Below are 57,671 nucleotides of genomic sequence, written 5' to 3' on the forward strand. Positions count from 1 at the left end.
GGCGCCCAGCTTGTGGCACATGCCTGGGGGCCGGGATTGGGGATTCGGGATTGGGGATTTGCAGAAGCTGAGGCAGTTGGTGGCCCCTCTCCCACCGGGAGAGGGGTTGGGGTGAGGGTCCGACGTCACGCAGCGCGCCCAGCCATGCAGGCGCTGCCCAACCCTCATCCGCCCCTGCGGGGCACCTTCCCCCCGAAAAGGGGGCCGTGGTCCCGACGGGAGAAGCAACCAAAAGTAGCCCCTCTCCCATCGGGAGAGGGGTTGGGGTGAGGGCACGGCGGCACGCAGCGCGTCCCAGCCATGCAGGCGCTGCCCAACCCTCATCCGCCCCTGCGGGGCACCTTCCCCCCGAAAAGGGGGCCGTGGTCCCGATGGGAGAAGGAACAGCAAGAGCCCCTCTCCCACCGGGAGAGGGGTTGGGGTGAGGGTACGGCGGCCGCCGAACCCTCCATGCCGCGCGCCGCCATTCGCGCGGGCGCAGGCGCGCCTATACTCCGCCGCTGCCTTCCTGCGCCGAGAGTCGCCGTGTCCGTGTCCTCCCTGCCGCTGCGCGACGCGCGCGACGATTTCCTCGGCCATCCCAAGGGCGTTTACGTCTGCTTCTTCACCGAGATGTGGGAGCGCTTCTCCTTCTACGGCATGAAGGCGCTGCTGTTGCTGTACCTGACCAAGTACCACCTGTTCGGCGACGACGCCGGGCTCGACCTGCTCGGCGCCTACGGCGGCCTGGTGTATTGCGTGCCGGTGCTCGGCGGGCTGCTCGCCGACCGCTGGCTGGGCATGCGCAAGGCGGTGGTGTTCGGCGGACTGCTGCTGGTGCTCGGCCACATCGGCATGGCCTTCGAGGGCCACGCCGCCACCCGGATCAACGGCGAGGTGGTCCGCGATACCGCGTCCCTGGGCGTGACCTACCTGTCGCTGGCGCTGATCATCATGGGCGTGGGCTTCCTCAAGCCCAACATCTCCACCATCGTCGGCAAGCTGTACCCGGCCGACGACCCGCGCCGCGATGCCGGCTTCTCGCTGTTCTACGCCGGCATCAACCTCGGCGCCCTGTTCGCCTCGCTGGTCTGCGGCTTCCTCGGCGAGGCCTACGGCTGGCGCTACGGCTTCGGCGCGGCCGGCATCGGCATGCTGCTCGGCCTGGGCATGTTCCTGTGGGGCCAGAAATACCTGCACGGCCACGCCGAACCGGCGCAGCCGGCGCTGCTGCGCGAGCGCGTGCTCGGCGTGCCGCGCGAATGGGCGATCTACCTGTGCGCCGTGCTGGGCGTACTGCCGGTGGCCGCCTTGATGTGGGCCGCGGCCAACGGCGCCTTCAGCCTGGGCGGGGAAATCTCCCTGGCCTTGCTGCTGATGCTGCTGGTGCTCGGCGCGGTGCTGCTGTGGTTCGCCTGGTTCACCGGCACCCAGTGCACGCCGGTGCAGCGTCAGCAGATGATCGCGCTGATGGTGCTGATCGCGATGGCGCTGGTGTACTTCACCCTGTACGAGCAGACCTACGGTTCGTGGGTCACCTTTACCGACCGGCTGATGACCAAGGACATCGTGCCGTCGCTGGTGATCCGCGGCGGCACGCCCCTGCCCTGGTCGATCGCCTCGCTGCTGCTGGCGCCGTTGGGCTTCGTGCTGGCGGCCTCGCTGTCCGACCGCCGCCCCGGCTCGTCGGCGCCGCGGCGGCTGTTCGTCGCAGTCAGCGCGTTGATGCTGCTGTTCCTGATCCGCGACTGCCTGGTGCTGCCGCAGACCGCCGGCTCGCTGACCTATCTGGGCGCGCTGTTCCTGGTACTGCTGGCGCCGCTGTTCGCCGCGCTGTGGGCGTGGCTGGCGCGGCGCGGGCGCGAGCCGTCCAAGCCGGCCAAGTCGGCGATGGGGCTGTTGCTGGCCGGCCTGTCCTTCGTGCCGCTGGCGCTGGCCGCGCAACAGGTCGGCGCGACCGGCCAGATGGCCAGCGTGTGGTGGCTGGTGCTGGCCTACTTGGTGCTGGAGGCCGGCGAAATGTGCCTGTCGCCGGTCGGCCTGTCGGCGGTGACCCAACTCGCGGTGCCGCGCGTGGTCAGCCTGATGATGGGCACCTGGTTCCTGGCCACGGCGTTCTCCGAGGCGCTGGCGGCGCTATTCGGCAAGCTGGCCGCCATCGAGGTACCGGATGGCCAGACCCTCAACGTCGCCGACGCCGCGGCCAAGTACGCGCACCTGTTCTGGCTGCTGCTGTGGATCGGCGTGGGTTGCGCGGTATTGGCCTTCCTCGCCGCGCCGCTGCTGCGGCGGATGATGCATGGGGTGCGTTGAGCGGATTGCCCCAGGCGGATCGGCTCGAATACCGCGAAAAGCGGCTCCCGCTTCGTGCGGGAGCCTTGTCCGTCAAGCCAGTTCCAGGCGCTTCTTGCCGTAGAGGCGTTCGGCCGGAATGGCATTGCCCTCGCAGACCTCCAGCATCTTGCCGGTCTGGATCATCTGCTCGGAGGTCTCGTCGTAGTCCAACCCCATGAAGTACTTGTACCAGGGCTCCATGCCCAGGGCATACAGGTAGATCTGGGAAGGATTGAAGATCTGCGCGATGTTGTAGGCCTGTTCGAAGTTGGATCCGTTCAAGCGCCGCGACTCCTTGACCTTCTTGCTGACCAGCTTGGTATGCAGGGCACCGTAGAGCCAGGTATAGGGTGCGCCGACGCATTCCATGCCGATCGCCATCACATCCAGTTCGCCCAGGCAATCGCCGATATGGCGGTACATCCGCGGGTCCAGATTGGACGAGTCCGCGCCCATGAAGATCTTCTTCCCCAACAGGTCGTAGAACCATGCGGTCTTGGATCGCACGTTGAGATCGCCGTGCTCGCCCAGGAAGGGGACGCTGACGATCCTCCCGCCAGGCACCATGATCTCGTCCATGTCGTCCATCTCGATGACGTCGAAGCCGAACTGCTTGAGCAGCAGGCGCAACGACGGATCGGACAGCGTCCCGCCATTGTTCTTCGGCACCAGGACCTTGCCGATCTTGTGCCGCAACTGCAGCAGGGACTCCAGATTGGCATGGTCCTGGTGATTGTGGGTGATGCAGACGTAGTCGATATGATCCGGCAGTTGGCTGAAGCTGACCACTTGGTCGGAGAAGCTGGCGCCGCGCGAGGCGATGACCGGGTCCACCAGGATCGTGACGTCTGCCGTCTGCAGCATGAAGCCCGCATGCCCCAGATACTCCAGGCGCACGCCCGCTCCCACCGGCTCGTGGCGCTGCGACGGTGCCGTTTCGGTGAACAGATCGCGATAGGACAACCCACCCGCGGTCTCGCGGCCGGCGAACAACGCATCCAGCGCCTCGGCGGTGATCGGCTGGGTGCGTGTGCGGAACACGGTATCCAGCAGCAAGTCGTTGTAGTCGATGCGCAGTTGCAGGTTGCGCGCCTCGGGCAGGCGCGGCGTGCTCAGGACGAACGGCCGCTGGCCCTCCTCGTTGAGAATGCCGAACGACACGCTCTGCAGCGAACGTTTGTAGTACGGGCTGCGGTACAGCAGGCTCTCCAGCAGGCGATACGACGGATGATGCTCAAGGTCCATGAACAGCTCGACGTAGCCGCGCAGCGGCTCGGGCACCTTTTCGTACAGGTATTCGATCGACTCCCCCGACGTGTGGGTGCGCAATAGCTCGTCCAGTTGCCGCACCGCGTCGGACAATTCGACCAGATCGGCATGCTGTTCGTCGATGTGGTCGACCAGCGCCTTGATATCGGCGACCTGGTCCTCGCTGCAGTCCAGGAACTCCGCTCCTGCCATGCCGGGCTGGTTCACGGCCATGATGTGCAGCTTATAGTTCTTGACGAAGGAGCTCATGATCCGGCGATGCGTATTGACCATGTGCCGTGCCCCGGTCACCGGCGGCAACAGGTAGGGCCAGGCATACCACTGGTTGACCAGCGGTTCGAAATAGACGTCTTCCCGCAAATACAGCAGCGTCTGCGCGCTCATGTTGCACCTCTCCTTGATGTGGCGACGCGACGGTTATCGCGCCAAACGAGTCTGATCTGTGATTGTCCCTGCAGCGCACCTAGGCGACGCTGCGCTGGCTCGCCCCGGCGCCGCGACCACGGAACATCGCCGCGACCTGCGCGAGCAGTTGGTCTTCGTGGGTGTGGATGAAGAAATGGCCGCCATCGACCTCCCTGAAATCCACCGGCGCGGCGAACCGCTCCTGCCACGCATAGACGTGGTCTTCGTCGATGGCGTCGCGGGTGCCGTAGAACACCGTCGCCGGCACCGGCAACACCGGCTTCAAGGTCTTCTGATAGGTCTCGATCAACGCGAAGTCGGCGCGCAGTCCCGGCAATACCAGTTCGAACAGCTCATCGTCGTCGAGCAGTTCGGGAGGCGTGCCATCGAGTTCACGCAACATCTGCTTGAAGTCGGCCGAGGACATGCTGCTATAGGGACGGGCCAGCGTGCGCCGCCAGGGTGCGGGGTTGGCAGACAGCAACAGCCGTTGCGGTAGCGGCAGACCGAGCGTGTACAGCCGGCATGCCAGTTCGAACGCAATCATGGCGCCGTTGCTGTGCCCGAAAAAACTGAACTCTCCTTCCTCCAGCAACGGCCGGATCGCCCCGACCAGGTCGTCGAGCAGCGCCCGCATGGACGCATGCGGCGTCTCGATCAGGCGTGGTCCCTTGCCCGGCGCCTGGATTCCGATCACCTCCACCGACGCCGGCAGGCGTGCCGGCCAGGTCCGGAACAGATGCGCGTTGCCGCCGGCGTAGGGAAAGCAGAACAAGCGGTGCGCAGGTGTCGAGACACCCGGGAAGCGCACGAACCAGGAGCGGCTCACGCCAGCCCCCCTGCGGCCTGCGCGAGGTCCGCGGCATGGGGTGTGGACATTCCCACCAGCACCTGGCGGTTGCCGCTGTAGGGATCTCGCCCATGCGAATAGAGCATGTTGTCCAGCAGCATCAAGTCGTTGCGCTGCCAATCGAAGCGCAGCGTATGCCGGTCGTAGACCGCGCGGATGGCATCCAGATCGCGCGGCGCGATCGGCGCGCCGTCGCCGTAGTAGGTGTTTCTGGGCAGCTCCTGTTCGTCCATGGCGGCCAGCAGGGCGTCGCGGATCTCGGGGAGCAGGTTGGTGACATGGAACAGATGCGCCTGGTTGAACCACACCACCTCGTCGCTGCCCGGGTGCACCGCTGACGCCTGGTTGACCTGGCGGGTTCGCAGACGATCTCCCTCGCCCCAGGCGAATTCGATCTGGTTCAGGCGGCAGAATTCTTCCACATCTGCGCGCTGATCGGTCTGGAACACCTCGGTCCAGGGAATGTCGATCTCCGAGTAGTTGCGCACATACATGACGCCGTCGCGCTCGAACCGGGCACGGATGGCATCGGGGATGTCACGGTAGACCTTGCGACTGTCGCAGATCGGAGTGGCGCCACCGACCGGCGCGGGAATCGTGCACATGAAGCCGATGCGCATCGCCCAGCGATTGGAATAGGAATTCTCGTTGTGCTGCGGAATGACCTGATCGGGGTGATACTCGGTCGCGGTATAGACATTGCCGCGCAGTTCCGTGCGCGGCGTCGAGCGGTAGGCATAGTGGATCAACTCGTCGCCGAACAGCGTGGACAGGACGCTGCCGAACTGGTGACTGCCGACGAACTTCAATCCACGAATGAGCAAGGCGCCGTTATCGCGCAGAAGCCGCCGCACCTGCTCGCGATTTTCCTCTGCCCATTCGGTGGCGCGCACCCCCTCGCTGTCCACCTCCAACAGCAGGCGCGTGCCTTGCACCTCCTGCAGATCCTCGCACCCCACGTCAGCCAGCGTCGTCATCCCTCGTCTCCTAAGCCGGACCCCGCCGGCACCATTCCGTTCATCAATGCCGCGACCGCCGCCCGGCGATCACTCGTAGCGCAGCGCCACCGACGGCTCATGCAGGACCGCGCGCCGTGTGGCGATGAAGATCGCCCCCAGTACCAGCGCGGAAATCCCGATCATGACCGCCAGCCCCATCAAGATCAGCACCGGCGCCCCCACGCCGACGAAGCGCGAGACGGCGAACAGAATCGCCGCCGACAGCAGGATGCTGATGCCAAGACCCACGCTCAACTGGCGTACACCCTGCTTCAGGAACAGCGCGATGATGTCGCGGTCGCGGGCGCCGATCGCGCGCCTGAGCCCGACCTCATGGGTACGCTGAATGACCGCATTGCTGCTCAGACCGTAGATGCCGGTCATCGCCAGCAGCATGGCGAAGATGCCGCAGCGCACGAACAGATCGGTCATGGTCGTTGCCATCAGCGTGAGCCGCTGCTGCACTTCTTCGTAGCTGGTGATCCGGCTCGGCGTCAGGTAGGGATCGATGCCGGCCACGGTACGGTAGATGGTGCTTCTGGCATTCTCGACGTTGCCGGTGTGCTTGACCACCACCGTGGCGTTGGCCAGCACGGCCTGGGGCAACGGCACATACAGCGAGGAAAAGCTCTTGGCACTGGTCTTGAGGAGGTCGCCGCGGCGCGCATCGGTGACCACGCCGATCACGGTACGCGTCTCGGCCGGCAGCCCCTCTTGCAAGACCCGCATGCGCTGACCCAGCGCGCCCTGTACGGGCCAATGGGTCTTGGCGACGCTCTCGCTGACCACCACCGTCTTCAGGCCGGTGGCGCTGTCGCGCGAATCGAAGTAGCGCCCCTCCAGCAGCCGCACGCCCAGCGGCTGCGGCAGCGCCGACACCACCACCAGCGTCCCTGCCGGATAGTCGCGGTCACGCTGGTATTCGACGCCATCCAGCCCGAAGCGGACCTCGCCCAGCTCCTGCAGGATCCCGGCCGCTTCCAGGCTCTGGCTATGCCGCAGTTCCGCGAGCAGGCGCTCGTAGAACTGCAACTGCTTCTGTGGCGTGCTGTAGGCCTCGCCGGTCAGCGTGACCGGCATGGTCAGCAGATTGCGCGTATCGATACCGAAATCCACGCGAGCGGCACGATAGGCGACCATCGCCATCATGCTGCCGATGATCAGCACCACGGAGATCAGCACGATCTCCACGACGACCAGCGCCCTGGAAATGCGGCCGGTGGTCCGGCCCTGTGCGCCGCGGGTGCCGTCGCGCAGCAAGGCGCTGGAACTGATGTTGGTAGCGCTCCAGGTGGGCAGCACGGACACCAGCACGATCGCGATGGCGACGAATGCCACGGCCGACAGCACCGCGCCGCTGTCCAGCCCCCAGTTCCACCAGAACGCCAGATCGCCCTCGAACGTGGACGCCAGGAAGCGGTTGGTCGCGCGCAGGGCCAGCCCGGCGAGTCCCAGGGCGAGCATGCCGCCGACCAGGCAGATGATGGTGCTCTCCATCATCATCTGCAGGACAAGCCGCCGCCGCGGTGCGCCCAGGGAAATGCGAATGGCGATTTCCTTGATGCGCTCGTTGGTCCTGGCCAGCAGCATGTTGCCGACGTTCACGCATGCCAGCAGCAGGATGAAGATCGAGACGACATTGAGGATGGCGAAGATGAAAGCGCTTTCCGGGCCGGTCTGCGCCTTCTGGAAGGTGTTGACCACCATGCCGTCGAGCAGGCTTTCGTCGCCCTCGCGGCGCGGGTAATCGACATAGACCTGGCGCAGCCTGGCACTCAGTTCGGCGCTGGCCTGATCCTGCGTCGCGCCCGCGGCGAGCCGGCCGTACGCGCTGTACGCGGCCGTGCCGTAGGTCGCCGGGTTGAGCTGACGCTCGGTCAGGGGGGTCCACAGTTCGGCGCTGATCGGGAACATGAAGCCGTCGGGCATGACGCCGACGATGCGGGTGTACTTGCCGTTGATCTGCACCACCTTGTCCACGATCGCCGGGTCGCCCGAATACAAGGCCTTCCATAGCCGGTAGCTGATCACCGCGACCGGCTCGGCGCCAACGACACTGTCTTCCGGCAGGAAGCCACGCCCCATCAATGGGCGCGTCCGCGCAAAGGAAAAGATGCTCCACTCGGCCTCCGTGGACTTGACGCTGCGGGTGGCATCGAACTCGGTGATGACCGAGCGTCCGGTCTGATAAGCCGCGATCTCGCGGATGCTGCGCGCATGCCGCAAGTGCGCCAGTTCGAAGGCATCGATGGAGACGTTGCGCCCGTCCTTCTTGCCCTGCACGCGCAGCACGCTTCCACCGCCCGGGATCGGCAGATCCTTGTAGATCATCGTGTTCAAGACGGAATAGGTGTAGATGCTGATGGCCAGGCCGCCAGCCAGCACCGCGATGGTCAACAAGGTGAAGCGCGGCGTCTTCGCCAGCAGCCGCAGCGCATAGCGGATGTCCGCGAGCAGGGGCGCCGTCGGCTTCATCGGTTGACCGGCTGCGCCGCGCTGTCGGCCACGATGCGCCCGTCGAACAGGTCGATCTGGCGCTGGGCCCGCGCCGCGGAATCGGGATTGTGGGTCACCATGCAGATGGTCGACCCTTCCGCATGCAGGCTTTCCAGCAGCGCGGTCACCACCTGCGCGTTCTTGGAATCGAGATTGCCGGTGGGCTCGTCGGCCAGGATCAGCGGCGGCCGGGCCACGACCGCGCGCGCCACCGCGACCCGCTGCTGCTGACCGCCGGACAGCTGCGGGGGAAAGTGCCGCGCCCGGTGCGACATGTCCACGCGATGCAAGGCCTGCTCGACCATCTCGGCCATCTGCCCGGCACTCAGGTCGCGCCGGTACGACAGCGGCAACGCCACGTTCTCCTCGATGGTCATGTCGCTGATGAGATTGAAGGACTGGAACACGAACCCGATCTCGCGGTTGCGGATTCGCGCGCGCTCGTCGCGGCCGATGGTGGAGACGTCGTGCTCGCCAAGCAGATAGTGACCTGCCGTCGGCGTATCCAGCAGCCCGAGCAGCGACAGCAAGGTGGACTTGCCGCAGCCGGAGGGGCCGGACAGCGACACGTACTCGCCCTTGGCGATGACCAGGTCGATGTCGTCCAACGCCCGCGTCTCCACCTCCTCGGTGAAGAACGACTTGCGCAGTCCGTGCAGGCGGATGAGCGGTGGTGCAGTGCCTTGCGGGAGCGCATCCATGCTATTTCACCAGAATGGTGTCGTGCCCTTCCCAGGCGGAAGGGTCCGAGACGATGACCCGGTCGCCTTGCCGCATCCCGCTGGCGACCTCGATGTAGCGCGTCGATGCACGCCCGAACTGGACATCGCGGCGGGTCGCCTCGCGCCCGTCCAGCACATACAGCGCCGCGCGACTCTGACTGCGCGCGAACGCAGGCCGTTCCACGTAAAGCACATCGCGCTTCTTCTCGATATCGATCACCCCCTCGACACTGAGATCGGGCCTGGCCTCCGGCGGCATCTTGCCGGTCAGCTCCACCTCGACCTTGACCACGCCGTTGGTCACCGCCGGGTCGATGCGTACCACCCGGCCCGGGATCTTGCTGGTGCGCGTATCCACGGTCACCGCCTGGTGCAGGGCGATGTCCTTGACCTGGAAATCCTGCACGTCGAGCATGGCGATCAGGCTATCGGGCGGGGTGACCCGACCGGCTTCGGTGCCCGCGGTGACGCGTTGTCCGAGTTCCAGCTTCATCGTCTGGACCACACCATCGATCCCGGCGCGGATGGTCAGATCCTCGATCTGCTGCTGGATGATGTTCTTGGACTTTTCCAGCTTGAGGCTGCGGGCTTCGTTGGCGGCGATGGTGGCCGCGAGATTGTCCTGCATGCTGGCCATGCGCTCGCGTTGCGAGGCCATGCGTTGCCGATGCTGTTCCACCGTCAACCGCGACTGTTCCACCGTGATCTTCGATACGATGCCCTTGTCCACGAGCTTCTGCTCGGCGTCGTACTTGACCTTGGTACTGAGATAGTCGAGCTCGGCATCCTTCGCATCGGCACGCAGGTCGGACAGCTGCGAACGCAGCGCCGACTGCGCGGCACGATTCTCCTTGACCTGCGCCTCCAACTCCCAGCGCGCTTCCTCCAACTGCTCGTTCAGCCGGGGATTGGACAGCTGCGCGATCACATCGCCCTTCTTGACCGAGGTACCGGCTTCCACCTCGATGCTCTGCACCAGACCGTCGACATTGACCGCCAGCAATTGCGGGTCCTTGGGCATGAGCACGCCGATGCCGCGCACCTGCACGGCGAAATCGCCACGCTGGACTTGTCCGATGATCACGTCGTCGCTGTCTACGACATACGACGCACTGCCAAATCCATCCCGGATCATGACCGCGGCGATGATCAGCACCGCCGCTGCGCCCCCCCAGAGATAACGCTTCGAAAAGCGCTTCTTACCGACTTTCCTAGCGATATCCATGCTTACGATCCATCATGCTGAATGTCCGTCCATCGAGGCGACCCGGAGAAGCCCACGCGCGAGCGCGATGCCGCATGTCCATGCGACGATCCGTGTTCGTCACCGGATCATAACCGCACATCGGCACGTGGGAATGGCAGAAAGTCACGGCTGCGCTCACGTCGACTGCGCCGGCGCGAATGCCTGCGAGCAGACCAGCAGGCGCTCGGCCAGTTCGTGCACGTGCGATGCCGACAGCATCGACAGATGGCCGCCTGCGACCTCGCGCAGTTCCACGTCCGCCGATATGCAGCGGCCGTAGTGGCGGCGCAATGCCTGCTCGCCGATCCCGACGATCTGCCCCTCGCGTGCGAGCAATGCCGTGACCGGCCCGTGGTACATCCCCTGCGGCTGGTAAGTGCGATAGAACGACAGTTGCGTGCGGAACAATGCCGCAGCAGCCTCCAGCGCGTCCCGGTCGACGTCGCGGTCAACGGCTTGTGCATCACCGCACTCCCTGGCCGCCCCGGCATCGGTCGCCAGTGCCTGCGCATGGCTGCGTGGCGATGGCCCCTGCACCCCCTCCGTCGACGCCGATGCCTGCAGTGGATCCACAGCGTCGAACCGCGCCCGCTGCTCGGACGGCAGATGGATGCCGCTGTCGACCAACAGCAGGTGCACCGGCTCCCCGCTGCGTTCCAACACGCACGCCATCTCGAACGCCACCGCACCGCCGAACGAGTGGCCTGCCAGCAGATACGGGCCATTTGGCGCGAGCGCACGCAGCGCCTGCAGATGATGGGCAACGGTCTGCGCCATCGTCGACGGGATCGCCGCGTCCTCCTGCACGGGATCCAGCACGCGCAACGCCAGCCGCCCGCGCAATGCACCCGCAAGACCCTGGTACGACGCGGCGGTCATGCCCGCTGCCGGAATCCAGTACACGGTGGGCGTGTCCGAACCGACATGCAGCTGCGAATGCGCCATTGCCGTATCGGCGGGCCGTACCGCACCGTCGTCGATGTAGCGCGCCAGTTCGGACAAGGACGGATACTGGAACAGGTCGCGTACATTCAGCGACACCGCGAAGCGCGCCGCCACACGCGCGACCAACCGGATGGCGAGGATGGAATGCCCGCCGAGATCGAAGAAGCCTGCGCCGGCGCTGATGGCCGTGGCGTCCAACTCCAGCAATTCGGCCCACAGGCCGCACAGGGCGATCTCGGTCGGTGTCGCCGGCGCGATGTACTCGGCACCGGCGAAGGCCTCCGGCGGCGGCAGTGCCGCCCGATCCAGCTTGCCGCTGGGCGAGATCGGCAGCGCCTGCAACACCACGAACGCCGACGGCACCATGTAGTCGGGCAGGCGTTGCCTGAGCGCACTGCGCAAGGCGGTGGACAGCGCGCCTGGATCCATCAGGTCCGCCTCCTGTGCCGGAACCACGTAGGCGACCAACCGCTTGTCGCCGCCATCGGCTGCAGCGCGCAAGACCACCACGGCTCGGGAAACGGGTGTTTCGGCCGAGAGCGCCGCCTCGATCTCGCCCAGTTCGATCCGGAAGCCGCGCAACTTGACCTGCTCGTCGGTGCGGCCGAGGAATTCCAGTTCACCGTTGGCCAGCCATCGCACCAGGTCTCCCGTCCGATACAGGCGCTGCGGGTGCGGCCCCGCACCAGCCTCCACGACGAAGCGCTGCGCGGTCAGGTCGGGCGCGTGCAGATAGCCACGGGCCAATCCGACGCCACCGAGGCGCAACTCGCCGACCACGCCGGTAGGGGCCAGGCAACCGTGCGCGTTCGTCACGTAGGCGGAGCAATTGGGCAGTGGCAGTCCCAATGTCACCGGCACGCCGGCCGTCACCTCGCCGCTGGTCGCAACCACCGTGTTCTCGGAGGGGCCATAGGCGTTGATCACCCTGCACTTGCGCGCCCATCGCCAGGCCAGGGCGTCGTCGCATGCCTCACCGCCGACCGTCAGCACCCGCAAGGCGTAGTCGCGCTCGCTGTCCACGTGCGCCAGCATCGCCGGCGGTATCAAGGCATGGGTGATCTGCGCAGCGACCAGATAGTCCGAAAGTGCATCGGCGGAAAGGCGTACTTCCTGGGGACAGACCCATAGCGCCGCGCCGTGCGCCAATGCCAGCAGCCAGTCCCAGGTGGAGGCATCGAAGTTGAGCGAGGAGAACTGCAGCACGCGGCAATCGGGCGTGATTGCGAAGCGTTGCTGCTGCGCCATGGCGAGATTGGCCAGGCCGCGGTGTTCCAGCATCACGCCCTTCGGTTCGCCTGTGGACCCGGAGGTATAGATCACGTAGGCCAACGACGCCTCGCTCAGCCCCGCCGCGTCCGGCGCCGGATCCGTGTCCGGCTGTCCGGCCAGCAACATCGAGCGGAACTCCGGATCGAGCGGCAACACGGCGACCTCGCCCAGCATCGGCATGGATTCCAGGACCGCGCTCTGGGTCAGCACCAGGTCGACCGCCGAGTCTTGCAGCATCCTGCGCAGCCGTGCCTCCGGGTAGCTCGGATCCAGCGGAAGATAGGCGCCCCCGGCCTTGAGGATGCCCATCAGGCCGACGATCATGTCCAGCGACCGCTCCATGCACAAGCCGACCAGCCGATCCGCGCGCACGCCGCGCTCTCGCAACAGGTGCGCCACCCTGTTGGCTTCGGCATTGAGTTGCGCATAGCTGAGCTGCTCGCCTTCGTAGACCAGCGCCACGGCATCGGGCGTTCGCTGCGCCCACGCTTCGAACAGCCGGTGCGCCAGCACTTCGTGCAGCGACACTGCGCTGGGGGCCTGCATCCGCTGCGCAGCCACCTCGGCCGACACGATCGGCAAGGCGTGCACCGGCGCTTCCGGGTCATGCACCGCACCGGCCAGCAACAGCTCGAAACTGTCGGCCATGCGCGCGATCGTGGCATGGTCGAACAGGTGCGTGGCGTAGACCCAGCGCAGATGCAAGCCGGCGTCGGATTCGGTCATGTGCACTTCGATGTCGTACCGCGCCAGCTGCGTCCCGGCCTGCAGGCGCTCGATGTCCAGGCCCGGCAGCACCAGCTCCTGCTGTTCGTGGTTGTGGAACGTGAAACTGATCTGGTACAGCGGCGTATGGCTGAGGGTACGTTCGGGACGCAATGCCTCGACCAGCATCTCGAACGGCAGGTCCTGGTTGGCGAAAGCGTCCAGCGCCCTGGTGCGGCTACGGCGCAGCATCTCGACGAAACTCGGATCGCCGGACAGATCCGATCGCAACACGAGCGTATTGACGAAGAATCCGATCAGCGGCTCCAACTGCCGCTGGGTGCGCCCGGCCACCGGACTGCCGATGACGACATCGGTTTCGTTGCTCCAGCGCCCGATCACCACCGCCAGCGCGGCATGCAAGGCCATGAACAGACTGGCTTCGTGCTGCAGCGCCAGCCGCTTGAGCGGCTGCACGATCGCTGCGCCGACCTGCCGCGGAAGCACGCCGCCGTCGAAACGCTGCCGCGCCGGCCGCGGCCGGTCCAGCGGCAAGGCGTGGACAGCTGGCAGATCGGCCAGTGCGTGCTGCCAGTAGCGCAGTTGGGCCTGCAGCACGGGCGCCTGTGCTTCGGCGCGTTGCCAGCACGCGTAGTCGGCATACTGCAGCGACAGCACAGGCAGCTCGGGGGCCACGCCGTCGCGGAATGCGCGGTACAGCTGCGCGAATTCCTTGCCCAGCACATTCATCGACCAGCCATCGGACGCAATGTGGTGGGTCGCGAACAGCAATGCGTGTTCGTCCGCATCCAGCGCCACCACCGTGCAACGCAGCATCAGATCGGCCGACAGGTCGAAGGCCCGGCTCGCATCGGCACGCGCGAGCGCATCCAGCCGCTCCCGGCGCGCCGTTACCGGCAGTTCGACGAGATCGTGCACCTCGATGATCGGCGAGCGCGGCGGCTGCACCACTTGCGCCGCCACGCCCTGCTCGGTGGCGAACGTGGTGCGCAACACTTCGTGTCGCGCGACCAGCGTATCCAGCGCGTATTGCAGCGCGGCCATGTCCAATCCGCCGCGCAGCAGGACGCCGAAACGCATGTTGTACTGCGCGCTACCGCCTTCCAGCTGGTCGATGAACCAAAGCCGCTGCTGCGAAAACGACAGCGGCAGCATGCGATCGCGCGGCACCGGCACCACGTGCATCTGCCGGCCAACCTGGGCAGCGTCCAGGTGACGGGCGAACTCCACGATGGTGGGCCGCTCGAACAGCGCGCGGATCGGAACCTCGCGCCCGAAGGCCTCGGCGACGTGGCTGACCACCTGCGTCGCCAGCAGCGAATGGCCACCGATCTCGAAGAAGTTGGCGGTGGCGCTGATGGTCTCCTGCTTCAGTACCCGTTGCCAGATCGCGGCCACGCGACGCTGGGTGTCGCCCTCGGGCGCGACGTGCTGTTGCTCTGCTAGATAGTCCGGAGCGGGCAAGCGCGCTCTGTCCACCTTGCCGTTGCGGTTCAGCGGCAGCGCTTCGATGAAGACGAAGGCCGCGGGCACCATGTAGTCCGGCAGGCCCGCACGTAGATGACTGCGCAGCATCGCCGCATCCAGGCCGGCCGCGCGTACCACATAGGCCACGAGCCGCGCTTGGCCGCCCTCCTCGCGCACCACCACCGCCGCTTCGGCCACTGCATCGTGCTGACGCAGACGCGAGGCGATCTCGCCAGGCTCGATGCGGAAGCCGCGGACCTTGACCTGGTCGTCGGCGCGGCCGAGGAACTGCAACTGGCCATCGGCCCGCCACCGCACCAGATCCCCGGTGCGGTACAGCCGCATCGCCTGCCCCGGCAGCGTCACGAACCGCTCCGCGGTCAGCCCAGGCGCTCCCAGATAGCCACGCGCTAGCCCCGCCCCGCCCAGGTACAGTTCCCCGCTCACCCCGATCGGCTGCTGCTGGCCCGCCGCATTGAGCACCCGCAGCGCCACGTTCGGCAGCGCCCGGCCCAGCGTCATCGCCTCGCCATCCACCACCTGCGCATGCGTGGCCGCCACCGTCGCCTCGGTCGGGCCATACGAGTTCACCACCCGGCACCGCCGCGACCAAGCCCACGCCAGCGCGTCGTCGCAGCGCTCGCCGGCCACGATCAGCAGTTCCAGCGCATAGTCGCGCGCCAGCGGCAGCTGCTGCAGCAACGCCGGCGGGATCGCCGCATGCGTGATCCGCGACGCCGTCAGCCGCTCCGCCAGCAGGTCCACCGAGCGGCGCTCGTCCTCGTGACACAGGTGCAGGCTCGCACCGCTGGCCAAGGCCATCAGCCATTCGAACACCGCCCCGTCGAACGAAGCCGACGCGAAGCCCAGCACCCGGCTGTGCGCCGTCAGCCCCAGCGCCTGCTGTTGGTATGCGGCCAGGTTGATCAGGCCGCGATGTTCCAGCAGCACGCCCTTGGGCGTACCGGTCGAGCCGGAGGTGAAGATCGCATAGGCCAGCCGATCCGGCGTCACCCCCACCTCCGCCACCGGCAGATCGCTGTCCGGCTGGCCGGACAGCAGCAGCGCTCGCAGCGGCGCATCCAGCGGCAGCACGGTGTACTCGGCCAGGAACGGCAGCGCTTCCAGCACCGCCTGCTGCGACAGCACGTGCGCCACGCCCGCCTCGCCCAGCATCGCCTGCAGCCGCTCGTGCGGATAGGTCGGATCCAGCGGCAGGTAGCCGGCACCGGCCTTGAGGATGCCCAGTACGCCGATCGCCAGGTCCAGCGAGCGCTCCACGCACAGGCCCACCAGCTGATCCGGGCCCACGCCCTGCGCGCGCAGGTAGTGCGCCACCCGGTTGGCCGCCGCGTTGAGCGTGCCGTAGTCCAGGTGGTCTTCGCCGAAGGCCACCGCCAGCGCCTCGGGCCGGGCCCGCGCATGGGCTTCCACCAGTTCGTGCGCGCACAGCGCCGGCAGCGGTGCCGGCCGCGGCGCCGACCACTGCGCCAGCGTCCGCGCCTCGTCCTCGGGCAGCAGCGGCAGCGACAGCACCGGCACCTGCGGGTCGCGCGCCACCGCCGACAGCAGCACCAGAAAGCTGTCGGCCAGGCGCTCGATGGTGCTGGCGTCGAACAGACTGGAGGCGTAGGTCCAACGGAAATGCAAGCCGTCCGGACTCTCGGTGACATTCAGATGCACGTCGACGTCGATGCTGGGCTCCATGGCACCGAACGCCCGGGCCTCGACGCCGGGCAGCGCGAGCGTCGATTGCGCGTGGTTCTGCAGCGCGATCACCAGCTGGTAAAGCGGCGCATGGCTGGGATGGCGCTCGGGTTGCAAGGTCTCGACCAGGGCGTCGAAGGACGTCTGCTGATGCGCGAACGCCTCCACGACCGTCTCGCGGCTGCGCTCCAGCAGCGTGTCGAAACTCGGCGCATCGGACAGGTCGGTGCGCAACACCAGGCTGTTGACGAAGAAGCCGATCAACGGTTCCACCTCGCTGCGCACACGCCCGGCGATGGGCGTCCCCACCACCACATCGGCGTCCCCGCTCCAGCGGCTCACCAGGACCGCGAAGGCGGCATGCAGCAGCATGAAGAGCGTCGCATGCTGTGCCTGGGCGATGCTCAGCAACTGGGCCTGTACGTCGCCGGCGAGGTGTCGCGTGACCCTGGCGGCACGGTAGTCCTGTCGCATCGGGCGCGCGCGGTCCAGCGGCAACGCGTGGACCAGCGGTATCCCGTCGAGTTGCTGCCTCCAGTAGCGCAGGTCGCGCTCGGCCGCCTCGATCTGCTGCGGCGATGCCTGCCAGGCCGCGTAATCGGCGTACTGGATGGGCAGTGCCGGCAACGCTGCGCTCCGGTGTTCCACGGCGGCTGCGTACAGCGCACTGAACTCCCGGACCAGGATGCCTTTGGACCATCCATCCGAGGCGATGTGATGGGTGGTGAAGAGCAGTACGTGGTCATCGTCGCCCAAGGCCAGCAAGGTACAACGCAGCATCAGGTCCGCGGACAGATCGAATGGCGCGCGGGCTTCTTCACGACACAGCCGGCGGACGGCAGCGTCCTGCGCGTGCCGGTCGAGGGCGGACAGGTCGACCTGGGCAATGCCGACCTGCGGCGCGTCGAGCACCCATTGCAGTACCTGGCCATCGCGCTCGCGATACACGGTGCGCAGGATCTCGTGGCGTTGCACGAGGCCATTGAGCGCCACGCCCAGGGCGGTGACGTCGAGGTGGCCCGACAGCCGCAGCACCGTGGGCAGGTTGTAGTGCGCACCGCCGTCCTCGAGCCGGTCGACGAACCATAGCCGCCGCTGCGCCGCAGACAGCGGCACCCCGCCATCGCGCGAGACCGCCGCAATCGCCGCATGGTCCGCATCGGCGAGCCCATCGACATGCCGCGCCAGTTCGGCAAGCGTCGGCAGTTGGAACACGGCGCGGACCGGAACGGCCTTGCCGGTCCGGGCGGCGATGGCGCTGGCCATGCGTGTGGCGAGCAGGGAGTGGCCGCCGATGGCAAAGAAGTCATCGTCCCCGCCGATCGGCGATGTCCCCAACAGCTCGGACCAGATCGCCGCGACCAGCGCCTCGGTCGCGGTGGACGGCGGCACGTGCGCCGCCGCATCGCGTTCGGGTTCGGGAAGCGCACGGCGATCGACCTTGCCGTTGGCCGTCAGCGGAAACTGCGGCATGCATACGTAGGCAAGCGGCTGCATGTACTCCGGCAACCATGCGCGCAACTCGGCTCGCAGCGTGGCGACCAACTCCGGATCGGTGTCATCGACCGGCACCACGTAGGCCACCAGGCGCGCGTCGTCCCCGCTTCCCCTGCACTGCACCACCGCATCCTTCACCCTGCCGCTGCGCAACAGGCGCGATTCGATCTCGCCGAGCTCGATCCTGAAACCGCGGACCTTCACCTGATGATCCAACCGGCCCAGGCATTCGACGCGCCCATCCGGCAAGACCCGGGCAAGATCGCCGGTGCGGTAGAGCACGGCACCGAAAGCGGCGCCACAGCGGTGACCGACGAATTTCTCGGCCGTCAGCTGCGGACGCGCCAGGTAGCCCAGCGCCAGGTTGGCGCCCGCCACACAGAGCTCGCCCGGGACGCCCGCCGGCAGCGGACGCAGGTGATCGTCCAGCACCAGCAACGCGCTGTTGTCGATCGGACGTCCGATCGGGACCGGATCGGCCTGCACGCTGCGTTCGACGATGTGGTAACTGACGTCGGACATGGTCTCGGTGGAACCGTACAGGTTGCACAGCACCACGCACGGCAGTGTCGCGTGGATCCGCGCTGCGGTCTGCGGCTTCAGCGGCTCGCCGCTGACGAACCAGTGACGCAGGCCCGCCAGCCACTGCGCGGCATCGGGCAACTCGACCAGCGCCAGCGCCAGCGACGGCGCGGTGACGATACGGGTCACGCCCTGTGCGTGCAGCAAGCGGGCGAAGTCGCGCAGGTCGGCCACGGTCTCTGCGTCGACGATCAGCACCGGGCAACCGGCGGCCAGCGGCACCGCCAGCTCCCACGCGGCGCGAACGAATGCCGTGCTGGTGATCAGGCAGCTGACTTCGTCGGGCGCGAAGGGGAACTGCCGATGCATCCACGCAACGCGGTTGCACAACGCCCGGTGGCTGCCGAGCACGCCCTTGGGAAGCCCGGTGGAACCGGAGGTATAGAGCAGGTGGACCGCATCGGCATGGCCGACGTCGGAGGCCGGCCGTGGCAGCGGCTCCGCGTCCACGATGGCGTCCACGCACATGGCTGGCACGGCTGCCGTCAGCCGTGGCGCCAGCGCCGTGGTCGTCAATACCAGACGCGCCTTGCCGTCGGCCAGCATGTAGTCGATACGCGCTGCCGGCAGTTCCGTGGCGATCGGCAGATGGACCGCGCCGGCATGCATGCTCGCCAGGACGGCCACCACGTAATCGATCCCGCGGTCGGCGAAGATGCCGACGATGTCGCCCTTGCCCACGCCAGCGGCAGCGAGACCGGCGGCCAGCCTCCTGACCCTGGCATCCAGTTCGGCGCGGCCGAGCACCTGCTGCCCATGCCGCAGCGCGACGGCCGCCGGATCGGACGCGGCCAGCGCCGCGATCCGCTGGTGCACGCAATCGGCGTCCAGCGCGACGGGGACGGGCGCGCAGGCGTCCAGCGCCAGCCGTTGCGCCGTCTCGTCCAGCAATGCGAAGTCGGCGATCGGCGCGTCAGGAGCGGCGATCGCCTGCAGCAGCAGGTGGCGGAACGCGTCCCCGAACCGGACCAGGCTTGCCTGCGCGAACAGCGAGCGACGGCCGGACCACTTGAACAGCAGGCGCTCGCCCACGCAACGCACGTACAGGGTCAGGTCGGCCTTGGCCAACGAGTCGGATGCCTGCCCGCCGAGCGCACTGGCGTCCAGCCCGTCGGGCGCGGCTGCCGCCTCCTGTGCCGGCTCGAAGACATTGAGCAAGACCTGCACCAGCGGGTTGTGGCTGAGACTGCGCACCGGTTTCAGCTCGTCGACCAGCAACTCGAACGGAATGTCCTGGTTGGCGTAGGCCTCCACGGCGGCAGTGCGACACTGAGCCAACAATGCATCGAAGCGCAGGTCCGCTTCCAGTTCGGTCCGCAGGACCAGCGTGTTGACGAAGAAGCCGATCAGCCCTTCCAGATCCGGATGTACCCGCCCTGCCACCGGAATGCCGACCACCACATCGCGTTCTCGACTCAGGCGCCCCATCCACAGCGCGAACACCGCGTGCATCAACACGAACAGGGTGATGCCGCGCTCCTGGCAGAATGCGCGCACGCGCGCCAGGTCGGGCGCATCCAGGGCTTGCTGACAGGCGACGCCCGCAAAATCCTGTTGCGCCGGCCGTGGGAAATCCAGCGGCAAGGCATGCAGTGCCGGCAGATCGGCCAGACGCCTGCGCCAGTAGTCCAGCTGCGGCTGCAGGATGCCGCCATGCAGCCGTTGGCGCTGCCAGGCGGCGTAATCGGCGTATTGCACGGGCAATGCCTCGAGCGACGGCACCTCCCCCTTGGCGAACGCGGTGTAGAAGGCCAGCAGTTCGCGGGCCAGGATGCCGTTGGACCAGCCGTCCGAGGCGATGTGGTGCAGGGTCAGCAACAGCACCGCCTGCCGATCCTGCAAGCGGATCAAGGTGCAGCGCAGCACCGGTCCATTGGCCAGGTCGAACGGCCGCCTGGCCTCCTCGCGCTTGAGCGCCTGTACGCGCGCGTCGTGCTCCTCGACGGCGACGCGCCGCAGATCCTGCATGGCGATCGGCAATCGCGACGGCGCAGCGACCACCTGCATGGGCACGCCATCGCGCGCGCGATAGTGGGTACGCAGCACTTCATGGCGCTCGACCAGCGCGTCCAGGGCCTGCTGCAGGGCGTCCACGTCGAGCGCTCCATCCAGGCGCATCGCACTGGGCATGTTGAACTGCGGGCTGCCGCCCTCGAGCAGATCGACGAACCACAGACTCTGTTGGGCAAAGGACAGCGGCAACGGCGCGCTGCGGTCGGCCGTGCCGATCCGGTACGCGGCGGCGACCGGTAGCGCATCCACCGCTGCGGCCAGTTCGCGCAGGGTGGCGTGTTCGAACACGGCGCGAACCGGCAGCGTCCTGCCGAAACGGCGGCCGATTTCGCCCACCAGGCGCGTGGCGAGCAACGAATGCCCGCCACTGGCGAAGAAATGATCGTCGCGCCCGATCTGCTCGCGCTTGAGCAATTGCGCCCACAGGCCCGCCAGCCGCAGTTCGGTCGGTGTCTGCGGCGCGTCGCCGGCCGGACCAGCCTCGACCTGCGGCAACGGCAAGGCGCGCTTGTCCACCTTGCCGTTGCCGGTCAACGGCAACGCCTCAAGCACCACCAGGCTGGCCGGCACCATGTACGTCGGCAAGACGGTCGCCAGCCGGGCGAGGACGTCGCGGAGATCCAGCGATGCCGCTGCCGCTTCCAGGTAGCCCACCAGGCGTGCCTGCTCGGCATCGCCGACCACACGGACCGCGGCACGCCGTACACCGGCGCAGGCGGCCAGTTGCAGCTCGATTTCGGCCGGCTCGATGCGGAAACCACGCAACTTGATCTGCTCGTCGACGCGGCCCAGGAACTCCAGTTGGCCGTCGCCGCGCCAGCGCACGCGGTCGCCGCTGCGGTAGACGCGCTGCCCGGGCCGGAATGGATCGGCGACAAACCGCTCGGCGGTAAGCGCTGCCTGTCCCAGATAGCCGCGCGCGACGCCTGCGCCACCGATGTAGAGTTCGCCCGGCACGCCGACCGGCGTGGGATGCAGCGCCGGGTCCAGCACGTACAACTGGGTGTTGTGCATGGGCCGGCCGATCGGCATGCCGTCGGTCGTGTCAGGCAGCGGGAAGTCGACCGCATGCAGGCTGCAGCCCACGACCGTTTCGGTCGGGCCGTAGTGGTTGTACAGACGGGCAGCGGGAAAACGCGCGTGCACGTCCTGCGCCAGCGCCATCGGCAGCACCTCACCACCGATCACGAACACATGCCGCTGCGGAAGGACGATCGTGCCCAGCAGGGCCAGCACGCCATGCAGATGCGAGGGAGTCAGCCGCAACAGGCTGTCCGGGGATGCCGGCTCCGCCAGGCGCGCCGCCAGCGCGGCGAGGTCGTCCTCTGCCACCAGTTCCACGGTACCGCCGACCAGCAACGGCACGAACAATCCCGGCAAGGTCAGGTCAAACGCTGGTGATGTCGCCACCAGGGAACCGCGCAGGCCGGCATCGTAGTAGCTTTCGCGTGCGAAGGCGCAGTAATCGTCGAGATTGCGGTGTGCGACCTCCACGCCTTTCGGCGCACCGGTGGAGCCGGAGGTATACAGCACATAGGCGCTGTCGTCGGCGCCAACCGCGACCGGCGGAGCCTGGTCGGGGTAGTCGGCGAACCATGCGTGGCCATCGGCCAGGTCGTCGACCAGGATGGTATCCACGCCGGCCAGCAGCAACGGATGGGCGCCATCGTGCAGGACCAGGCCCACGGCAGCGGCGTCGACGATGCCGCGCAAACGCTGCAGGCCCTGGCCGGGATCCAGCGGCACGTAGGCGGCGCCAGCCTTCATCACCGCAAGCAGGGCCACCGGCAGGCCGAGCGAACGGCCCATGTGCACGCCGACACGATCGCCAGGTCCGATCCCCTGCTCGATCAACGCATGCGCGAGCCGGTTCGACTGTTGCACGAGGGCTGCGTAGGTGAGCGTGTCGCCTGCGCAGCGGACCGCCACCGCACCGGCATTGGCAAGCGCACAGGCCGCAACCCCGGCCAGCACGCTGCCCTGGCGCCACTTGGCGCTGTCGGCACCGCGTCCCAGGGCGATGGCGGCCTGCGCGCCCGCCTCGTCCAACAGGCCGAGACGCGAGAGTGGCATCTCCGGGTTGGCGCACATGCGCTGCAGCAGCCGTGCATACGCCTGCGCCAGGCGGTCGATGCTTTCGGCATCGAACAGTTCCTGCTTGAAGCTCCAGGCAAGATAGAGACCGTCCTCGCGCTCGGTCGCGGTCAGGTCCAGGTCGAAGTGCACGCGTTCGCCCCCCTGCCCGACCGGCTGCAAGGCGAGGCCGGGGATTTCCAGCAGATGCTCCTCGTGGTTCTGCAGCACGAACTTGATCTGGCACAACGGGTTGTAGGCCAGGCTGCGCTCGGGGCGCAGCATTTCGACCAGCAGGTCGAACGGCACGTCCTGATGACTGAACGCGCCAAGCGCCACATCGCGGCCGTGCGCGAGCAGTGTCTGCGCACTCATCGCCGCGTCCAGCGCGAAACGACACGCCAGGGTATTGTTGAAGCAGCCGATGAGCCGAGCCGTCTCCGGCGCTGCGCGTCCGGCGGTGGGAGTGGCGATCAGCACGTCGGGCTCGCCGCTCCAACGCGCCAACAGGTAGGCCAGGGCCGACTGCAGGGCCATGAACAGCGTCGCACCCTCGCCCGCAGCGAGGGTCTTGATCGCCTCCAGCTGCGGCCGGGCCAAGCGCTGGGTGTGGCGCGCCGCAGCGAAACGCTGGCGGGCGGGCCGTGGCCGGTCCAGCGGCAGCGCATGCACCTGCGGGGCGTCCTGCAGCCGCTGCCGCCAGTAATCCAGCGCGGCATCCAGGCGCCCGTCTGCACGCGCGGCATGCTGGGCGACGGCGACATCGCCATATTGCACGGGCAACGGCGCCCACTGCGGCGCGGCGCCACGCCGGAACGCCAGATAGCCATCCAGGAACTCGCGGACCAGCACGGCCATGGACCAACCGTCGGCGGCGATATGATGCACCGTGAACAACACCACGTGCTCGGCCTCGCCCAGCCTGAGCAGCGTGCAGCGCAGCGGCGGATCGCGCTCCAGATCGAAGGGCGTGGCCGCTTCCGCGACGGCCAGCTGCTGGACCTGCTGCTCGCGTCGCGCCTGCGGCTGGGCGGACAGATCGTGCACCGCGAGCGCAACGCCACGCGGTGCCTGCACGACCTGCACGGGCTCCTGCCCACGCAGCACGTAGGTGGTGCGCAACACTTCGTGGCGGGCGACGATGGCATCCAGCGTCGCCTGCAACGCCTGCACATCCAGCTCACCGGTGGCGCGGAACGCTGCGGGCAGGTTGTATTCGGCGCTGCCGCCACCCAGTTGATCGAGGAACCACAGCCGCCGCTGCGAGAACGAGAGCGGGTAGTCGCTGGCGCCTGCGTTCCTGCGAATGCCCGGCGTCTGCGGCGCGGCTGCCGGCTGCGCCAGGTAATCCAGGATTTCCGCCTTGTGCCGCGTGAGCTGTTCGCGCAGCGCGGCCGTCAGCCCACCCTCGGCGCCGCCCACCAGCAAGCGACCATCCTTGGCGGCGAGACGGATGCCCGCCTCGCTGCATGCCTGCAGCACGTCTAGAAACGTCATAGCTCGATCAACTCCTCAGGGTTGCTGTTGCTTACATCCAAGGCAAGGGCATCGTGCAATCGGCGGCGCTGCAGGCACGCATCCACGTGGGCGGCGAGTGCGCGCACGCTGGTCCGTTCGAATACGTCTCGAATCGAGATGTCCAGATCGAACAGGCTGCGCACCTCGCCGATCATGCGGACCGCCAGCAGCGAGTGGCCGCCCAGCGTGAAGAAGCTGGCTGTCACGTCCACTGCATCGCGCTTCAGCAAGGTCTGCCACAACTCGGCGATCACGCGCTCGGTCGGCGTCGCCGCGTCCGTGCCGCCTTGCGCTGCCTGCGGCTCCGGCAACGCCGCCCGGTCCAGCTTGCCGTTGGCGTTCAGCGGCAAACGCGCCATCACCACGAAGGCGGCGGGCAGCATGTAGCTGGGCAGCGCGTCGGCGAGCGCCGCGCGCAGACGGTCTGCGACGGCAGCATGACCTGCCGGGTCGCCTGCGTCCTGCATGGCCAGGTAGGCGACCAGCACACTGTCCTCGGCGTCGCCGCGAACGACCACGACGGCATCGTCCACGCCCGCCTGGCGGCGCAACTGGGCCTCGATCTCGCCCAGCTCGATGCGCAGCCCGCGCAGCTTCACCTGATGGTCGAGCCGCCCGAGGAATTCCAGGCTCCCGTCGGGCAGCCAGCGGGCGAGATCGCCGGTACGGTACAACCGCGCCCCTGGCAACCCGTCGACGCAGTCGGCGATGAAGCGCTCGCGGGTCAGCTCCGGCTTGTTGCAGTAGCCGCGCGCCAGGCCGACGCCGCCGATGCACAGCTCGCCGGGCACACCCAGCACCTGTAGCGCACCCGACGCATCGAGCACGTGCAACCGCAGGTTCTGGATCGGGCGGCCGATGGGCACGGTGGCACCTGTGTCCCCCGGCCTGCACTCCCATGCCGAGACGTCGATCGCGGCTTCCGTGGGACCGTAGAGGTTGTGCAGGCGCGCCTGGGTTCCCGTGGCGAAGAAGCGCTGGGCCAGCTCGACGCTCAGTGCTTCACCGCTGCACAGCACCTGGCGCACGCTGCGGCAACTGCCCCAGTCCTCCATCGCCAACAGCACCGACAGCATCGATGGCACGAAATGCAGGGTGGTGATCCCGTGGCGCCGGATGGCGTCGCAGACCGCCGCCGGATCCTGGTGCGCGCCAGGCGCCAGGATGGACAGGCGAGCGCCCGCCAGCAGCGGCCACAGGAACTCCCATACCGACACGTCGAAACTGAACGGCGTCTTTTGCAGCACGCGGTCGTCGGGACCGAGCGGATACGCCTTCTGCATCCAGTCCAGCCGATTGACCAATGCCTCGTGCTCGTTGAGAACGCACTTCGGCTCCCCAGTGGAGCCGGAGGTATAGATGGCGTACGCCAGATTGCGTGCGCCAAGCCCGCGTTCGCGCGCCTCCGGATTGCGCACCGGCATCTCGGCCAGCGACGCCAGGGTCGGTTCCGCATCCAGCGCCAGCACGGTCGCGCCTTCATCGAGCAGCGGCCGTTCCAGGTCGCCGGTGGTCACCACGATGCGGGCGCCGGAGTCGCGCACCATGTACGCGGTACGCGCCGGCGGATGTTCCGGATCGAGCGGCAGATACGCTCCCCCGGCCTTCAGCACCGCCAGGATCGCGACCACCAGATCGATCGAACGGTGCATGCGCAGCCCGACCCGGTCGTCGGGCGCCACGCCCAGGCCGATCAGTGCATGCGCGAGCTGGTTGGCACGCATGTTCAACGCTGCGTAGGTCAGCGTGGTATCGCCGGCCTCCAAGGCCACCGCGTCCGGCGTGAGCGCCGCCTGCACCTCGAACAGCGTGTGCACGCAGGTCTCGCGCGGGAACGGCGCGTCCGTCTCGTTCCACACCGCAAACTGGGCGCGCTCGGCATCGGTCGGCAGATCGAACCTGCAGTCGGCCGCGCGTTCGGGCAGGGACATCTGGTCGAGGACCCGCGCCAGGTGCTCGGCGGTGCGCCGCACCGCCATATCGCAGAAGCGCTCGCCGCGATAGCCGAACTTCACCCGCAGCGTGCGTCCGAGTCCGGCGGTGAGGGTCAGCGCATAGCTGGTCGCTTCGCTGTTGCCCGGCCGTTCGATTTCCAGCGTGGTGCTCGCGGACGTGCCGGCATCGTCGGCCAGGGCATCCATCGGGTAGTTCTCGAACACCAGCAGACTGTCGAACAAGGCGGTACCCGCGCGTACCCCGGACTGCCGCTGGATCTCGCTCAGGGCCAGATAGCCGAACTCGCTCCCCTGCTGGAAATCCGCATGCAGGGCGGAAAGCGCCGCGGCAAGACCGCTGTCGTTGCCGAACGACACCTTGACCGGAATGCTGTTGATGAACAGGCCGACCATGTCCTCGATGCCCGCCACCTGTCCGGCGCGGCCGGAAATGGTGGCGCCGAACACGACGTCCGCCTCACCGCTGTAGCGGTGCAGCAGATACGCCCAGGCCCACTGCAGCAAGGTGTTGACCGTGGTTCGGTGGGCCTGGGCGAAGGCGAGCAGCACCTGGGTCTGCGCTTCGGACAGCTCCAGCCAGTGCTCGCGCTGCCCGGCCAGCGGGACGCGAGGACGGGCCATCGGCAACGGCGTCGGCGCAGTGACGTCCCGCAACAGGCGCCGCCAGTACTCGCGCGCGGCCGCGGCATCGCGCGCCTGCAGCCAGGCGATGTAGTGCTCGTAGGGCGGGACGGCCGGTAGCTGTGGCGCGCGCACCTCCAGGGCGGCGCGATACAGCTCGATCACGTCGCGGTAGACCAGCGGCAGGCACCAGCCGTCCAGCAGGATGTGGTGCAACGACCACAGCAGCTGGTAGCGCTGCGCCCCCAGGTGGAACACGGCCACGCGCATCAACGGCGGCTGGGCGAAGTCGAAGCCACGCTGCCGATCCTGCTGGCGGAACGCCTCGAAACGCCGCGCCTGTTCGGCATCGTCGAAAACGGACCAGTCCTCTTCCTGCCACTCCAGCGGCGCCTGTTCCAGCACCAATTGCTGCAAGTCTGCAGCATCGCCGACGAAGGCGGTACGGAACACGTCGTGCCGCGCCACCACCGCATGCCATGCCTGGCGGAATGCCGCAAGATCCAGGTCGCCGCGCAGGACCGGGTAGTTCTGGATGACGTAGGCCGACCGGTCGAGCAGGGTCTCGTACAACAGACCCGCCTGCATCGGCGTGGCCGGATACAGCCGTTGCAGCCGCGGATAGCGGTGCTGCCAGCGATCCAGTTCCGCCTGGCCGACCCGCGCCAGCGGGAAGTCGGACGGGGTGAAGCCGGCACCGTGCGCGTGTCGGCAGTGCGCCACGATCTCGCGCAACGCCCCCTCGATAGCATCGGCCAGGGCGCGCATGCTGGCCGCTTCGTAGCGATCGCTGCCGTAGGACAGCGTGAACTGCAGTCGCCCGCCGAACGTCTTGCCGCTGAGCGACAACAAGGCCGCGCGTTGGCGACGCAGGCTCGTTTGCGGGCCGATCGATTCCAGCGCCGGCTGAAACGCGGTGTCATCGTTCAACACCTGGTCGAACTGACCCAGATAGTTGAACAGCAGGCCGTCGTGTTCATCGTGCGCGGCGGCGATGAGGTCCGGATCGCGAAGCAGGTAGCGCAGCACACCGTAGCCGATGCCGCGGCGCGGCACGCTGCGATACTGCTCCTTGACCGCCTTGATCACATCGCCCAGCGCCTGGCCGTCGCTGCTCAGGCGCAGCGGATACAGGCTGGTGAACCAGCCCACGGTCTGGGTCAGGTCCATGTCCTCGTCCAGCGCCTCGCGGCCGTGCCCTTCCAGGCGGATGCGCAACGCGGTCTGGCCGCACCAGCGGCGCACGCCGAGGTACACCGCAGCCAGCAGCAACTCGTTGATCTGGGTCCGGTAGGCCGCATGGCACTGCTGCTGCAGCGCCCGGGTCTCCTCGGGCGACAGGCCGAACCCGATCAGGCGCGTACTGGCGTTGCTTCCTGCGCCGACGCCTGGCCGATCGACCGGCAGCCCTGGCACTGCCGCAGCGGCAGCCCAGTAGGCCTTTTCCTGCAGCAGCGCCGGATCGCACGCATATGCTTCCAGCGTCTGCCCCCAGCGCTGGAAGGAGGCGCTCTTGCGCCCGAGCTGTATGGACTGGCCACGCTGGATCTGGCTGTAGGCCAATTGCAGGTCGTCCAGCAGGATCCGCCAGGACACGCCGTCCACGACGATGTGGTGCACGGCAAGCAACAGGCGACCGCCATCGCCGGACCACGACGGGAAATACACCGCACGCAACAGCGGGCCGTCGGCGAGGTCGAAGCGGCGTTGCCAATCCGCGCATCGCGCGGAGAGCTGGGCCGCCCAGGTCGAGTCCGGCCCGTCCAGCCGCTCCAGCGCCCGGCTTTCCAGCACCATGTCCGGATGCAGCGGAACATGCCGCGCCTGCCAACCGTCGGCGTCCTCGGTGAAGCGAAGCCGCAGCGCGTCGTGGCGTGCATACAGCGCGGCAAGCACCGCATCCAGCGTCTGCAGATCAAAATCCGGCGGCGTGGTCAACAACACCGCCTGGTTGAAATGATGCCGGTCGACCGCCTCGCCCTCCAGGAACATGCGCTGCACCGGCAGCAACGGCATCTCGCCCTGCACCGCGTCCTGCGGCGCCAGCGCCTCCTCGGCACAGGCCGCAACCGTCGCCAGTTCCGCGACCGTCTGGTTCTCGAACAGCTGCCGCGTGCTCATGCGGATACCGGCCTGGTTGGCCCGCGACACCACCTGGATCGACAGGATCGAATCACCACCGATCTCGAAGAAATTGTCGTGCACGCCAACCTGGTCGACGCGCAGCACCTGCTGCCACAGTTCGACAAGCCGCGCTTCCAGTTCGGTGCGCGGCGCGACGTAGGCCTGCTGCAGTTGATAGTCGGGTACCGGCAGCTGCCGCTTGTCGACCTTGCCGTTGCGGGTGAGCGGCAGCTCCTCCATGCAGACGAAGGCGGACGGCACCATGTACTCCGGCATGCGCTGCTTAAGATAGCGGCGAAGCTCCTTGGAGAACAACGACTCGTTGACCTGTTCGTCGGCCAGCGTCCGCACCACGTAGGCCACCAGGCGGGTCGCATCCTGATCGCGGCGGGCCACCACGACCGCTTCGCGCACGGCGTCGTGCGACAGCAGGCGGGTCTCGATTTCGCCGAGCTCGATGCGGAAGCCGCGCAGCTTGACCTGGTCGTCGGCACGCCCGACGAACTGCACGTTGCCGTCCGCGCTTTGCCGGACCAGGTCGCCAGTGCGGTACAGGCGAGCGCCATCGGTCAGCGCGAAAGGATCCTCAAGGAAACGCTCGGCATCGAGTTGCGGCCGCGCATGGTAGCCGCGGCCGACGCCATCGCCACCAAGGTAGAGCTCGCCCACCGCGCCGTACGGCACGGGCCGCCGTTGGGTATCCAGCACGTACAGCGTCGTACCGGAAATCGGCGTCCCGATGGGATAGGTATCGAAACGACGTTCCACGATCTCGAACGCGGTACTGAAGGTGGTGTTTTCGGTCGGCCCGTAGACATGCACCAGGTGTCGCGGCTTGCCCGCCGCGAGCACGCGGCCAACCGCTTCCACGTCCACGCCTTCGCCACCGAACAGCAGCGTATCGAGCGCAGCGAAGCCGCCTGGCGCAACCAGCGACATCTGGTTGAAGATGGCCGTGGTCACGAACAGCGTCGCCACCCTGGCCTCGTGCAGGGTGGTGGCCAACGCCGCCGGATTGAGCAGGGTGTCCTTGCCGATGCCATGCAGGTGCATGCCGTTGGCCAGCGCTCCCCATATCTCGAACGTCGCCGCATCGAAGGAGCTGTTGGACGCTTGCGCCATCACCTGGCCTTCGGCCAGGACGACGTAGTTCGGCCGATGCACCAGCCGCACCACGTTGCGGTGTTCGATCAGTGTCCCCTTCGGCGTACCGGTGGAACCGGAGGTATAGATGGCATAGGCCAGCGATTGCGCGCCGGCCGCCGGTACCGGATCGGTCTGCGCGCAATCGCCGAGCAGGGCCTCCCGCAATGTGGCGTCAAGCGGCAGCACGAGGCGCTCGTCGAACACGTCCAGTGCATGCAGCAGGTCGCTGGAGGTCAAGACGATCTCGGCGCCCGCATCCTCCAGCATGAAGCGCAGGCGATCTTCGGGATAATCCGGATCCAGCGGCAGGTAGGCGGCACCGGCCTTGAGAATGCCGAGCATGCCGATCAGCATCTCCACGGAACGTTCGATGCACAGGCCGACCAGCGTATCGACCGCGACGCCGCGCTGGCGCAGGAAGTGCGCGACCCGGTTCGCCTCGCGATTCAGTTCGCCATAGGTGATGGTCTGCTCGCCGAACGTCGCGGCCACAGCCTGCGGATGGGCATGGGCGCGCGCCTCCACCAGCGCGTGCAGCGTGGCATCGCGCGGATAGTCGGCCGGGACGGCATTCCACAGCGCTCGGTCCCGATGCTCGGCATCGCCGAGTGGGTCGATCAGGTGCACGGGCTGGTCCACCAGCGCGGGCATGCGCTGCAGCACCTGGGCGAAATGACCCAGCAGGCGGTCGATCGTCGCATCGGCGAAGACTTCGGCCGGGTACGCGCACTGCAAGTGGATGCGGCTGCGCACACCGATGTTGAACGCAAGCCGGTAGCCGGTCTGCTCGCGGCGTCCGGTCGCCTCCACCTGCAGCCCGGCATCCAGCGAACGTGCCTGCATCGCCGCCTCGATCGGATAATTGCCGATCACCATCAGGCTGTCGAACAGCGCCGTGCCCGGCGCGATGCCCGATTGCCGCTGGATGTCGGCCAGCGACAGATAGCCGAAGGCATTGGCGCGTTCGAAGCGTTGCTGCAGATCCGCCAGCATCGTGCCGACGCTGTGCGGTTCGGCGAAGGACATGCGGACCGGCACGCTGTTGATGAACAAGCCGACCATCGACTCGATGCCATCGATCTCCGCCGGACGGCCGGAAATCGTGGCACCGAACACCACCTCGTCCTCGCCGCTGTAGCGGTGCAGCAGATAGCCCCAAGCCAGTTGCAGCACCGTGTTCAAGGTGACCCGTTGCCCGCGCGCGAAGGCCGAGAGGCGCTCGCTGGTGGCGGCATCGAGGGTCAGGCTGCGTTCGCGCTGACCGAAGCCGCCATCGCTGGGCAGCTTGTCGATGGCCAGCGGTGTCGGCGCCTCGATCGTGGCCAGTTGCGACTGCCAGAACGCCAGTGCCGCGTCGCGGTCCTGCCGCGACAGCCAGTCGACATAGGCCTCGTAGCGCGGCGCCGGCGGCAATTGCACCGAAGTCCCCTGCAGGCCGGCGGTATAGACCTGCATCACCTCCTTGTAGAGGATCGGCAGCGACCAGCCGTCGGACAGCATGTGATGGTGCGTCCACAGCAGGCGATAGCGCTCCTCGCCAAGACGGAACAACGCAATACGCAGCAAGGGGGCACATGCGACATCGAAACCGCGGGCACGGTCCTGTTGCCGGTAGCGCTCGAACTGCGCTTCCTGCGCCTCTGCGTCCAACTCGCGCCAGTCCTCCTCGTGCCAGGGCAGCGCGGCGGAGGCGCCGACCAGTTGCAACAGCCGCTCGCCGACCTCCACGAAGGCCGTGCGAAACACGTCGTGGCGGTCCAGCAGGGACTGCCAGGCGCCGCGGAAGCGTGACGCGTCCAGCGCGCCGCGCAGGATCGGGAAGGTCTGGGTGATGTAGGCTTCCGGATCCAGTCGGGTATGGAACAGCAGCCCCTGCTGCATCGGCGTTGCCGGATACAGCGCGACCATGTCGGGGAATGCAGCTTGCAGCGCATCGAGCGGTTCTTGCGAGAGCTGGGCCAGCGGCACATCCGACGGCGTCAGCGCAGGCCGCTCGCATTGCGCGCAGTGACTGGCGACCGCGTGAAATGCCGATTCGAGTGCGGCGACGATCGCCGATGCGGTCTCGGCGTCGTAGCGGTCGCGGCTGTACTCCAGGGTGAAGCGCAGTTGCCCGGCGGCCGCCACGCCTTTCAGTGTCAGCGCATGGCGGCGCAGTCGGTGCGGCCCGATGCTGTGTCCGGCAGACTCGGGCGCAGCGCGGAAGGGGCCGGCCTGCTCCGCCGTATGATCGGACTGCCCGAGATAGTTGAAGGTCAGCGCGATCGGCTGCCCCGCTTCGGCCGCACGCAACTCCGGATCCGCGGTCAGTTCGCGCAGCACCGCATAGCCGAGGCCCTGCGCCGGAACGGCACGGTACTGCTCCTTGACGGCCTTGATAATGCTGGCGACGTCGTCGGCGTCGCTCCACAGCAGCAGCGGGTACAACGTGGTGAACCAGCCGACGGTCTGGCTGGTATCCAGCTCATCCGGCAAACCGCCGCGCCCGTGTCCTTCCAGCCCGAGGCGCAAGCCGGCATGCCCGCTCCAGCGACGCATGCCCAGCAAGACGCCCGCAAGCAACAGCTCGTTCACCTGGGTGCGATAGGCGCGGTTGCCATGCTGCAGCAGGATCCGGCTCACCGCATCGGGCAACGCGAAGCCGACGTGCGCCGCGCTGCAGACGGGGCCGTGGTCGGTGCCGGCACGGTCCACCGGCAATGGCGGCAACGTCCTGCGCGCCTGCGCCAGCCAATAGCTGCGCTCGGCGGCAAGTGCATGGCTGCCGGCATGCGCGTGCACCGCCTGTGCCCATTGCTGCAGCGATACCGTCTTCGGCGGCAACACGATCTCCTCGCCGGCAGCGGCCTGGGCGTGGGCGCTGCCCAGGTCGGTCAGAAGGATTCGCCAGGAAACGCCGTCCACGACCAGGTGATGCGCGACCAGCAGCAGGCGCGCCTGGGCATCGTTATGCAGATACACCGCGCGCAGCAACGGTCCGCGGCCCAGTTCGAACGCGCCCTGCCAGTGATCGCAGCGCTCGCTCACCGCCCGCGCGAACGCCTGGGGTTCGTCAGGCAACCGCTCGATGACGCAGGCCGCCTCCAGCGTGGCGTCGTCCAGTGGCGCGTGTTCCGCCAGCCACTGCCCCTCCTGCAGGCGAAAGCGCAGGCGCAGCGCGTCATGGCGCCGATACAACGCCGCCACCATGCGATGCAGGTCGATCGGGTCCAGCGCCGCAGGCGCCTCCAGCAGCAATGCCTGGTTGTAATGGTGAGGATCCCGGTCGTTCGCTTCCAGGAACGCCCGTTGGATCGGCAACAGCGGCAACGCACCCTGCACCTCCGCCTGCGTCGCCAGCATTCCTGTCCCGTCGTTGGCGTGGTCCGCGTGCCGTGCGAGCTGGGCGATGGTCTGCGACTGGAACAATTGCCGGGTGCTGATGCCGATGCCGGCCTGGTTCGCGCGTGCCACGATCTGGATCGACAGGATGGAGTCGCCGCCGATCTCGAAGAAGTTCGCCTCGGTGCTGATCCGCTCCTGGCCCAGCACCGCTTCCCAGATCTGCGCCAGCGCCTGTTCGGTCGGCGTGCGCGGGGCGCTGTAGGCCGCTTCGCGTACCTGCGCCTGCGGCAGCGCCGCACGGTCCAGCTTGCCGTTGGCCGTCAGCGGCAGCGCCGCCAGCACCACGTACGCCGTCGGCTGCATGTAGCCCGGCAGCACCTGGCTCAGCGCCTGCTGCAGGGACTGCGTCCAATCAGCCTCTGCCGCCTCTAACGCCTCTAACGCTTCCGCTGCGTCAACCTGGTCCGCGTGCAGCGGCATCGCCGGCACCACGTAGGCCACCAGCCGTGCCTGCGCCCCCTCCCCGCTCACCACCACCGCCGCCTCGCGCACCGTCGCCTGCGCCCGCAGTTGGCTCTCGATCTCCCCCAGCTCGATCCGGTACCCGCGCAGCTTCACCTGCGCATCCAGGCGCCCCAGGTACTCCAGCGTCCCGTCGTTGCGCCAACGCACCCGATCGCCGCTGCGGTACAGCCGCTCGCCGGGTGCCCAGGCACTGGCCACGAACCGTTGCGCCGTCAGCGCCGGCTGACCATGGTAGCCACGGCCCACGCCTGCACCACCGATGTACAGCTCGCCCGCCACACCGATCGGCTGCACCTGCCCGTCCTCAGCCAGCACATGGCACTGCACGTTCGCCAACGCCCGCCCGATCACCGGCACCGCACCCTGCACCAGGCTCCATGTCGTATCCACGCAGCACTCGGTCGGCCCATACACGTTGATCGCCAGCCGCCCGCGCTGCTGCTGCCACCCCACCAGCCGCTGCCACAGCGAGGCCCCGATCGCCTCACCGCCGATCACCAGGTGCGGCAGGCAGTCCTCCAGCCCCGCCCCCAGCCACGCCTCCAGCAGCGACGGCGTGCAGTCGATCAGGTCCACCCGCTGCCCTTCCAGCACCGACCGCAGCAACACCGGATCGGTCTTGGCCGCCTCCTCCACGATCAGCAGTTCACCGCCCCACGCCAGTTGCATCAGCCCCTTCAGCGACCCATCGAACGCGTACGAGGCCGTCCACGCCCAGCACCCCTGCAGCGCTCCGTCCGCGATCCCATGCGGACCCAGGTTCAGCGCCAGGTTGCGCAGCGATCCGTGCTCGATCAGCACCCCTTTCGGACGGCCGCTGGTGCCGGAGGTGTACAGCACGTACGCCAGATCCGACGCGCCCGCCCCCTCCACCGTCGGCGGTGCGCTCGCCAGATCGCACACGTCTTCCATCCGCAGCTGCGGCAAGGCCGGCAACGCCAGCCCCGCCACCCGCTCGGCACTGGCAGCATCGGTCAGCACCAGCGCCGCGCCGCTGTCGGCCAGCACGTACTGCAGGTGCCCATCCGGGTAGGCCGGGTCCAGCGGCAGGTACGCCGCCCCGGCCTTCATCACCCCCAGGATCGCCACCGGCACCTCCAGCCCGCGCGCCAGGCACAGCGCCACCACCGTCTCGCGCCCCACCCCCTGCGCCCGCAGCCGGTGCGCCAGGGCGTTGGCGCGCGCCTCCAGTTGTCCGTAGCGCAGCACCTGCTCCCCCGCACGCACCGCCACCGCCTCCGGCGTGGCCAGCGCCTGCCGCCGCACCAGTGCCGGGTAGGTCAGGTCCTCCACCGGCTGCGCCGTGGCGTTCCAGTGCGCCAGCGTCGCCTGCGTGGCCGCATCCACCCACGGCAGCGCCTGCAGCGGCGTCTGCGGCGCCGCCGCCACTGCCTCCAGCACCGCCACGTACGCCTGGCCCAGCCGCGCGATCGTCGCCGCCTCGAACAGGCTGCGCGCATAGTTCCAGCGCAGCCGCGCCCCTTCACCGGTCTCGGTCACCGACAGCTGCAGGTCGAACTTCGCCGGCTCCTCGCCTCCCTCCAGCCCGCTCACCTCCAGCCCCGGCAGCGTCAGCGCCACCCGCGCGTTGTTGCGCATCGACAACAGCACCTGGAACAGCGGGCCGTGGCTCAGGCTGCGCACCGGCTTGAGTTCGTCCACCAGCATCTCGAACGGCACCTCCTGGTGCGTGTACGCCTCCAGGATCCGGTCGCGCCGCGCCTGCAACAGCGCCACGAACGGCGCCTGCGGCGCGATCTGCGTGCGCAGCACCAGCGTGTTCACGAAGAACCCGATCAGCGGCTCCACGTCCGGGTGCAGGCGGCCGGCGATCGGCGTGCCGATCACGATGTCCCGCTCCCCGCTCCAGCGCCACAGCACCGTCGCCAGCGCCGCCTCCAGCACCATGAACAGGCTCGCCCCGTGCGCCTGGCCCAGCGCGCCCAGCGCCGCCAGCGTCGGCGCCGGCAGCGCCACTTCCCACTGCCCGCCGTCGAAGCGCTGCTGCGCCGGACGTGCCGCATCCAGCGGCAGGCTGTGCACCACCGGCAACTGCGCCAGCTGTTCCCGCCAGTACCCCAGGTGGCCCTGCAGCGTCGCGCCCTGCAACCGCTGCCGCTGCCATGCCGCATAGTCGGCGTATTGCACCGGCAGCGCCGCCAGCGCCGCCGCCTCCCCGCGCACCTGCGCCGCGTACAGCGCGGCGAACTCCTGCACCAGCACCCCCACCGACCAGCCATCGCTGGCGATGTGGTGCATCGTGAACAGCAGCGCATGCCGCTGCGCCTGCAACTGCAGCAGCCGGCAGCGCAGCATCGGCCCGCGTTCCAGGTCGAACGGCTGCCGCGCCTCCTCTTCGCGCTGCTGCTGCAGTGCCTGGGCCTGCGCTGCCGCGTCCAGCTCGCGCAGGTCCTGTTCCAGCAGCGGCACCGTCGCTTCCACCACGATCACCTGCACCGCCTGCCCGTCCTGTTCGGCGTACACCGTGCGCAGCACTTCGTGCCGCGCCACCAGCGCCGCCAGCGCCGCGCGCAGCGCCGTCCGGTCCAGGTCCCCGTCCAGCTGCAGCGCTACCGGCATGTTGTACTGCGCACTGCCGCCTTCGAGCCGGTCGATGAACCACAGCCGTTGCTGGGCGAAGGACAGCGCCAGCGGCTGCTCGCGCGGCAGCACCGGGATCGGCGCATAGTCCTGCGCCCGCACCCCGTCCACGTAGCGGCCCAGCCCCTGCAGCGTCGGCTGCTCGAACAGCGCCCGTACCGGCACCGGCTTGCCCAGCCGCTTGCCGATCTCGCTCACGATCCGCGTGGCCAGCAGCGAGTGACCGCCCAGGGCGAAGAAGTTCGCCTCGGTGCTGATCCGCTCCTGCCCCAGCACCGCTTCCCAGATCTGCGCCAGCGCCTGTTCGGTCGGCGTGCGCGGGGCGCTGTAGGCCGCTTCGCGTACCTGCGCCTGCGGCAGCGCCGCACGGTCCAGCTTGCCGTTGGCCGTCAGCGGCAGCGCCGCCAGCACCACGTACGCCGTCGGCTGCATGTAGCCCGGCAGCACCTGGCTCAGCGCCTGCTGCAGGGACTGCGTCCAGGCCGCCTCTGCCTCCTCTAGTGCGTCCGTCTGGTCCGCGTCCAGCGGCATCGCCGGCACCACGTAGGCCACCAGCCGTGCCTGCGCCCCCTCCCCGCTCACCACCACCGCCGCCTCGCGCACCGTCGCCTGCGCCCGCAGTTGGCTCTCGATCTCCCCCAGCTCGATCCGGTACCCGCGCAGCTTCACCTGCGCATCCAGGCGCCCCAGGTACTCCAGCGTCCCGTCGTTGCGCCAGCGCACCCGGTCGCCGCTGCGGTACACCCGCTCCCCGGCCACCCACGGGCTGGGCAGGAACCGCTGCGCCGTCAGGTCCGGCTGGTTCACGTAGCCCTGGCCCACGCCGGCGCCGCCGATGTACAGCTCGCCAGCCACGCCCTGCGGCACCAGTTGCCCCTGCGCATCCACCACGTACAGCCCCGTGTTGGGCATCGGCACCCCGATCGGGATCGTGTGCGTCAACGTCTCCAGGTGCGCACTCACGTCGTACCACGCACACCCCACCACCGTCTCCGTCGGGCCGTAGTGGTTGTAGAGCTGCGCCTGCGGGTACTTGGCCTGCAACGCCCGCGCCAGCTCCACCGCGAACGCCTCGCCACCGATCACGAACACGTGCCGCGACGAGCGCGGCGCCGCATCCACCAGCCCCAGCAGCCCCTGCACGTGCGAGGGCGTCAGCCGCAGCAGCCATGCCGGCGCCGCTGCATCCTCCAGCGCCTGGGCAAGCCCCTGCAACGGATCGGACGGCGGCAGCAGCGTCACGCAGCCGCCGCTGAGCAGCGGCACGTACAGGCTCGGCACGCTCAGGTCGAACGCCACCGAGGTCGCCACCAGCGATCCGCTCAGGTGACCGGCGTAGTACCCCTCGCGCGCGAACGCGCAGTAGTCCAGCAGGCTGCCGTGGGCAATCTCCACGCCCTTGGGCGTTCCGGTGGAGCCGGAGGTGTACAGCACGTAGGCGCTGCGCTGCGCATCCTCGGCCAGCGCCGGTGCGGTGGACGGGTACGCCGACAGCCAGTCCGCGCGGTGCGCCTCGTCCATGAACAGCGTGTCCGCTCCCGCCAGCGGGAACGCACTGGCGCTGTCCAGCAGCACCAGCTGCACCTGCGCATCGTCCAGGATCTGCCGCAGCCGCGCCGGGCCCTGCTGCAGGTCCAGCGGCACGTAGGCCGCGCCGGCCTTGAGCGTGCCCAGCAGCGCCACCAGCAACGCCACCGAGCGCTCCAGCGCCACTCCTACCCGTGCGCCCGGACCGATCCCCTGCTCCTGCAACGCCTGCGCCAGCCGGTTGGACGCACGCTCCAGACCCGCGTAGTCCAGCCACTGCGTCCCGCAGCGCACCGCCACTGCCTCCGGCGTCGCCGCCGCCTGCGCCTGCACCTGCGCCACCAGCGAGCGCTCGCGATGCTGCGTCGACACCGGACCGCGACCCAGCGCCAGCAGCGCCTGCGTGGCGGCGCTGGCTTGCAGTTGTGCCTGCGCCACAGTGCACTGCGGCGTCTCGACCATCTGCCGCAGGACCAGCGCAAATGCCTGCGCCATGCGCTCGATCGACACGCGATCGAACAAGTCCTGTTTGTAGGTCCAGTTGCAGTGCAAGCCGTGTTCGGACTCGATCGCCGTCATGTCCAGATCGAAGCGGACCTGCTCGACGCCGCGCTCGATCGTCTCCAGTTCCAGTCCCGGCAAGGACAGGACACCGCCGTCGTGGTTCTGCAGCACGAACTTGATCTGGCACACCGCGTTATGCGCAAGCGTGCGTTCGGGCCGCACCGCGTCCACCAGGACATCGAACGGGAGGTCCTGATGCTCGAACGCCTGCACGGCATCGTGGCGAACCTGCTCGACGAGGTCCGCAAAGCTGAGGTCGGCGGCGGCCTTGGTGCGGAACACCAACGTATTGATGAACAGGCCGATCAGCGGCTCCAGTTCCTGCGCCGGGCGCCCGGAGACGGGCGTACCGACGACGATGTCGGCCTCGCCGCTCCAGCGCGACAGCAGCGCGGCGAAGGCCGCCTGCAGCACCATGAACAAGGTCGCCTGGCGTTGCTGCGCGAAATCGCGCAGCGCATCCAGCAGCGGGCGCTCGATGCTGTGTTGCAGCCGATGCGCGGAAAACGTCTGCTGCAGCGGATGCGGCCGATCCAGCGGCAAGGCGTGCAACGCCGGCGCTCCGGCCAAACGCGCTTGCCAATACTGCAGCGCCTGCTGCAGGGCGGCCTCGCCACGCACCGTGCGCTGCCAATAGGCAAAATCCACATATTGGATCGGCAGCGGTGGCAAGGGCGTGGCGGCGGCATCGCCGAAGCGGGTGTACAGCGCAGCGAACTCCCGCACCAGCACACCCATCGACCAGCCGTCGCTGGCGATGTGGTGCAGCGTGAACAGCACGGTATGCACCTCGTCGCCTTCGCGGATCAGGGCGCAGCGCAGCATCGGGTCGACCGCCAGGTCGAACTCGCGCGCCATGTCGTCGAGCGCCAACGCATGCACCCGCGCCTCGCGTGCCGCAGCGTCCATCGCCGACACATCCAGCTCCGCAATGGCGACGCGACCCGGCCGATCGATGATCTGCACCGGCTCCCCGTCGCGCTCGACATAGCGCGTCCGCAATACCGCATGGCGGGCCACGATGGCATCCAGCGCGTGCTGGAACGCGTCGCGGTCGAAACGGCCGCGCAGGCGCAGCGCCGCAGGCAGGTTGTAGTGAGCGCTGCCGCCCTGCAGCCGATCGATGAACCACAGACGCCGCTGCGCGAAGGAGACCGGATAGGCCTCACTGGGGGGCGCCGCCTCGATCCGTGTGGCCCGTTCCTCCTGCTGCTCCACGCGCTGCAGGAATGCCAGCAGCATCGCCCGGTGCGTCCGGATGCAATCGGCAAGCTCGGGAGTGATCGCGCCCTTCGGGGCAACGGTCTTCACCTTTCCCTCCACCAGCGACACCGCAATCCCGTTCTCGCGCAGCGTGCGCAGGAGTTCTGCAATCGTCATTTGCTCACCATTCCATTTCTTCGAGCGTTTCGTCGGTCGTGCCCGACCGCTGCTGATCCGTGTCGACGGCGTCCTGCTCCAACGCATCGAGCAATTGCGCCAGGTCGGCGATGGTCGGGTAGGCGAACAAATCGGCGACCTTGAGGCTGCGACCGAACGTGCCCTTGATCGCAGACAGCATGCGCATGCCCAACAGCGAGTGTCCGCCGACGTCGAAGAAGCGCTGATCGACGCCCACCGCGTCCACGCCCAACAGGTCGCACCAGATCTGCGCAAGCTGCACTTCGCTCGGTGTGCGCGGCGGCAGGCGTGGCGTACTCGATACGGAGACGGGCGCAGGCAATGCCGCCCGGTCCACCTTGCCGTTGGCGGTAAGCGGAAATGCCGGAAGCGATACCCACGCAGCGGGAATCATGAAGTCCGGCAGGCAGGTCCTGAGCATCGCCGCCAGTGCCTGGTGCAGCGCGGTGCCGCGTTCCGCGCTGACCACATACGCCACCAGCCGGCGCTCGCTGCCATCGCCCTGGGCCTGCACCAATGCTTCGGAAACTGCGGGATGACGGCATAGCGCCGCTTCGATCTCCGCAGGCTCGATCCGGAAGCCGCGCACCTTCACCTGGCGGTCGGCGCGTCCCACGTAGTCGAGCACGCCGTCCGCCCGCCAGCGCACCAGATCGCCGCTGCGATAGAGGCGTTGCGGCACGCCGCCGTCCAAGGCGCGCTCGACGAACCGATCGGCGGTCAGCTCGGGCAGGCCCGCATAGCCGAGCGCCAGGCCATCGCCACCGATGTAGAGTTCGCCCACCACCCCGATCGGGGCCGGCGTACCGGCGACATCGAGCACTTCCAGCACCACGTTGTCGATCGCGCGCCCGATCGGCGGCAATGCCGGCCATGCCGCCGGATCGCCATCGAGCATGTGCTCGCTGACGACATGGCTCTCGGTCGGGCCATACAGGTTCAAGACCGCGCATGCGTTGTCGGCGGCCCACCGGCGCACTGCGGGCGTGATCGCCAGGCGTTCGCCAGCCGTCTGCAGCAGGACCAGGTCCGGCAGCAGCGCCTGTTCTGCGAGCGCCGCCTCCGCGAACGGTGCCAGCATGGCCGTCGGCAGGTAGGCACGGCCGACGCGGTGGCGCCGCATGCACGCGAACAGACCGTGCGGATCCATGCGCTCGGCGTCGTCCATCAGCACCAGCTCGCTGCCGGAGAACAGGGCCAACGCCACCTCGTACAGCGACATGTCGAATCCGATCGAGGCGAATTGCAGGGTGGGCATGGCCGCAGCCAGCACGGGATGCCGCGCGGCGAGGCTGTCAAGCAGGTTGACGATGGTCCGGTGCGGCAGTTGCACGCCCTTGGGGACGCCGGTCGAGCCGGAGGTATGCATCACGAACGCCAAGGCGTCGCCGTCGACCGCCGAGGCCGGCCGGGTCTCGGCGCATGCGTCGAATGTCGCCGCATCGTCGAGCAGGGCGACGTGCAGGCCCGGCAGCGGCTGTGTGGCCAACCGCGCGGTGGTCAGACCGAAGCGGACCTCGCTGCCGCCCAGCATCTGCAGCACACGCTCCTGCGGGTAGGCAGGATCGAGCGGCAGGTAGGCGGCGCCGGACTTCAGGATGCCCAGCAGGCCGACCACATAATCGACCGAGCGCTCGACCCGCAACGCCACGGCTTCCCCGCGGCGCACGCCCGACGCCAGCAAATGATGGGCGACCCGATTCGCGCGGGCCTCCAGCGCGCCATAGCTGACCACGACATCGCCGTACACCAGCGCCGGGCGTGCCGGATCGCGATCGACCTGATCCTCGAAGCGACCATGGATGGTCGCCATGCGCGCGTAAGCACGCCGCGGCGCACGCCAAGCCGCCATCGTCGCATGCGCCGCGGGTGCGAGCAGCCACGGCGGCGGGGCGCCGGCCGCCATCGCCGGCAAGGCGCACAACACGGCGGCGAACCGTTCTGCGATCTGCGTGGCCATGCGCGGCGATACGCGCTCGGCGCGGTAGCCCAGGCGCACCCGCAGCTGCTCGCCGTCAGTCACGATCAGCGTGAGGGCATACTGGGTCTGGCGCTGGCTGGCGACGAACTGGATTTCCAGGGCGGCACGCATCGCGTCCGCTTCGACCCTGGCGTCGATCGGCAGGTTCTCGAAGACCACCAGGCTGTCGAACAGCGCGGTCCCGCCGGGCAGCGACGACTGCCGCTGGATGTCTGCCAGCGGCAGGATTCCGTGCGCGCAAGCATCCTGGAACTGCGCCTGCAGGGAGCGCAAGGCGGCGGGCAGCGGCGTGGCATCGAACGCGACGCGGACCGGCAGGGTGTTGATGAACAGGCCGACCATGTCCTCGGCACCGCGCAGTTGCGCCGGGCGGCCCGACACCGTGGCGCCGAAGACGATATCGCTGGCGCCGCTGTAGCGGTGCAGCAGATAGGCCCAGGCCCATTGCACCACGGTGTTCGGCGTGACCCGGCTGGTGGCGGCGAGCGTGTGCAGCGCCACCAGATTCTGGCCGTCGACGGTCACCACGCATTCGCGCGGGCCGGATTCCCGCTCGCCGGGGAACGGATCGGCCGGCAGCGTCGTCGCGGTATCGAGATCGGCCAAGGCGCGGTGCCAGTACGACCGCGCCAGGTCGTGGTCCTGCTGCTGCAGCCAGGCCACGTAGTGTTCGAAGGGCGGTGGCACCGCCAGCGCGGCACCGCGCCCCTCGCTGAGTGCGCGATACAGGGCGATCACGTCGCGATACACCAGTGGACTGCTCCACCCGTCCATCACGATGTGGTGGGTGGTCCACAACACCTGGTAGCGTTCGTCTCCCAGCCGGAACAGCGCCACGCGCATCAGCGGCGGTTGCGTGAAATCGAACCCGCGCTGCCGATCCTGTTCCTGGAACGCGCGGAAGCGCTCCTCCTGCACGGCGGCGGGCAGTTGCCGCCAATCCTCCTCGTGCCACGGCAGCGATGCCTGCGCCAGCAGCAACTGCTGCAACGCCCGATCCTCGCCCAGAAATGCCGTGCGGAGAATGTCGTGACGCTGCACGACCTGGTCCCAGGCCTGGTGGAAGATCCCGGTGTCCAGCGCCCCGAGCAGCACCGGCGCGGTCTGTACGACATAGGTCCGCGGATCGAGCTGGCTCTCGAAGTGCAGGCCGGATTGCATCGGCGTCGCCGCATACAGGCCCACCAGCTGCGGGTACCGCGCCTGCCATGCGGCAAGCTGTGCCGGGACGACGTGGGCGAGTGGAAAGTCCGAGGGCGTGAGGCGCGGTTGTTCGCACCCCAGGCAGTGCGCCACGACCCGGGCCAGGCCATCGGCCAGCAACCCAGCCAGGCGCTGCATCGTCGCGTGATCGTATTGCGCCTGACTGTAGTCCAGGGCAAAGCGCAGGCACCCATCGAAAACCTTGCCGGAAAGCCCGAGCTGATGCATGCGCCGGCGCCGACCGGACACCTTCTCGCCGACGCCTTCGACCGCAGCCTGAAACACGGTGCCGGTATTGAGGACCTGGTCGAACTGGCCGAGATAGTTGAACTCGAGTTCGGGCTCGCCTGCCGCCGCTGCCGCGGCAACCAGTTCGGCGTCCGCGCTCAGATAGCGGAGGACGCCGTAGCCGATGCCATGCTGCGGGACTGCCCGGTAGCGCTCCTTCACGGCCACGATGGCGGCGCCGACCTCCTCGTCGTCGACGCCCAGGGTCAGAGGATAGACGCTGGTGAAATAGCCGACCGTCTCGGTGACATCCAGTTGCGGGAGCACCGCTTCGCGCCCATGCCCTTCCAGGCGGAGACGCAGGTCGCGGTGCCCGGTCCAGGCCCTCATGCCCAGATAGACGCCGGCCAACAGCAGCTCGTTGATCGTGGTGCGGTAAGCCCTGTTGCAGTGATGCAGCAGCGCACGCGTCTGCTCGGCGTCCAGCGTGATCGGCACCACAGCGGTGGTGGCGATCTCGCCAAGCCCCTCGATCCGCCGGTCCACCGGCAACGGCGGCACCTCGACAGCATGCTGGGCGAGCCAGAACCCGCGTTCGCGCTGCAGTACCTGGCTGCCGGCATACACGGCAAGCGCATCGCCCCATTGCTGGAACGAGGTGGTCTTTGCACCCAGCGCGATCGCTTCGCCGCGCATGTGCTGGGCATAGGCCTGTTCCAAGTCGGCCAGCAGGATGCGCCACGACACGCCGTCCACGACCGCGTGGTGCACGAGCAGCAACAGGCGGCCGCCACCCTGGGCTCCCGCAGGCGGCCTGAAGTGCACGGCGCGCAGCAAGGGCCCGGTCGCCAGGTCGAAGCGACGCTGCCAGTCGGTACACCGTTCAAGCAACTGCGCTTCGCCGTCCGGGCGAATGTCCGGAAGCATCTCGACCACGCAGCTGGCCTGCACCATGGCCGCGTCGAGCGGTTGATGGAACGCGTGCCATCCGTCGGCGTCGGCGACAAAACGCAGGCGCAACGCGTCATGGCGGCGATACAGCGCATCCACCACGGGAACCAGCGCCGCGGCGTCGAAATCCGCCGGTGTCTGCAGCAGCACCGCCTGGTTGTAGTGATGCGGGTCGCGCGATTCGGCGCCGAAGAACAGCCGGTGGATCGGCAGCAACGTCAGCGCTCCGTGCACCGCGTCCTGCGGTGCGGCAGACCCGACCGCATCCGCGGCCAGGCGCGCCAACGCCGCGATGGTCTGTCCCTCGAACAACTGTTTGGTGGTGAGCGCAATCCCCGCCTGTGCGGCACGCGACACCACCTGGATCGACAGGATCGAGTCGCCGCCGATCTCGAAGAAGTTGTCGAGCACGCCGATCCGCTCCAGGCGCAGCACCTCTTGCCAGATCTGCGCAAGGCGCGCCTCCACCGGCGTGCGCGGCGCCACGTACAGTTGCATCGGCTGTCGGCCAGGCGCGGGCAAGGCCAGCCTGTCGACCTTGCCGTTGCGGGTCAACGGAATGGCGTCGACCTTCATCAGCGAGGACGGCACCATGTAGTCGGGAAGGCTGGCCTTCAGTGCATCGTGCAGTTCGCGCAGCACGCTGGCGTCCTCGCGGCCGCTGGCACCCTCGGCGCAGACCACATAGGCCACCAGCCGCGCGACGTTGTCGTCTTCCCGGACCAGCACGACCGCCTCGCTCACCAGCGCATGCGCCAGCAGCCTGGCCTGCACCTCCGCCGGCTCGATGCGGAAGCCGCGGACCTTGACCTGGTCGTCGGCGCGGCCGAGGAACTGCAACTGGCCATCGGCCCGCCAACGCGCCAGATCCCCGGTGCGGTACAGCCGCATCGCCTGCCCCGGCAGCGTCACGAACCGCTCCGCGGTCAGCCCAGGCGCTCCCAGATAGCCACGCGCCAGCCCTGCCCCGCCCAGGTACAGTTCCCCGCTCACCCCGATCGGCTGCGGCTGGCCCGCCGCATTGAGCACCCGCAGCGCCACGTTCGGCAGCGCCCGGCCCAGCGTCATCGCCTCGCCATCCACCACCTGCGCGTGCGTCGCCGCCACCGTCGCCTCGGTCGGACCATACGAGTTCACCACCCGGCACCGCCGCGACCATGCCCACGCCAGCGCGTCGTCGCAGCGCTCGCCGGCCACGATCAGCAGTTCCAGCGCATAGTCGCGCGCCAGCGGCAGCTGCTGCAGCAACGCCGGCGGGATCGCCGCATGCGTGATCCGTGACGCCGTCAGCCGCTCCGCCAGCAGCTCCACCGAGCGGCGCTCGTCTTCGTGACACAGGTGCAGGCTCGCACCGCTGGCCAAGGCCATCAGCCATTCGAACACCGCCCCGTCGAACGACGCCGACGCGAAGCCCAGCACCCGGCTGTGCGCCGTCAGCCCCAGCGCCTGCTGTTGGTATGCGGCCAGGTTGATCAGGCCGCGATGTTCCAGCAGCACGCCCTTGGGCGTACCGGTCGAGCCGGAGGTGAAGATCGCATAGGCCAGCCGATCCGGCGTCACCCCCACCTCCGCCACCGGCAGATCGCTGTCCGGCTTGCCGGACAGCAGCAGCGCTCGCAGCGGCGCATCCAGCGGCAGCACGGTGTACTCGGCCAGGAACGGCAGCGCTTCCAGCACCGCCTGCTGCGACAGCACGTGCGCCACGCCCGCCTCGCCCAGCATCGCCTGCAGCCGCTCGTGCGGATAGGTCGGGTCCAGCGGCAGGTAGCCGGCACCGGCCTTGAGGATGCCCAGTACGCCGATCGCCAGGTCCAGCGAGCGCTCCACGCACAGGCCCACCAGCTGATCCGGGCCCACGCCCTGCGCGCGCAGGTAGTGCGCCACCCGGTTGGCCGCCGCGTTGAGCGTGCCGTAGTCCAGGTGATCTTCGCCGAAGGCCACCGCCAGCGCCTCCGGCCGGGCCCGCGCATGGGCTTCCACCAGTTCGTGCGCGCACAGCGCCGGCAGCGGTGCCGGCCGCGGCGCCGACCACTGCGCCAGCGTCCGCGCCTCGTCCTCGGGCAGCAGCGGCAGCGACAGCACCGGCACCTGCGGATCGCGCGCCACCGCCGACAGCAGCACCAGAAAGCTGTCGGCCAGGCGCTCGATGGTGCTGGCGTCGAACAGGGCAGACGCGTAAACCCAGCGCAACTGCAAGGCGCCGTCGATTTCGCCTGCATGCAGCTCGATGTCATGCCGTGCCACAGCGGCCGAGCGCGCCGCATCGTGGATTTCCAGGCCCGGAAGCGACAGCGTCTGCGCCTGCAGGTTGTGCAGGGTCAGGCTGATCTGCGCCAGTGGCGGATGGCTCAGGCTGCGCACGGGAGACAGCGCGTCGACCAGCATGTCGAACGGCACCATCTGGTGCGCGAACGCATCGAGCGTGCTCTGCCGCACCTGTTCCAGCAACGCGGCGAAACTGGGGTTGCCCGCCAGGTCCGTGCGCAATACCAGACTATCGATGAAGAAGCCGATCAACGGCTCCAGTTCGCGCCGCGAACGGCCAGCCGACGGCGAGGCGATGACCACGTCCTCGTCGCCGCTCCAGCGCGACAGCAGCACCGCGAACGCGGCGCGCAGCAGCATGAACAGGCTCGCCTGATGCTGGGCCGCCAGCGCGTGCAGGCCGGCACACGCCGCCGCGTCCAGGCGCCGCTCCACCACCGCACCCGTGTAGTCCTGCTGCGGCGGACGCGGCCGATCCAGTGGCAGTCGATGCAGGCTTGGAATACCTGCCAGTTGCTGCTGCCAGTACGCCAGGTGCGGCTCCAATGCCTGGCTGTCCAGGGTCCGCCGCTGCCAATGGACGAAATCGCCGTACTGCAGCGGCAAGGGCGGCAGCGGATCGTCAGCCCCCATGCGGAAGGCGGCGTACAGCGCCACGAATTCCTTCACCAGCAAGCCCGTCGACCAGCCATCTGACGCGATGTGATGCATGCCGAGCACCACCACGCAATCGCGCTCGGCCAGCGCGATCAGCGTGCAGCGCAGCATCAGGTCGCGCGCCAGATCGAACGGTGCGGCGATCGCGCCATCGATGGCCTCGGTCAGTTGCCGCGCCTGCTCGGCAGGTGCCAGGCCGGACAGATCCAGCCGCCGCAACGGCACCGGGGATGCGGGCTGGACCTGCTGCACGGCCTGCCCATCGTGTGCGGAAAAACAGGTGCGCAGCACTTCATGCCGGACCACGATGGCATCCAGCGCCCGCTGCAGCGCGGCCTGGTCCAGGTCGCCCAGCAGCCGCAGCGACGAGCCGATGTGGTACTGGCGGCTACCGCTGCCCAGTTGATCGATGAACCAGAGGCGCTGCTGCGCATAGGACAAGGGGAATGGCCCCTCGTGCGGGGTCGGTGCGATGTCGCAGTGCGGCTGCGCCGGCTGCGAAGCGACCGCCACGGCCAGCGAGCGCACCGTCGGGTGCTCGAACACCTTGCGCACCGGCACACGCGCGTGCAGTCGCTCGGCGATCTCGCTGACCAGCCGGGTCGCCAACAGGGAATTGCCGCCGAGCCGGAAGAAATGGTCATCGATGCCGATGGCGTCCAACCGCAGCACCTTCTGCCAGATCTCCACCAGCGTGCGCTCGGTGGCGTCGCGCGGCGCGGCATAGGCTTCCTTCTGGAAGTCGCCGGGCTCGGGCGCGGGCAGAGCCGCGCGGTCCAGCTTGTGGTTGGCCGTCAATGGCAGCCCGTCCATCAGTACATACGCTGCCGGCTGCATGTATTCGGGAAGCCGTTCCTGCACCCACGCGCGCAAGGCGGCAATGCGCTGGAACCGCCAGCGTTCGATCTCGGTTTCGTCCTGCTCCGTCGCGAGGATGCTGTCGCGCGGGACGACATAGGCGACCAGCCGCTTGTTGGCGTCGCCATCCTCCCGCACCGCGACGCAGGCCGCTTCCACGTCCACCTGCGCAAGCAGCTGCGCCTCGATCTCCCCCAGTTCGATCCGGAAGCCGTTGAGCTTGACCTGGTCATCGATGCGGCCGAGATACTCCAGCTCGCCGTCATGGCGCCACCGCACCAGATCGCCGCTGCGATACATCCTGCCGTCGGCGAACGGGTCCGGCACGAACTGCAGCGCCGTGAGCGCCGGACGGCGCAGATACCCCTCGGCGACGCCAGCACCGCCGATGTGCAGTTCGCCTGCCACCCCGTCGGGCACCGGCATGCCGGTGCCATCCAGGACATACAGCCGCGTGTTGCGGATCGGCCGGCCGATCGGCACCGCGTCGCCCGAAGGGATGGGGTCGCCAGGACGGTGGAAGAAGGTGCTGCAGCCTACGGTGGTCTCGGTCGGCCCGTACTCGTTGACCACGCAGGCATTGGGCAGAACCCGCGAGCGGAAGCGCTGCAAGGTGCGCGCGGTCAGTTGTTCGCCACCGACCACCAGCACATGCGCGGCCGCGGACACCGGTGTCCTTGCCAGCGCCGAGAGGGCGTCCAGATGCGCGGGCGTGAGCTTGAACAACAGCGGCTCTGGCCGCGCCGCGTGCGCCAGCAAGGCATCCAACGCCGCCGCGCCCTCTTCCTCCAGCAACAGCACCGGCTTGCCCACGCACCATGGCGCGATCAGCGAAGTGACCGTGGCGTCGAATGCGAACGGGGTCGCCACCACCCCGGCAGCGACGTCGCCTTCGAGATAGGCCGTCGCCGCATAGTCCAGATAGTGCAGCGCCGCAGCATGCGGCACCGCCACACCCTTGGGCTCGCCGCTCGAGCCTGAGGTGTAGATGACGTACGCGGTCCGCGCCGGGTCTACGTCGACCGGAGGAGCCGTCTCCGGCTGCGCATCCAGCAACGGCGCCAGCAGGTCCAGCGGGACCGCCTCGCAGTCTCCGAACGACAGCGCGCTCCACAGTTCCGACTGGGTCAGCACCAGCGCCAACTCGGCGTCCCCGACCAGATAGCGCAGGCGTTCTTCGGGCAGGCCTGGATCCAGCGGGACATACGCCGCGCCGGCCTTCAGCACGGCCAGCATGGCCACCGGCAACTGCAACGACCGTTGCAGGCAGATGCCGATGCGCCCGCCGGGAACCACGCCTTGCCCCACGAGATAGTGGGCAAGGCGGTTCGCCGCGCGATCCAGTTCGGCAAAGCTGAGCGTCTGCTCCGCGCAGCGCGCCGCGGGCGCATCGCCCAGGTGCAGGGCGTACGCGGCCACACGCTGTGCGATGTCCTGTACGCCTGCCACGCTGCCGCCATCGACGGGATTGCGGGCCTCGGTCAGCTCCCGGCATGCGGCGGCATCCAGCAGGGGCACCTGTTCGAGCCGGGCGGTCGGCGAGCGCAACGCACCGTCCAGCAGCACGCAGAAGCTGCTGGCCAACTGGTTCATGAAGGCCGGATCGAACAGGGTTCGGTTGTACGACAGTGCCAGCTGCATGCCGCTGCCGTCGTCGGCGATGTTGAACTCCAGATCGAACTGGTTGCTGTTCTCCGCCTGCTCCAGCGGCTTGGCCACCAGGCCGGGCAGTTCCACCTCGCGCGGTGCGCCACTGTGATAGGAAAACAGCAGCTGGAACAGCGGGCTGTAGCTGAGGCTTCGCTCCGGATTGAGCGCATCCACCAGCGCTTCGAACGGCACGGCCTGATGCTGGAACGCCGCCAGGACGTCGCGCCAGCTCTGCTGCAGATAGGCCAACACCTCCTGCTGCGGATCGATGCGGGTGCGCAACGCCACGGTGTTGACGAAGAACCCCACCAATGGCTCCACGTCCGGATGGGTGCGGCCCGAGACCGGCGTGCCGACCACCACGTCGCGATCGCCCCCCATCCGCGCCACCAGCAGGGCGAACATGGCATGCAGCAGCGCGAAGGCGGTGATGCCTTGCTGCTTGCACAATGCCCGCGCACGGTCGACCGTGGCCTGCGGCACCGCCAGCCGCACCATTCCCCCCTGAAAACTCTGTTGGGCCGGACGCGGCTGTCGCAACGGCAGGCTGTGGACCGGCGGCGCTCCGGTCAGCCGCGTCCGCCACCAGTCCAACTGCCCGCCCAGCGTCTCTCCTTGCAGTGTCTGGCGCTGCCAGGCGGCGTAATCGCGGTACTGGATCGACAGGGGCACCAGCGGTACGGGGCGTCCTTCATGGAAAGCGCTGTACAGGCTGCAGAAGTCCTGCAGCAGGATCGCTTTCGACCATCCGTCGGATGCGATGTGGTGGATGGCGAAGATCAACACGTGCCGCTGCGCGGAACAGCGCAGCAGCATGGCACGCAACAGCGGGGGTTCGGCCAGGTCGAAGCTGCGGCCTGCGTCCTCGCTGACGTACGCAGCGATCTCGCGCGCCTGACCGGCCTCGTCCTGTTCCTGGAGCTCCACGGTACGGATCTGCAGCGGCGATGCCGGCGCGACCTGCTGCCGGATCTCGCCATCCTCGTTGCGCATGAACCAGGTCCGCAGGACTTCATGACGGATCACGATGGCGTCCACGGCGTGCTGCAGTGCCGCCATGTCCAACGCGCCATGCAGGACGAGCTGCAGATTGATGTTGTACTGAGCGCTGCCGCCTTCCAGCTGATGGATGAACCACAGGCGCTGCTGCGCGAAGGACAGCGGCGCCGGGGCGGAAGGATCGGAAAGCCGGCCGATCGGTGCGACAGCGTCCAGTGTGGACCCGGGTTCGCTCAGGAAGCGGACCAGGTCGTCGCGATGGGAACGGATCAGTTCGACGACATCGGCATCGACGATCGGTGCATCGGAGCGCGTCTTCAGCCGCCCGTCTTCCACGTAGGCGAAGATCCCGCGGTCATTCAGGCGCCGAACGACATCCAGTATCGTCATCTCACCACTCCCTTTCCACTTGATTGTGTTGTTCCAGTGCCGCCTCGGCATTGCGCTTGCGCACGATCTCCGCATCGATCAAAGCGCCGATGCTGCGGATGTCGGAACGCTCGAACAGCACGCGTACCGGCAGCGCGACGTGGAACTGCCGCTGCACGGCATTGATCAGCCGGGTGGCCAGCAGCGAGTGCCCGCCCAGATCGAAGAAATTGGCACTGACGCTGATTCGTTCCTGGCCGAGCGCCGCTTCCCAGATCTGTGCCAGCGCCTGTTCGGTCGGCGTACGCGGGGCGCTGTAGGCCGCTTCGCGTACCTGCGCCTGCGGCAGCGCCGCACGGTCCAGCTTGCCGTTGGCCGTCAGCGGCAGCGCCGCCAGCACCACGTACGCCGTCGGCTGCATGTAGCCCGGCAGCACCTGGCTCAGCGCCTGCTGCAGGGACTGCGTCCAGGCCGCTTCCGCGTCTTCCAGCTCCAGCGGCATCGCCGGCACCACGTAGGCCACCAGCCGTGCCTGCGCACCCTCCCCGCTCACCACCACCGCCGCCTCGCGCACCGTCGCCTGCGCCCGCAGCTGGCTCTCGATCTCCCCCAGCTCGATCCGGTACCCGCGCAGCTTCACCTGCGCATCCAGGCGTCCCAGGTACTCCAGCGTCCCGTCGTTGCGCCAGCGCACCCGATCGCCGCTGCGGTACACCCGCTCCCCCTGCACCCACGGGCTGGGCAGGAACCGCTGTGCCGTCAGGTCCGGCTGGTTCACGTAGCCCTGGCCCACGCCGGCGCCGCCGATGTAGAGCTCGCCGGCCACGCCCTGCGGTACCAGTTGCCCCTGCGCGTCCACCACGTACAGCCCCGTGTTGGGCATCGGCACCCCGATCGGGATCGTGTGCGTCAACGTCTCCAGGTGCGCGCTCACGTCGTACCACGCACACCCCACCACCGTCTCCGTCGGGCCGTAGTGGTTGTAGAGCTGCGCCTGCGGGTACTTGGCCTGCAACGCCCGCGCCAGCTCCACCGCGAACGCCTCGCCACCGATCACGAACACGTGCCGCGACGAGCGCGGCGCCGCATCCACCAGCCCCAGCAGCCCCTGCACGTGCGAGGGCGTCAGCCGCAGCAGCCATGCCGGCGCCGCTGCATCCTCCAGCGCCTGGGCAAGCCCCTGCAACGGATCGGACGGCGGCAGCAGCGTCACGCAGCCGCCGCTGAGCAGCGGCACGTACAGGCTCGGCACGCTCAGGTCGAACGCCACCGAGGTCGCCACCAGCGATCCGCTCAGGTGACCGGCGTAGTACCCCTCGCGCGCGAACGCGCAGTAGTCCAGCAGGCTGCCGTGGGCGATCTCCACGCCCTTGGGCGTGCCGGTGGAGCCGGAGGTGTACAGCACGTAAGCGCTGCGCTGCGCATCCTCGGTCAGCGCCGGTGCGGTGGACGGGTACGCCGACAGCCAGTCTGGCGCCTCGCATCCCTGCATCGACAGCGCCACCGAGGCTGTCAGTGCATCACCCAGCACCAGTTGCACCTGCGCATCGTCCAGGATCTGCCGCAGCCGCGCCGGGCCCTGCTGCAGGTCCAGCGGCACGTAGGCCGCGCCGGCCTTGAGCGTGCCCAGCAGCGCCACCAGCAACGCCACCGAGCGCTCCAGCGCCACTCCTACCAGTGCGCCCGGACCGATCCCCTGCTCCTGCAACGCATGCGCCAGCCGGTTGGACGCACGCTCCAGGCCCGCGTAGTCCAGCCTCTGCGTCCCGCAGCACACCGCCACCGCCTCCGGCGTCGCCGCCGCCTGCGCCTGCACCTGCGCCACCAGCGACCGCTCGCGATATTGCGTCGATATTGGACCGCGACCCAGCGCCAACAGCGTATCCAGAGACGAAGCGGCATGCACCGGCAGCGCCTGCAGCGGCGTCTGCGGCGCTGCCGCCACCGCCTCCAGCACCGCCACGTACGCCTGGCCCAGCCGCGCGATCGTCGCCGCCTCGAACAGGCTGCGCGCATAGTTCCAGCGCAGCCGTGCCCCCTCACCGGTCTCGGTCACCGACAGCTGCAGGTCGAACTTCGCCGGCTCCTCGCCTCCCTCCAGCCCGCTCACCTCCAGCCCCGGCAGCGTCAGCGCCACCCGCGCGTTGTTGCGCATCGACAACAGCACCTGGAACAGCGGGCCGTGGCTCAGGCTGCGCACCGGCTTGAGTTCGTCCACCAGCATCTCGAACGGCACCTCCTGGTGCGTGTACGCCTCCAGGATCCGGTCGCGCCGCGCCTGCAACAGCGCCACGAACGGCGCCTGCGGCGCGATCTGCGTGCGCAGCACCAGCGTGTTCACGAAGAACCCGATCAGCGGCTCCACGTCCGGGTGCAGGCGGCCGGCGATCGGCGTGCCGATCACGATGTCCCGCTCCCCGCTCCAGCGCCACAGCACCGTCGCCAGCGCCGCCTCCAGCACCATGAACAGGCTCGCCCCGTGCGCCTGGCCCAGCGCGCCCAGCGCCGCCAGCGTCGGCGCCGGCAGCGCCACTTCCCACTGCCCGCCGTCGAAGCGCTGCTGCGCCGGACGTGCCGCATCCAGCGGCAGGCTGTGCACCACCGGCAACTGCGCCAGCTGTTCCCGCCAGTACCCCAGGTGGCCCTGCAGCGTCGCGCCCTGCAACCGCTGCCGCTGCCATGCCGCATAGTCGGCGTATTGCACCGGCAGCGCCGCCAGCGCCGCCGCCTCCCCGCGCACCTGCGCCGCGTACAGCGCGGCGAACTCCTGCACCAGCACCCCCACCGACCAGCCATCGCTGGCGATGTGGTGCATCGTGAACAGCAGCGCATGCCGCTGCGCCTGCAACTGCAGCAGCCGGCAGCGCAGCATCGGCCCGCGTTCCAGGTCGAACGGCTGCCGCGCCTCCTCTTCGCGCTGCTGCTGCAGTGCCTGGGCCTGCGCTGCCGCGTCCAGCTCGCGCAGGTCCTGTTCCAGCAGCGGCACCGTCGCTTCCACCACGATCACCTGCACCGCCTGCCCGTCCTGTTCGGCGTACACCGTGCGCAGCACTTCGTGCCGCGCCACCAGCGCCGCCAGCGCCGCGCGCAGCGCCGTCCGGTCCAGGTCCCCGTCCAGCTGCAGCGCTACCGGCATGTTGTACTGCGCACTGCCGCCTTCGAGCCGGTCGATGAACCACAGCCGTTGCTGGGCGAAGGACAGCGCCAGCGGCTGCTCGCGCGGCAGCACCGGGATCGGCGCATAGTCCTGCGCCCGCACCCCGTCCACGTAGCGGCCCAGCCCCTGCAGCGTCGGCTGCTCGAACAGCGCCCGTACCGGCACCGGCTTGCCCAGCCGCTTGCCGATCTCGCTCACGATCCGCGTGGCCAGCAGCGAGTGACCGCCCAGGGCGAAGAAGTTCGCCTCGGTGCTGATCCGCTCCTGCCCCAGCACCGCTTCCCAGATCTGCGCCAGCGCCTGTTCGGTCGGCGTGCGCGGGGCGCTGTAGGCCGCTTCGCGTACCTGCGCCTGCGGCAGCGCCGCACGGTCCAGCTTGCCGTTGGCCGTCAGCGGCAGCGCCGCCAGCACCACGTACGCCGTCGGCTGCATGTAGCCCGGCAGCACCTGGCTCAGCGCCTGCTGCAGGGACTGCGTCCAGGCCGCCTCTGCCTCCTCTAGTGCGTCCGTCTGGTCCGCGTCCAGCGGCATCGCCGGCACCACGTAGGCCACCAGCCGTGCCTGCGCGCCCTCCCCGCTCACCACCACCGCCGCCTCACGCACCGTCGCCTGCGCCCGCAGTTGGCTCTCGATCTCCCCCAGCTCGATCCGGTACCCGCGCAGCTTCACCTGCGCATCCAGGCGCCCCAGGTACTCCAGCGTCCCGTCGTTGCGCCAGCGCACCCGATCGCCGCTGCGGTACAGCCGCTCGCCGGGTGCCCAGGCACTGGCCACGAACCGCTGCGCCGTCAGCGCCGGCTGACCATGGTAGCCACGGCCCACGCCTGCACCACCGATGTACAGTTCCCCCGCCACGCCGATCGGCTGCACCTGCCCGTCCTCGGCCAGCACATGGCACTGCACGTTCGCCAACGCCCGCCCGATCACCGGCACCGGACCCTGCACCAGGCTCCATGTCGTATCCACGCAGCACTCGGTCGGCCCGTACACGTTGATCGCCAGCCGCCCGCGCTGCTGCTGCCACCCCACCAGCCTCTGCCACAGCGAGGCCCCGATCGCCTCACCGCCGATCACCAGGTGCGGCAGGCAGTCCTCCAGCCCCGCCCCCAGCCACGCCTCCAGCAGCGACGGCGTGCAGTCGATCAGGTCCACCCGCTGCCCTTCCAGCACCGACCGCAGCAACACCGGATCGGTCTTGGCCGCCTCCTCCACGATCAGCAGTTCACCGCCCCACGCCAGTTGCATCAGCCCCTTCAGCGACCCATCGAACGCGTACGAGGCCGTCCACGCCCAGCACCCCTGCAGCGCTCCGTCCGCGATCCCATGCGGACCCAGGTTCAGCGCCAGGTTGCGCAGCGATCCGTGCTCGATCAGCACCCCCTTCGGACGGCCGCTGGTGCCGGAGGTGTACAGCACATACGCCAGATCCGACGCGCCCGCCCCCTCCACCGTCGGCGGTGCGCTCGCCAGATCGCACACGTCTTCCATCCGCAGCTGCGGCAAGGCCGGCAACGCCAGCCCCGCCACCCGCTCGGCACTGGCTGCATCGGTCAGCACCAGCGCCGCGCCGCTGTCGGCCAGCACGTACTGCAGGTGCCCATCCGGGTAGGCCGGGTCCAGCGGCAGGTACGCCGCCCCGGCCTTCATCACCCCCAGGATCGCCACCGGCACCTCCAGCCCGCGCGCCAGGCACAGCGCCACCACCGTCTCGCGCCCCACCCCCTGCGCCCGCAGCCGGTGCGCCAGGGCGTTGGCGCGCGCCTCCAGTTGTCCGTAGCGCAGCACCTGCTCCCCCGCACGCACCGCCACCGCCTCCGGCGTGGCCAGCGCCTGCCGCCGCACCAGTGCCGGGTAGGTCAGGTCCTCCACCGGCTGCGCCGTGGCGTTCCAGTGCGCCAGCGTCGCCTGCGTGGCCGCCTCCACCCACGGCAGCGCCTGCAGCGGCGTCTGCGGCGCTGCCGCCACTGCCTCCAGCACCGCCACGTACGCCTGGCCCAGCCGCGCGATCGTCGCCGCCTCGAACAGGCTGCGCGCATAGTTCCAGCGCAGCCGCGCCCCCTCACCGGTCTCGGTCACCGACAGCTGCAGGTCGAACTTCGCCGGCTCCTCGCCTCCCTCCAGCCCGCTCACCTCCAGCCCCGGCAGCGTCAGCGCCACCCGCGCGTTGTTGCGCATCGACAACAGCACTTGGAACAGCGGGCCGTGGCTCAGGCTGCGCACCGGCTTGAGTTCGTCCACCAGCATCTCGAACGGCACCTCCTGGTGCGTGTACGCCTCCAGGATCCGGTCGCGCCGCGCCTGCAACAGCGCCACGAACGGCGCCTGCGGCGCGATCTGCGTGCGCAGCACCAGCGTGTTCACGAAGAACCCGATCAGCGGCTCCACGTCCGGGTGCAGGCGGCCGGCGATCGGCGTGCCGATCACGATGTCCCGCTCCCCGCTCCAGCGCCACAGCACCGTCGCCAGCGCCGCCTCCAGCACCATGAACAGGCTCGCCCCGTGCGCCTGGCCCAGCGCGCCCAGCGCCGCCAGCGTCGGCGCCGGCAGCGCCACTTCCCACTGCCCGCCGTCGAAGCGCTGCTGCGCCGGACGTGCCGCATCCAGCGGCAGGCTGTGCACCACCGGCAACTGCGCCAGCTGTTCCCGCCAGTACCCCAGGTGGCCCTGCAGCGTCGCGCCCTGCAACCGCTGCCGCTGCCATGCCGCATAGTCGGCGTATTGCACCGGCAGCGCCGCCAGCGCCGCCGCCTCCCCGCGCACCTGCGCCGCGTACAGCGCGGCGAACTCCTGCACCAGCACCCCCACCGACCAGCCATCGCTGGCGATGTGGTGCATCGTGAACAGCAGCGCATGCCGCTGCGCCTGCAGCTGCAGCAGCCGGCAACGCAGCATCGGCCCGCGTTCCAGGTCGAACGGCTGCCGCGCCTCCTCTTCGCGCTGCTGCTGCAGTGCCTGGGCCTGCGCTGCCGCATCCAGCTCGCGCAGGTCCTGTTCCAGCAGCGGCACCGTCGCTTCCGCCACGATCACCTGCACCGCCTGCCCGTCCTGTTCGGCGTACACCGTGCGCAGCACTTCGTGCCGCGCCACCAGCGCCGCCAGCGCCGCGCGCAGCGCCGTCCGGTCCAGGTCCCCGTCCAGCTGCAGCGCTACCGGCATGTTGTACTGCGCACTGCCGCCTTCGAGCCGGTCGATGAACCACAGCCGTTGCTGGGCGAAGGACAGCGCCAGTGGCTGCTCCCGCGGCAGCACCGGGATCGGCGCATAGTCCTGCGCCCGCACCCCGTCCACGTAGCGGCCCAGCCCCTGCAGCGTCGGCTGCTCGAACAGCGCCCGTACCGGCACCGGCTTGCCCAGCCGCTTGCCGATCTCGCTCACGATCCGCGTGGCCAGCAGCGAGTGACCGCCCAGGGCGAAGAAGTTCGCCTCGGTGCTGATCCGCTCCTGGCCCAGCACCGCTTCCCAGATC

General features: G+C 68.7%; 11 protein-coding genes (1 of these 11 only partly in view). 1 reads left to right on the forward strand and 10 read right to left on the reverse strand.

Annotated elements, in window-relative coordinates:
• The first annotated feature begins 525 nt into the window (after positions 1 to 525).
• Positions 526 to 2,292, forward strand: a complete 1,767-nt coding sequence (locus AC1PK7_RS14025; RefSeq protein ID WP_420007366.1) for a peptide MFS transporter — start codon at positions 526 to 528, stop codon at positions 2,290 to 2,292.
• Positions 2,293 to 2,364: 72 nt separating this feature from the next.
• Here the strand turns inward: AC1PK7_RS14025 and AC1PK7_RS14030 are convergent, their stop codons facing one another.
• From AC1PK7_RS14030 to AC1PK7_RS14075, 10 genes are all read right to left on the reverse strand, one after another.
• Entirely contained in the window at positions 2,365 to 3,966 is a 1,602-nt protein-coding gene (locus AC1PK7_RS14030; RefSeq protein ID WP_481098529.1) for an MBL fold metallo-hydrolase, read from the reverse strand.
• 79 nt (positions 3,967 to 4,045) lie between these two features.
• On the reverse strand, positions 4,046 to 4,816 hold the full coding sequence (locus AC1PK7_RS14035; protein ID WP_481098530.1) for a thioesterase II family protein: 771 nt from the start codon (positions 4,814 to 4,816) through the stop codon (positions 4,046 to 4,048).
• Entirely contained in the window at positions 4,813 to 5,814 is a 1,002-nt protein-coding gene (locus tag AC1PK7_RS14040; protein WP_481098531.1) for a TauD/TfdA family dioxygenase, read from the reverse strand. The genes AC1PK7_RS14035 and AC1PK7_RS14040 overlap by 4 nt, the downstream gene beginning before the upstream one ends.
• 69 nt (positions 5,815 to 5,883) lie before the next feature.
• Entirely contained in the window at positions 5,884 to 8,310 is a 2,427-nt protein-coding gene (locus tag AC1PK7_RS14045) for an ABC transporter permease (RefSeq protein ID WP_481098532.1), read from the reverse strand.
• Positions 8,307 to 9,032, reverse strand: coding sequence for an ABC transporter ATP-binding protein (locus AC1PK7_RS14050; protein ID WP_420007371.1), 726 nt, complete (start codon positions 9,030 to 9,032; stop codon positions 8,307 to 8,309). Before AC1PK7_RS14050 ends, AC1PK7_RS14045 begins: the two co-directional genes overlap by 4 nt.
• 1 nt (position 9,033) lies before the next feature.
• Positions 9,034 to 10,278 carry an efflux RND transporter periplasmic adaptor subunit gene (locus AC1PK7_RS14055; RefSeq protein ID WP_481098533.1) on the reverse strand — a complete coding sequence of 415 codons (1,245 nt, stop codon included), beginning with the start codon at positions 10,276 to 10,278 and terminating at the stop codon, positions 9,034 to 9,036.
• 156 nt (positions 10,279 to 10,434) lie between these two features.
• Positions 10,435 to 24,078 (reverse strand): amino acid adenylation domain-containing protein, encoded by a 13,644-nt coding sequence (locus AC1PK7_RS14060; RefSeq protein ID WP_481098534.1) that lies wholly within the window; start codon positions 24,076 to 24,078, stop codon positions 10,435 to 10,437.
• Positions 24,075 to 39,866, reverse strand: a complete 15,792-nt coding sequence (locus tag AC1PK7_RS14065) for a non-ribosomal peptide synthase/polyketide synthase (RefSeq protein WP_481098535.1) — start codon at positions 39,864 to 39,866, stop codon at positions 24,075 to 24,077. Before AC1PK7_RS14065 ends, AC1PK7_RS14060 begins: the two co-directional genes overlap by 4 nt.
• Positions 39,867 to 39,870: 4 nt before the next feature.
• Positions 39,871 to 51,069 (reverse strand): amino acid adenylation domain-containing protein, encoded by an 11,199-nt coding sequence (locus AC1PK7_RS14070; RefSeq protein WP_481098536.1) that lies wholly within the window; start codon positions 51,067 to 51,069, stop codon positions 39,871 to 39,873.
• Between the two features lies 1 nt (position 51,070).
• A protein-coding gene (locus tag AC1PK7_RS14075; protein ID WP_481098537.1) for a non-ribosomal peptide synthetase crosses the window boundary here: on the reverse strand, positions 51,071 to 57,671 show its 3' end. 12,446 nt of this gene lie beyond the right edge of the window; the window shows 6,601 of its 19,047 coding nt (coding positions 12,447-19,047); the start codon falls outside the window, past its right edge; the stop codon is at positions 51,071 to 51,073.

It is taken from the genome of Xanthomonas sp. NCPPB 3174, from assembly GCF_056725205.1.

Coding starts and splice junctions, on each gene's coding strand:
- AC1PK7_RS14030 (WP_481098529.1), bottom strand. CDS start 3,966: ATGAGCGCGCAGACGCTGCTGTATTTGCGGGAAGACGTCTATTTCGAA.
- AC1PK7_RS14060 (WP_481098534.1), bottom strand. CDS start 24,078: ATGACGTTTCTAGACGTGCTGCAGGCATGCAGCGAGGCGGGCATCCGT.
- AC1PK7_RS14065 (WP_481098535.1), bottom strand. CDS start 39,866: ATGACGATTGCAGAACTCCTGCGCACGCTGCGCGAGAACGGGATTGCG.
- AC1PK7_RS14050 (WP_420007371.1), bottom strand. CDS start 9,032: ATGGATGCGCTCCCGCAAGGCACTGCACCACCGCTCATCCGCCTGCAC.
- AC1PK7_RS14045 (WP_481098532.1), bottom strand. CDS start 8,310: ATGAAGCCGACGGCGCCCCTGCTCGCGGACATCCGCTATGCGCTGCGG.
- AC1PK7_RS14055 (WP_481098533.1), bottom strand. CDS start 10,278: ATGGATATCGCTAGGAAAGTCGGTAAGAAGCGCTTTTCGAAGCGTTAT.
- AC1PK7_RS14070 (WP_481098536.1), bottom strand. CDS start 51,069: ATGACGATACTGGATGTCGTTCGGCGCCTGAATGACCGCGGGATCTTC.
- AC1PK7_RS14040 (WP_481098531.1), bottom strand. CDS start 5,814: ATGACGACGCTGGCTGACGTGGGGTGCGAGGATCTGCAGGAGGTGCAA.